This is a genomic window from Halorubrum tebenquichense DSM 14210 (assembly GCF_000337415.1).
In the GTDB taxonomy this organism is placed as follows: Archaea; Halobacteriota; Halobacteria; order Halobacteriales; family Haloferacaceae; genus Halorubrum; species Halorubrum tebenquichense.
Genome location: NZ_AOJD01000023.1, coordinates 1 through 54,336 on the forward strand (window position 1 = coordinate 1; position 54,336 = coordinate 54,336).

General features: G+C 70.1%; 58 protein-coding genes and 2 pseudogenes (1 of these 60 only partly in view). 32 read left to right on the forward strand and 28 right to left on the reverse strand.

Going from position 1 to position 54,336, the window contains the following annotated elements:
• The first annotated feature begins 187 nt into the window (after positions 1 to 187).
• The 4 genes from C472_RS02440 (at position 188) to C472_RS02455 (ending at position 3,403) form a co-directional block, all read left to right on the forward strand.
• Positions 188 to 1,387: a tRNA-intron lyase gene (locus tag C472_RS02440; protein ID WP_006628200.1), complete on the forward strand. Its 1,200-nt coding sequence runs from the start codon at positions 188 to 190 to the stop codon at positions 1,385 to 1,387.
• 54 nt (positions 1,388 to 1,441) lie between these two features.
• On the forward strand, positions 1,442 to 2,044 hold the full coding sequence (locus tag C472_RS02445) for a hypothetical protein (protein ID WP_006628201.1): 603 nt from the start codon (positions 1,442 to 1,444) through the stop codon (positions 2,042 to 2,044).
• Between the two features lie 96 nt (positions 2,045 to 2,140).
• Positions 2,141 to 2,683, forward strand: coding sequence for a putative phosphothreonine lyase domain-containing protein (locus C472_RS02450; protein WP_006628202.1), 543 nt, complete (start codon positions 2,141 to 2,143; stop codon positions 2,681 to 2,683).
• Positions 2,684 to 2,797: 114 nt separating this feature from the next.
• The gene (locus C472_RS02455) at positions 2,798 to 3,403 is read left to right on the forward strand and encodes a GNAT family N-acetyltransferase (protein ID WP_006628203.1); all 606 of its coding nucleotides are present in this window, start codon (positions 2,798 to 2,800) and stop codon (positions 3,401 to 3,403) included.
• A 192-nt stretch (positions 3,404 to 3,595) separates the two neighbouring features.
• Here the strand turns inward: C472_RS02455 and serS are convergent, their stop codons facing one another.
• The 4 genes from serS to C472_RS02475 form a co-directional block, all read right to left on the reverse strand.
• Positions 3,596 to 4,966 carry a serine--tRNA ligase gene (gene serS, locus C472_RS02460; protein WP_006628204.1) on the reverse strand — a complete coding sequence of 457 codons (1,371 nt, stop codon included), beginning with the start codon at positions 4,964 to 4,966 and terminating at the stop codon, positions 3,596 to 3,598.
• Positions 4,967 to 5,208: 242 nt separating this feature from the next.
• The gene (locus C472_RS02465; protein WP_006628205.1) at positions 5,209 to 7,296 is read right to left on the reverse strand and encodes a DUF11 domain-containing protein; all 2,088 of its coding nucleotides are present in this window, start codon (positions 7,294 to 7,296) and stop codon (positions 5,209 to 5,211) included.
• 381 nt (positions 7,297 to 7,677) lie between these two features.
• Positions 7,678 to 7,917 carry a hypothetical protein gene (locus C472_RS02470; RefSeq protein WP_006628206.1) on the reverse strand — a complete coding sequence of 80 codons (240 nt, stop codon included), beginning with the start codon at positions 7,915 to 7,917 and terminating at the stop codon, positions 7,678 to 7,680.
• Between the two features lie 116 nt (positions 7,918 to 8,033).
• Positions 8,034 to 8,558, reverse strand: a complete 525-nt coding sequence (locus tag C472_RS02475) for a hypothetical protein (RefSeq protein ID WP_006628207.1) — start codon at positions 8,556 to 8,558, stop codon at positions 8,034 to 8,036.
• 139 nt (positions 8,559 to 8,697) lie between these two features.
• On the opposite strand from C472_RS02475, the gene C472_RS02480 reads away from it, so the two are divergent.
• From C472_RS02480 to yciH, 5 genes and pseudogenes are all read left to right on the forward strand, one after another.
• Positions 8,698 to 10,053 carry a dihydroorotase gene (locus C472_RS02480; RefSeq protein ID WP_006628208.1) on the forward strand — a complete coding sequence of 452 codons (1,356 nt, stop codon included), beginning with the start codon at positions 8,698 to 8,700 and terminating at the stop codon, positions 10,051 to 10,053.
• Between the two features lie 232 nt (positions 10,054 to 10,285).
• Positions 10,286 to 11,326, forward strand: a complete 1,041-nt coding sequence (locus tag C472_RS02485; protein WP_006628209.1) for an AAA family ATPase — start codon at positions 10,286 to 10,288, stop codon at positions 11,324 to 11,326.
• 7 nt (positions 11,327 to 11,333) lie between these two features.
• A complete protein-coding gene (locus tag C472_RS02490) occupies positions 11,334 to 12,506 on the forward strand; it encodes a DUF58 domain-containing protein (RefSeq protein ID WP_006628210.1) in 1,173 nt (390 codons plus the stop codon).
• Positions 12,503 to 14,801: pseudogene (locus C472_RS02495) on the forward strand (transglutaminase family protein). The gene C472_RS02490 and the pseudogene C472_RS02495 overlap by 4 nt, the downstream one beginning before the upstream one ends.
• Before the next feature lie 54 nt (positions 14,802 to 14,855).
• Complete coding sequence (gene yciH / locus C472_RS02500) at positions 14,856 to 15,149, forward strand: stress response translation initiation inhibitor YciH (RefSeq protein WP_004046732.1); 294 nt, start codon at positions 14,856 to 14,858, stop codon at positions 15,147 to 15,149.
• A gap of 146 nt (positions 15,150 to 15,295) precedes the next feature.
• On the opposite strand, the gene C472_RS02505 is transcribed toward yciH, so the two are convergent.
• A complete protein-coding gene (locus C472_RS02505) occupies positions 15,296 to 16,129 on the reverse strand; it encodes a geranylgeranylglycerol-phosphate geranylgeranyltransferase (protein WP_049906222.1) in 834 nt (277 codons plus the stop codon).
• 252 nt (positions 16,130 to 16,381) lie between these two features.
• Here C472_RS02505 and C472_RS02510 point away from each other — a divergent pair, with 252 nt between their 5' ends.
• The 3 genes from C472_RS02510 (at position 16,382) to C472_RS17240 (ending at position 18,356) form a co-directional block, all read left to right on the forward strand.
• A complete protein-coding gene (locus C472_RS02510; RefSeq protein WP_006628213.1) occupies positions 16,382 to 17,428 on the forward strand; it encodes a cell division FtsA domain-containing protein in 1,047 nt (348 codons plus the stop codon).
• 88 nt (positions 17,429 to 17,516) lie between these two features.
• Entirely contained in the window at positions 17,517 to 18,125 is a 609-nt protein-coding gene (locus C472_RS02515; RefSeq protein ID WP_006628214.1) for a helix-turn-helix domain-containing protein, read from the forward strand.
• A 69-nt stretch (positions 18,126 to 18,194) separates the two neighbouring features.
• Positions 18,195 to 18,356, forward strand: coding sequence for a hypothetical protein (locus tag C472_RS17240; protein WP_161612604.1), 162 nt, complete (start codon positions 18,195 to 18,197; stop codon positions 18,354 to 18,356).
• Between the two features lie 33 nt (positions 18,357 to 18,389).
• On the opposite strand, the gene C472_RS02520 is transcribed toward C472_RS17240, so the two are convergent.
• The 3 genes from C472_RS02520 to fer all read right to left on the reverse strand — a co-directional run bounded on the left by C472_RS02520 (position 18,390) and on the right by fer (position 20,571).
• Complete coding sequence (locus tag C472_RS02520; protein ID WP_006628215.1) at positions 18,390 to 19,625, reverse strand: TIGR04347 family pseudo-SAM/SPASM protein; 1,236 nt, start codon at positions 19,623 to 19,625, stop codon at positions 18,390 to 18,392.
• Positions 19,622 to 19,996 (reverse strand): Htur_1727 family rSAM-partnered candidate RiPP, encoded by a 375-nt coding sequence (locus tag C472_RS02525; RefSeq protein ID WP_006628216.1) that lies wholly within the window; start codon positions 19,994 to 19,996, stop codon positions 19,622 to 19,624. Before C472_RS02525 ends, C472_RS02520 begins: the two co-directional genes overlap by 4 nt.
• 185 nt (positions 19,997 to 20,181) lie before the next feature.
• Positions 20,182 to 20,571, reverse strand: a complete 390-nt coding sequence (gene fer, locus C472_RS02530; protein ID WP_006628217.1) for a ferredoxin Fer — start codon at positions 20,569 to 20,571, stop codon at positions 20,182 to 20,184.
• 268 nt (positions 20,572 to 20,839) lie between these two features.
• On the opposite strand from fer, the gene C472_RS02535 reads away from it, so the two are divergent.
• Together C472_RS02535 and C472_RS02540 are read left to right on the forward strand one after the other, a co-directional pair.
• A complete protein-coding gene (locus C472_RS02535) occupies positions 20,840 to 21,712 on the forward strand; it encodes a CheF family chemotaxis protein (protein ID WP_006628218.1) in 873 nt (290 codons plus the stop codon).
• 131 nt (positions 21,713 to 21,843) lie between these two features.
• Positions 21,844 to 22,749, forward strand: coding sequence for a hypothetical protein (locus tag C472_RS02540; RefSeq protein WP_006628219.1), 906 nt, complete (start codon positions 21,844 to 21,846; stop codon positions 22,747 to 22,749).
• 92 nt (positions 22,750 to 22,841) lie between these two features.
• Here the strand turns inward: C472_RS02540 and C472_RS02545 are convergent, their stop codons facing one another.
• Together C472_RS02545 and C472_RS16140 are read right to left on the reverse strand one after the other, a co-directional pair.
• Positions 22,842 to 23,753: an MOSC domain-containing protein gene (locus tag C472_RS02545; RefSeq protein ID WP_006628220.1), complete on the reverse strand. Its 912-nt coding sequence runs from the start codon at positions 23,751 to 23,753 to the stop codon at positions 22,842 to 22,844.
• Positions 23,754 to 23,808: 55 nt separating this feature from the next.
• A pseudogene (locus C472_RS16140) lies at positions 23,809 to 24,443 on the reverse strand (IS6 family transposase).
• 101 nt (positions 24,444 to 24,544) lie between these two features.
• On the opposite strand from C472_RS16140, the gene C472_RS02550 reads away from it, so the two are divergent.
• Positions 24,545 to 24,736: a hypothetical protein gene (locus C472_RS02550; RefSeq protein WP_006628222.1), complete on the forward strand. Its 192-nt coding sequence runs from the start codon at positions 24,545 to 24,547 to the stop codon at positions 24,734 to 24,736.
• 126 nt (positions 24,737 to 24,862) lie between these two features.
• On the opposite strand, the gene C472_RS02555 is transcribed toward C472_RS02550, so the two are convergent.
• From C472_RS02555 to C472_RS02565, 3 genes are all read right to left on the reverse strand, one after another.
• Positions 24,863 to 26,248, reverse strand: coding sequence for a M28 family peptidase (locus C472_RS02555; protein ID WP_006628223.1), 1,386 nt, complete (start codon positions 26,246 to 26,248; stop codon positions 24,863 to 24,865).
• Positions 26,249 to 26,305: 57 nt separating this feature from the next.
• Complete coding sequence (locus C472_RS02560) at positions 26,306 to 27,013, reverse strand: DUF2270 domain-containing protein (protein ID WP_006628224.1); 708 nt, start codon at positions 27,011 to 27,013, stop codon at positions 26,306 to 26,308.
• Positions 27,014 to 27,095: 82 nt separating this feature from the next.
• On the reverse strand, positions 27,096 to 27,431 hold the full coding sequence (locus C472_RS02565) for a DUF7113 family protein (RefSeq protein ID WP_006628225.1): 336 nt from the start codon (positions 27,429 to 27,431) through the stop codon (positions 27,096 to 27,098).
• A gap of 112 nt (positions 27,432 to 27,543) precedes the next feature.
• Here C472_RS02565 and C472_RS02570 point away from each other — a divergent pair, with 112 nt between their 5' ends.
• On the forward strand, positions 27,544 to 29,499 hold the full coding sequence (locus C472_RS02570; protein WP_006628226.1) for an ATP-binding protein: 1,956 nt from the start codon (positions 27,544 to 27,546) through the stop codon (positions 29,497 to 29,499).
• Between the two features lie 74 nt (positions 29,500 to 29,573).
• On the opposite strand, the gene C472_RS02575 is transcribed toward C472_RS02570, so the two are convergent.
• Positions 29,574 to 29,984: an RDD family protein gene (locus C472_RS02575; RefSeq protein ID WP_006628227.1), complete on the reverse strand. Its 411-nt coding sequence runs from the start codon at positions 29,982 to 29,984 to the stop codon at positions 29,574 to 29,576.
• A 145-nt stretch (positions 29,985 to 30,129) separates the two neighbouring features.
• On the opposite strand from C472_RS02575, the gene C472_RS02580 reads away from it, so the two are divergent.
• Positions 30,130 to 30,582, forward strand: coding sequence for a universal stress protein (locus C472_RS02580; protein ID WP_006628228.1), 453 nt, complete (start codon positions 30,130 to 30,132; stop codon positions 30,580 to 30,582).
• An 81-nt stretch (positions 30,583 to 30,663) separates the two neighbouring features.
• On the opposite strand, the gene C472_RS02585 is transcribed toward C472_RS02580, so the two are convergent.
• The 5 genes from C472_RS02585 to C472_RS02605 all read right to left on the reverse strand — a co-directional run bounded on the left by C472_RS02585 (position 30,664) and on the right by C472_RS02605 (position 34,583).
• Positions 30,664 to 30,951, reverse strand: coding sequence for a hypothetical protein (locus tag C472_RS02585; protein ID WP_006628229.1), 288 nt, complete (start codon positions 30,949 to 30,951; stop codon positions 30,664 to 30,666).
• 148 nt (positions 30,952 to 31,099) lie between these two features.
• A complete protein-coding gene (locus C472_RS02590; protein ID WP_006628230.1) occupies positions 31,100 to 31,576 on the reverse strand; it encodes a 50S ribosomal protein L11 in 477 nt (158 codons plus the stop codon).
• Between the two features lie 532 nt (positions 31,577 to 32,108).
• The gene (locus tag C472_RS02595; RefSeq protein WP_006628231.1) at positions 32,109 to 33,485 is read right to left on the reverse strand and encodes an MFS transporter; all 1,377 of its coding nucleotides are present in this window, start codon (positions 33,483 to 33,485) and stop codon (positions 32,109 to 32,111) included.
• Positions 33,482 to 34,216, reverse strand: a complete 735-nt coding sequence (locus C472_RS02600; RefSeq protein WP_006628232.1) for a TetR/AcrR family transcriptional regulator — start codon at positions 34,214 to 34,216, stop codon at positions 33,482 to 33,484. The genes C472_RS02595 and C472_RS02600 overlap by 4 nt, the downstream gene beginning before the upstream one ends.
• Before the next feature lie 172 nt (positions 34,217 to 34,388).
• Positions 34,389 to 34,583, reverse strand: coding sequence for a cold-shock protein (locus tag C472_RS02605; RefSeq protein ID WP_006628233.1), 195 nt, complete (start codon positions 34,581 to 34,583; stop codon positions 34,389 to 34,391).
• A gap of 175 nt (positions 34,584 to 34,758) precedes the next feature.
• On the opposite strand from C472_RS02605, the gene sdhC reads away from it, so the two are divergent.
• The 6 genes from sdhC to C472_RS02635 all read left to right on the forward strand — a co-directional run bounded on the left by sdhC (position 34,759) and on the right by C472_RS02635 (position 39,580).
• Positions 34,759 to 35,184 (forward strand): succinate dehydrogenase, cytochrome b556 subunit, encoded by a 426-nt coding sequence (sdhC, locus tag C472_RS02610; RefSeq protein WP_006628234.1) that lies wholly within the window; start codon positions 34,759 to 34,761, stop codon positions 35,182 to 35,184.
• 1 nt (position 35,185) lies between these two features.
• Positions 35,186 to 35,557 (forward strand): succinate dehydrogenase hydrophobic membrane anchor subunit, encoded by a 372-nt coding sequence (locus C472_RS02615; RefSeq protein WP_006628235.1) that lies wholly within the window; start codon positions 35,186 to 35,188, stop codon positions 35,555 to 35,557.
• Positions 35,558 to 35,564: 7 nt separating this feature from the next.
• On the forward strand, positions 35,565 to 36,458 hold the full coding sequence (locus tag C472_RS02620) for a succinate dehydrogenase/fumarate reductase iron-sulfur subunit (RefSeq protein ID WP_006628236.1): 894 nt from the start codon (positions 35,565 to 35,567) through the stop codon (positions 36,456 to 36,458).
• A gap of 53 nt (positions 36,459 to 36,511) precedes the next feature.
• Positions 36,512 to 38,341, forward strand: a complete 1,830-nt coding sequence (locus C472_RS02625) for an FAD-binding protein (protein WP_006628237.1) — start codon at positions 36,512 to 36,514, stop codon at positions 38,339 to 38,341.
• Positions 38,342 to 38,598: 257 nt separating this feature from the next.
• Positions 38,599 to 38,826, forward strand: coding sequence for a hypothetical protein (locus C472_RS02630; RefSeq protein ID WP_006628238.1), 228 nt, complete (start codon positions 38,599 to 38,601; stop codon positions 38,824 to 38,826).
• Positions 38,827 to 38,944: 118 nt separating this feature from the next.
• Positions 38,945 to 39,580: a uracil-DNA glycosylase gene (locus tag C472_RS02635; RefSeq protein ID WP_006628239.1), complete on the forward strand. Its 636-nt coding sequence runs from the start codon at positions 38,945 to 38,947 to the stop codon at positions 39,578 to 39,580.
• Positions 39,581 to 39,616: 36 nt separating this feature from the next.
• Here C472_RS02635 and C472_RS02640 read toward each other — a convergent pair whose 3' ends face one another.
• Positions 39,617 to 40,798, reverse strand: a complete 1,182-nt coding sequence (locus C472_RS02640) for an NAD-binding protein (protein WP_006628240.1) — start codon at positions 40,796 to 40,798, stop codon at positions 39,617 to 39,619.
• A gap of 151 nt (positions 40,799 to 40,949) precedes the next feature.
• On the opposite strand from C472_RS02640, the gene C472_RS02645 reads away from it, so the two are divergent.
• Genes C472_RS02645 through C472_RS02660 form a run of 4 tightly spaced genes read left to right on the forward strand, consistent with a single transcriptional unit; the run spans position 40,950 to position 45,017 of the window.
• A complete protein-coding gene (locus C472_RS02645; protein ID WP_006628241.1) occupies positions 40,950 to 42,218 on the forward strand; it encodes a potassium channel family protein in 1,269 nt (422 codons plus the stop codon).
• Positions 42,215 to 43,549, forward strand: a complete 1,335-nt coding sequence (locus C472_RS02650; protein WP_006628242.1) for a hypothetical protein — start codon at positions 42,215 to 42,217, stop codon at positions 43,547 to 43,549. The genes C472_RS02645 and C472_RS02650 overlap by 4 nt, the downstream gene beginning before the upstream one ends.
• Before the next feature lie 22 nt (positions 43,550 to 43,571).
• Entirely contained in the window at positions 43,572 to 43,856 is a 285-nt protein-coding gene (locus C472_RS02655) for a ubiquitin-like small modifier protein 1 (RefSeq protein WP_006628243.1), read from the forward strand.
• A gap of 39 nt (positions 43,857 to 43,895) precedes the next feature.
• Positions 43,896 to 45,017 carry a deoxyhypusine synthase gene (locus C472_RS02660; RefSeq protein ID WP_006628244.1) on the forward strand — a complete coding sequence of 374 codons (1,122 nt, stop codon included), beginning with the start codon at positions 43,896 to 43,898 and terminating at the stop codon, positions 45,015 to 45,017.
• Between the two features lie 49 nt (positions 45,018 to 45,066).
• Here the strand turns inward: C472_RS02660 and C472_RS02665 are convergent, their stop codons facing one another.
• Complete coding sequence (locus C472_RS02665; protein ID WP_006628245.1) at positions 45,067 to 45,348, reverse strand: hypothetical protein; 282 nt, start codon at positions 45,346 to 45,348, stop codon at positions 45,067 to 45,069.
• Between the two features lie 114 nt (positions 45,349 to 45,462).
• Here C472_RS02665 and C472_RS02670 point away from each other — a divergent pair, with 114 nt between their 5' ends.
• Entirely contained in the window at positions 45,463 to 45,663 is a 201-nt protein-coding gene (locus tag C472_RS02670) for a hypothetical protein (protein ID WP_006628246.1), read from the forward strand.
• 4 nt (positions 45,664 to 45,667) lie between these two features.
• Entirely contained in the window at positions 45,668 to 45,874 is a 207-nt protein-coding gene (locus C472_RS02675) for a hypothetical protein (RefSeq protein ID WP_006628247.1), read from the forward strand.
• A 24-nt stretch (positions 45,875 to 45,898) separates the two neighbouring features.
• On the opposite strand, the gene C472_RS02680 is transcribed toward C472_RS02675, so the two are convergent.
• The 6 genes from C472_RS02680 to C472_RS02700 all read right to left on the reverse strand — a co-directional run bounded on the left by C472_RS02680 (position 45,899) and on the right by C472_RS02700 (position 50,347).
• Entirely contained in the window at positions 45,899 to 46,933 is a 1,035-nt protein-coding gene (locus C472_RS02680) for an LLM class flavin-dependent oxidoreductase (RefSeq protein WP_006628248.1), read from the reverse strand.
• 348 nt (positions 46,934 to 47,281) lie between these two features.
• Entirely contained in the window at positions 47,282 to 47,458 is a 177-nt protein-coding gene (locus tag C472_RS16145; RefSeq protein ID WP_006628249.1) for a 50S ribosomal protein L37e, read from the reverse strand.
• Positions 47,455 to 47,697, reverse strand: coding sequence for an LSM domain-containing protein (locus C472_RS02685; protein WP_049906224.1), 243 nt, complete (start codon positions 47,695 to 47,697; stop codon positions 47,455 to 47,457). The genes C472_RS16145 and C472_RS02685 overlap by 4 nt, the downstream gene beginning before the upstream one ends.
• 77 nt (positions 47,698 to 47,774) lie before the next feature.
• A complete protein-coding gene (locus C472_RS02690; RefSeq protein WP_006628251.1) occupies positions 47,775 to 49,067 on the reverse strand; it encodes a hypothetical protein in 1,293 nt (430 codons plus the stop codon).
• Positions 49,064 to 49,720, reverse strand: a complete 657-nt coding sequence (locus C472_RS02695; RefSeq protein WP_006628252.1) for a hypothetical protein — start codon at positions 49,718 to 49,720, stop codon at positions 49,064 to 49,066. The genes C472_RS02690 and C472_RS02695 overlap by 4 nt, the downstream gene beginning before the upstream one ends.
• Before the next feature lie 51 nt (positions 49,721 to 49,771).
• Complete coding sequence (locus C472_RS02700; protein WP_006628253.1) at positions 49,772 to 50,347, reverse strand: small multi-drug export protein; 576 nt, start codon at positions 50,345 to 50,347, stop codon at positions 49,772 to 49,774.
• Positions 50,348 to 50,682: 335 nt separating this feature from the next.
• On the opposite strand from C472_RS02700, the gene C472_RS02705 reads away from it, so the two are divergent.
• The 3 genes from C472_RS02705 to C472_RS02715 all read left to right on the forward strand — a co-directional run bounded on the left by C472_RS02705 (position 50,683) and on the right by C472_RS02715 (position 54,072).
• Positions 50,683 to 52,035, forward strand: a complete 1,353-nt coding sequence (locus C472_RS02705) for a ribonuclease J (protein WP_006628254.1) — start codon at positions 50,683 to 50,685, stop codon at positions 52,033 to 52,035.
• Positions 52,032 to 53,078: a geranylfarnesyl diphosphate synthase gene (gene idsA3, locus C472_RS02710; protein WP_006628255.1), complete on the forward strand. Its 1,047-nt coding sequence runs from the start codon at positions 52,032 to 52,034 to the stop codon at positions 53,076 to 53,078. Before C472_RS02705 ends, idsA3 begins: the two co-directional genes overlap by 4 nt.
• Before the next feature lie 79 nt (positions 53,079 to 53,157).
• Entirely contained in the window at positions 53,158 to 54,072 is a 915-nt protein-coding gene (locus C472_RS02715) for a DMT family transporter (RefSeq protein WP_006628256.1), read from the forward strand.
• Between the two features lie 48 nt (positions 54,073 to 54,120).
• Here the strand turns inward: C472_RS02715 and C472_RS02720 are convergent, their stop codons facing one another.
• On the reverse strand, positions 54,121 to 54,336 hold the 3' end of the coding sequence (locus tag C472_RS02720; RefSeq protein ID WP_006628257.1) for a hypothetical protein. It continues 843 nt past the right edge of the window; only the last 216 of its 1,059 coding nucleotides appear in the window; its start codon lies off the right edge, out of view; its stop codon occupies positions 54,121 to 54,123.

Here is a 54,336-nt window from a genome sequence, read left to right on the forward strand (position 1 = left end):
CGGCGGTCGTGTCGATCGGCGATTTATAAGCGAGAACAACCCCGCACGGCCGAGCGGCTGGGGCTTCGGCGGCGGTCGTCGTGGACTCGTACGAAACTGTTTATAAACCGACTGCTCGACCCGCTCCGTCGCAGTCCCACGAGTACCGACCGCAACCCCCTTCCCTCGGCCGGCCGCGGTGACGGACATGCACCCGACGGGACACCTGCGCGACGATACGGTCCGCGTCGGCGGGGACGCCCGCCAGCGCTTCTACGACGGCCGGGGATACGGGCGACCGCTCGACGGCGACGAGATCGCGCTCTCGCGCGTCGAGGCCGCGCACCTCCTGTTCCGGGGCGATCTCTCCGGGATCGCACTCTCCGAGAACGCCGACCCCGTCGGCTTCGAGCGCTTCTTCGTCGCGAGCGCGGCCGCGGCCGACCGCTTCGCGGTGCGGTTCCTCGTCTACTCGGACCTGCGCGACCGCGGCTTCTACCTCTCGCCCGCCCGCGAGCCGTGGCCCGGCGGCCGGGACGCCCCGGGCGACGCGGTCGACTTCGTCGCCTACGAGCGCGGCGAGACGCCCGACACGGGCAACGTGAAGTACCCGATCCAGGTCGTCGGCGAGCGCGAGTCGATCGCGGCGAGCGGACTCGCCGGCCGGACCCTCGCCGTCGTCGACGAGGAGTCGGACATCACCTACTTCGCGGCCGAGTCCGCCCCGATCGAGGGGTCGACCGACTACGAGCCGCCGAGCGACCTGACCGGCGTCCTCCTCGCGGACCGGGTCGTCGTCTGGGACGCCCCGGTGGACCTCCACGAACACGGCTTCTACGGCCAGCCGCTCACGGGCCGGGCCGCCGACGTGGAGGGCGCGCTCCAGCTCTCGCTCGTCGAGGCCGCGTCGCTGGCGGCAGAGGGCCGGCTCTCGGTGTCAGAGACGAACGAGGTCACGGGCGCGAAGGACGTGGACGCCGACGGCGGCTCCCCCGACGACGCCGCCGCCCGGGTGGTCGCCCGCGGCCGCGACGTGGAGGGCGAGCGGTTCGACCGCCGGCTCGCCGCGTACGAGCGGCTCCGCGCGGCCGACGCGGTCCCGAAGACCGGATTCAAGTTCGGCGCGGACTTCCGCACGTACCTCGACGTGGAGACGGTCGAGGACCTGCCACACTCGGAACACCTCGTGCGCGTCGTCGAGCCCGACCACCGCTTCTCGCCGCGAGAACTCTCCCTCGACGTGCGGCTCGCCGGCGGCGTCCGCAAGGAGATGGTCTTCGCGCTGACGGCGGTCGGCGACGACCACCCCGCCGACGGCGGGAGTGAGGCGGGCGGCGCGGCCGGCAGCGCCGACGCGGTCCTCGACGCCGACGTGGAGTGGCTCTCGATCGACCGCCTGACGCCCTGACGCCCGCCCGAAGCGAACAGAAGGCTTTTTTGACGGCTCGCCGTGCCCGCACTCATGCCGCTGCCCTCCGCCACAGAGTCCGAATCGAGCGCGTACGACATCTCGACCGTCGACCTCAGCGACGACCGCTACGAGGTGAAACAGTCGATGGTGCGCAACAAGTACGCCGTCCGCGACAGCGCGGGCGACGTCGTCCTCCGCGGGAAACAGAAGCTGTTCAAGCTGAAAGAGGAGTTCCCGTTCGTCACCGGCGACGGCGAGGACGCGTTCTCCGTGAAGGCCGGCGGCATCATGGACGTCGCGGGCAACTACGCGATCATCGACGCGGGCACCGGCGAGGAGGTCGTCGTCTTGGACGAGGACTACTCCATCTTCGTCGAGAACTGGACGGTCCGAGACCCCGAGACCGGCGAGGCGCTGGCGACGATCAAATCGAAGAACAAGCTGCTGTCGGCGCTCCGCCACCTCGTCGGCGCGGCGAACCTCATCCCGAACAAGTACGAGATATTCGACGCCGACGGCGGTCACGTCGGCGACATCGAGGGGAAGTTCTCGATGCGCGACGAGTACACCGTCACCGTCGACGACGCGAGCGACGTGCCGAAGGAGGCGGTGATCGCCGCCGCGTGCGTCCTCGACGCCTTGGAGAACCAGTAGCGACGGGCCCAGCACTCCGGTGGAATCGGTTTCACTTCCGCGCCGCATGGCGAGCGGTTTTGTTCACTCCCGTCCGACGTTGAGACGGTATTACGCATGCAGTCCCCGCTCGATATCACCGAGAGAGAACAGCACTGGCTCCGTAGTCGAGACGTGAGTGACGCACCGAAGATCGGGGGTGACGACTACTTTTCCGATCACGATGTGACTCGACCCGAAAACGTCGAATCCGACGATCTGCCGGCAGCGGACAGCGAGGCCGTTCGCGAGATCGACCGCGAAGCCCTGAGAAAAGAGAAAACGATCTGGAAGTGGCAAGTGACAGGGTCGGCGGACCGCATCGAACGGCTGTGGCCCGAGCTCCTCGCTGACGCGGAGGAGGGCATCATTTGGGCGGTAAAGGCGATGACCGCGTTCGGATACGAGGAACTGCCGATGTACGACGAGTATCTCCTCACGGTCTACACGCCCAACTACTTCGAGCGTCACGACGTCGCCCGGGTCAGGGAACGCCTCCGAGACGAACACGGCGTCGCTCACGATCTGTACTACAAACCGGACATCTACACCGCGAAGGGGATCACGGCGGAAACGGCCGAGGAGTTTGGTCTGTCCGTCCCCGCTAGATACGTCGAGTAGCATTTGTTGGAGCGCTGTGCTTCAGACGAATTGTCGACTAAACATTCGATTGATGAGAGGATGCGTACTGTCTCTCTGGTCGAATTTTTAAACTCCTCTTGGTTATTATCTGATATGCTGTTTCCGAGACAGATTGAGACGGAGAACCTCCGTCTACAGCAACTCTCTCATGAGAACGTCGATGTCTTCGACTACTACGAAGTGTGTTCTCACCAGGAGCCGTCCATTGAAGAGATCACCGAGTACCTTCCGTGGGACCCACACAAAACAGTGAAGCAGACGGCCGATTACATCGATGAACTCGAAGCCAAATGGGATGACGGAGCGCGAGCGGAGTATATCATTCGCTCTAAGGAGGGCGAACCAGGGGCGGGGAAGATCGTGGGGGCGGGTGGTCTGATTGTCGACTGGGAGACGCAGACGGGTAAGCCTGCGATCTGGCTTCGCAAACAGTTCTGGGGCAATGGTTACTCCGGCGAACGGGCGGATGCGATGTTTGAATTGGCTTTCGAGGACTTAGATCTCGACCTCATCGCCGTGCCCGTACAGGACGGAAACGACAGGTCTCGGAGGGCCGTTGAAAAGTACGTCTCTTCACACGGCGGTCAGTACGACGGGATCGTTCGTAACTCGACGGCTCGACCCGACGGGACGATAATCGACCACCACCGTTACACGGTTACTCAAAAGCAGTATCGAGAATCGATGCGTGAGACATAGCCACCCCGCACTGAGCGATCGAGGGTGTGAGATCATCGACTCCTGACGGTTTCAACGAAGCAACGAAGCGATACGGGCGAGCCTCCGATCGAGAGTGGGATTGTGTCGATCTATCACCGATAGGTTCCTGATCTGTTCGGTCTCGAAACGAGATCCCCGTTCCGATCTATCTGGAGGCGACCCGGGCGCGGCCTACTCTCCGCCCAGTTTCGACTCGCCGACCGGGTCGTGGCCTTCGATGACCTCGGTGCCGCCCATGTACGGGCGCAGCGCCTCGGGGACGGTGACGGTGCCGTCGTCGTTCTGGTAGTACTCCAGAACCGCGACGACGATCCGCGGGACCGCCAGCCCGGAGCCGTTCAGGGTGTGGAGGTACTCCGCGGACTCGTGGTGCTCCTCGCGGTACTGAATGCCCGCGCGGCGCGCCTGGAAGTCCTCGAAGTTCGAGACCGAGGAGACCTCAAGCCAGCGGCCGCCCTGCTCGGGCCCCTCGTCCATGTCGTCGCCGGGGGCCCACACCTCCACGTCGTACTTCTTCGCCTGCGTGAACCCGAGGTCGCCGGTACACATCTCCAGGATGCGGTACGGGAGTTCGAGGCGACGCAGCACCTCCTCGGCCTCGTCGACGAGTCCCTCGAAGCGCTCGTCGCTCTCCTCGGGCCGCACGAAGTTCACCATCTCCACCTTGTTGAACTGGTGGACGCGGACGATGCCGCGCGTCTCGGTGCCGTGTTCGCCCGCCTCCTGCCGGAAGTTCGGCGTGTACGCCTGGTACTTCAGCGGGAGGTCCTCGCCCAGCAGGATCTCGTCGCGATGGAGGTTCGTGACGGGCACCTCGGCGGTCGGGAGCAGCCAGAGGTCGTCGTCGTCGTACGCCTCCTCGTTCGACCCCTCGACGCGGTAGGCGTCCTCGGTGAACTTCGGGAGCTGCCCCGTGCCGCGCATCGACGCGGAGTTGACCGGGATCGGCGGGAACACGTCCTCGTACCCCTGCTCGCGGTGCACGTCGAGCATGAACTGGATCAGCGCGTGTTCGAGGCGCGCGCCGTCGCCCTTCGCGACGTAGAAGCCGCCGCCGGCGACCTTCGCGCCGCGCTCGAAGTCGAGGATCTCCAGTTCCTCGCCGAGGTCGTAGTGCGGCGTCACGTCGTCGGGGAGGTCGCGGAGGTCGTCGAACCCCTCGCGGCGGCGCTCGACGTTCTCGGACTCGTCTTCGCCGACCGGCACCGACTCCTGCGGGACCTGCGGGAGTTCGAGCAGCGACTCCTCCAGTTCGGTCTCCAACGTCTCGGCGCGCTCCTCGATCTCCTGAAGCTCCGACTTGAGCTCCTGTGAGCGCTCGATCGCCTCCTGAGCGGCCTCCTCCTCGCCGGATTGTTTCAGCTCGCCGATCTTCGAGGAGACCTCGTTGCGCTCGTGGCGCAGGTCGTCGCCGCGCTGTTTCAGCTCCCGCCACTCCTCGTCGACGTCGAGTATCCGGTCGAGGTCGACGTCGACGCCCTTGTTGTCGAGCGCCTCGCGGACGACCTCGGGGTTCTCCCGGACGAACTGTCGAGACAGCATTTAACGAGAGTTCCGCGGGACGACCCAAAACCGTATCGGAGCGTCGGCACCGATTGGCACGGGGCGTGGCGGTGCTCGGAGTGTGACGGTGGTCGGAACGTGACGGTGGTCGGAGCGTGTCGGTAGTCGGAGCGTCAGTGCGATCGGGTGAGACGCGCGTAAAAAACGGACGCCGAGCCGCGACGGCGGATTTAACTCGATATAACCGCCCTGCGGCGGTTTCCGGCCGAGCCGATGTCCGCCTAGTTGGTGATCACGTGAGCGACGCAGTCCTCGTCCACGAAGGTCCCGTCGGCGGACAGCCGGGCGCAGTTCTGGACGCCGTCGGAGCCGCCGGGGAACTGGCTGACGGGCGCGACCGCGACGGTCAACACGAGCGTCGGGAGACACTGGCCCGCGCTGAGTCCGCCGCTGTTCGGGTGCGTGGCGGTGACCGTTCCGCCGCTCGCCGACGCACTCCAGCCGCTTCCGGACGCGGAAACGAACGAGATCCCGCCCGGCAGCGTGTCCGTGACGGTTATCTGGCCGTCACAGGTCTGCTCTTGGAGCATACACACGTCGATCTCGTAAGTCGACTGCTGGCCGTATTTGAACTGGCCGCCGGTCGTCTTCTCGACGTTGAGCCCGTCACAGGAGGCCTGCGGGGGCTGGACCGGAACGCTGACGCAGCTCCGGTTGTTCCTGGCGTTGCCGTCGTCGCTCTCGATGCTCGCGCAGTTGCGGATCGCGTCGCCGGTCTCGTCGATCGAGCCGATCTCGACCTCGAGCGTGAGCGTCGGGAGGCAGTCGCCCGAGGCCAAGCCGCCGCTGTTCGGGTGTTCCGCGCTGACGACGCCGCCCGACTCGCTGACCGACCAGCCGCTCCCGCTCCCGCCGAGGAACGTCACGCCGCTCGGTAGCGCGTCGACGACCGGGACCGGTCCACGGCAGCGCCCGTCTCCCTCGTTACAGACGGTGATCTGGAACTCGGTCGTGTCGCCGGGCGCGACGCTGTCCGCCTCGTGGGTCTTCTCAATGGACAGGTCGCAGTCGCCCCCGGTGCCGGTGGTGTCGATCGGGACGGTGACGCAGCTCTGGTTGTTGTCCGAGTCCGCGTCGTCGAACTTGATGCTCGCGCAGTTGCGGACCGCGTCGCCGACCTCGTCTATCGAGCCGATCTCGACTTCGAGCGTGAGCGTCGGGAGGCAGTCGCCGGGGGCTAACCCATTGCTGTTCGGGTGTTCTGCGGTGACGACACCGCCGGTCTCGCTGACCGACCAGCCGCTCCCGCTCCCGCCGAGGAACGTCACGCCGCTCGGCAGCGTGTCGACGACCGGGACCGAACCGCGGCAGTCCTCTCCGCCGACGTTACAGACGGTGATCGCGAACTCGGTCGTGTCGCCGGGCGCGACGCTGTCCGCCTCGCCGTCGTGTTCCTTCCGTATCGAGAGGTCACAGGCGCCGCCGACGGTATCCGTGTCGACGGGGACGCTGATGCAGTCGCGGTTGTTGGTCGAGTCCGCGTCGTCGCTCTCGATGCTCGCGCAGTTGCGGATCGCGTCGCCGGTCTCGTCTATCGAGCCGACCTCGACTTCGAGCGTGAGCGTCGGGAGGCAGTCGCCCGGAGCTAAGCCGCCGCTGTTCGGGTGCTCCGCGCTGACGACGCCGCCCGACTCGCTGACCGACCAGCCGCTCCCGCTCCCGCCGAGGAACGTCACGCTGCTCGGCAGCGAGTCGACGACCGGGACCGGCCCTCGGCAGCGCCCGTCTCCCTCGTTACAGACGGTGATCTCGAACTCGCTCGTGCTGCCGGGCACGGCGAGGTCACCGCGGTGCTCCTTCGATATCGACAGGTCGCACTCGCCGGTCCTCGTGACCGAGACGGTGACGCAGTCGGTCTTGTAGCTCAGGTCCGCGTCGCCCTGTTCGACCGTGACGCAGTTGCGGACCGCGTCGCCGACCTCGTCGGGGGATCCCACGTCGACCGCGAGGGTCAGCGTCGGCAGACAGTCCCCGGGGCTCAGACCGTTCGCGTTGGGGTGCTCGCAGGTCACGACCCCGCCGCTCTCGGTACAGCTCCAGTCGGTTCCGGTGTCACCGGCGTACGTCACGCCGCTCGGGAGGTCGTCCGTGACGGTCACGGCGTCCTCGCAGGTGCCGTCGCCGTCGTTACAGACGGTGATCTCGAACTCGGTGGCGGTCCCGTACGAGACGGTGTCGCCGACGTGTTCCTTGGTGACGGAGAGATCGCACTGACGAGGCGGCCACGTACAGCCGGCCAACGATATCGCACCGCCCACGCCGACCGTCTGAAGGACACGACGCCGGTTGATCGACGGCTCGTCCGTCATCGGAGGCACCGCCTTTCGGAGGGGATTCGGGCGGCGTCGAGAGATCGGTCCGTCTCAGGGCCGCGGCTCCGTGGGGTCGATCGGGTCCGAGTTCGAGGCGACCGACTCCGCGGAGATCGAGTCCGAGGAGAGCCGCATTGACCGCGGCGGTTGCGAGTGGCGACACCGGTTCCGTTGGGCGGGCGTATGATAGTCATTGTTAGGCATGAAATTACGCCCTACCGAACGGTAAGTGTAGGATGTAATTTATGATTATTCTTATAAATAGATGGCTACGGGATATATACTTGTCGTAGAGACAGGTACAGAGCGTCTATGTCTCGTCCTACTGAGCGGACGGATTCAGAAGGATAGCCGTTCACGAGCGCCGCCGCTTCCCCGTCAGGGGAATATCGTGAAGCTCGCGTACAGCATGAACAGCGCGAGACCGGCGACGACCACGCCCATCACGCGCATCAGGATGATCCGCGTGTCGCTCGGTTCGAGCGTCTGTGTCGAACCGTCCGCTGAGCGCAGGTTCCACCGAGCCATTCGTCTCGGGAACGCGGCCATCGCCAGCGCGCCCGCGGCAACGAGGAGGGGGACGGCGGCGAAGAACAGTCGGAAGGGAGCGGGGAACATACCCGAGCCTACGACGCGACCGCCACGAAAATCTTCCGCCCGCTGAGCGTTCCCGCGGCGCCCTCGACTTCTCCGAGCGATGTCGTCAGTGGCCGGTCGGGCCCGGAACGCCGCCCTCAATACCCGCCCGGTAGCGCCATGCCGACGGCGAGCGCGACGAGCGGCACCGCGGCGACGAGCGCGTACCACAGCCCGGCCGCGACGAGGAGGAGCCACGTCGAGGGGCCGTATCCGGTCGGGTCCCAGTCGACGCCGATCCGCGGGAGGCCGAGCACGGCGACGGCGGGCGCGACGAGAGCGACGAGGACCGCGCCGAACAGCGCGGTGTCGAGGAACCCTTCGCTCCAGCCGGGGCCCGCGGAGTCGACGAGCCAGACGGTCAGGAGGACGCCGACGGCGTAGGGGACGGAGAGCCCGACCGAGACGGCGACGTAGGAGGGCACGACGCGTCCCTCCGGGGGGAGCGCGCGGAACAGCGCCCGGAGGCGCGCCGCCGCGAGCAGCGGCGCGCACAGTCCCGCGGCGACGAGGCCGGGGAAGAGCAACAGCGCGGCCGTCCACAGCCAGCCGAGGATCGAATCCGCGATGGCGGGGACCGCGAGGGGGGAGAGCGACGGGAGGGCGGCGAGGGCCGGAACCATGCGCGAGGGAGTCGCCGCGGGCGACAAACGTCTTGTGGTGGCTCGCGGCGGTCCCTCGCCGGACGCGGTCGCCGCCTCCCCGCCGACGCCCGACTGGAACCACCAGCGTTTATCCCGCTCGCCGCGACCGGGGGACAAGATGCTCATCACGGGCGCGACGCTGGCCGACGGCCGGGGACGGGACGTGCGGATCGGCGACGACGGACGGATCGACGCGGTCGCCGAGGGGCTGGACGCCGACGCCGGCGAGCAGGTCATCGAGGCGCGGGGCCGACACCTCCTCCCGGGCGCGGTCGACGTCCACGTCCACTTCCGCGAACCGGGCGGGAGCCACAAGGAGACGTGGGCCTCGGGCTCGCGCAGCGCGGCCGCCGGCGGCGTCACCACCGTCGTCGACCAGCCGAACACCTCGCCGCCGACCGTCGACGGCGACGCGTTCGACGAGAAGGCCGCGCTCGCCGCCGAGTCGCTCGTCGACTACGGGATCAACGGCGGCGTGACCGCCGACTGGGACCCCGAGAGCCTGTTCGACCGGCCCCTGTTCGCGCTCGGCGAGGTGTTCCTCGCGGACTCGACGGGCGACATGGGGATCGACGCCGACCTGTTCGCGGACGCGCTCGACGAGGCGACCGCCCGCGGCGTCCCGGTCACCGTCCACGCCGAGGACGCGACGCTGTTCGACGAGCGCGCCCTCGACGGCGACCTCGGCGGGATCGGGACGGCCGCGACCGCGGACGCGTGGTCGGCCTACCGGACCGCCGACGCGGAGGTCGCGGCCGTCGAGCGCGCCCTCGCGGCGGCCGCCGAGCGCGACGCGCGGGTACACATCACGCACACCTCGACGCCGGAGGCGGTCGACGCCGTCGTCGAGGCCCGCGAGGAGGGTGCCGACGGCGAGGGGACCGACGACCCGCGAGTCACCTGCGAGGTGACGCCGCATCACCTGTACCTCTCCCGCGAGCGGGCGCGGTCGCTCGGGACGTTCGGTCGGATGAACCCGCCGCTCCGGTCCGAGGAGCGCCGCGAGGCGCTGTTCGCGCGGCTCGCCGCGGGCGACGTCGACGTGGTCGCGACCGACCACGCGCCCCACGCCGTCGACGAGAAGCGGCGCGGGCTCGTCGACGCCCCGAGCGGCGTCCCCGGCGTCGAGACGCTGTACCCCCTCCTCCTCGAATCGGTCCGGACGGGAGAGCTGTCGCTCGAACGCGTCCGCGACGTGGTCGCCGCGAACCCGGCCGCGGCGTTCGGACTCGACCGGAAGGGGCGGGTCGCCGAGGGGTACGACGCCGACCTCGTCTTGGTCGACACGACCGACCCCCGAGAGATCGAGGCCGCCGCGCTCCACAGCGCCTGCGCGTGGACCCCGTTCGAAGGGCTCCGCGGCGTCTTCCCCGAACTCACGCTCGTCCGCGGCGAAGTCGTCTACGAGCGCGACCCCGCGACCGGGGCGGCGTCGTTCGGCGAGCCGGTCGGGCGGAACGTCCGGGACGCCTGACGGCGGGGACTCGGGGCGACCGCGACTCCCGACGACAGCGACTCCGGAGCCGTCGGGTCGGGCGCGATCCGACCCCGCGGTACCGCACCCCGATCCTCCGTATCGCTCGGGAGTTCGCCCGGCGGAACGCATATCCCGTTGCTCTCCTTAGCCGAGTCATATCGATGATCACGGGGAGCATTCGCACGGTCGCACCCGAGCGGGCAACCGACCCGGGCGAGACCGGCCGTCCATGACGGACCCCGGAGAGTCCGGACCGATCGGAACCGGTCCGGTGGAGCCGGCCGACGGCGAGGGGGAGTCGGCGGGGGCGGCCTCCGGTTCCGGGAGCGCGGCCGCGGCGGGCGACCCCGAGACGCCGGCGGACGTCGCCGCGCTCGCGGACCGGATCGCAGGCGAGGTCGAGGAGGTGATCGTCGGCAAGCGCGACGCGGTCGAACACGTCCTCGTCACGGTGTTGGCGCGCGGCCACCTCCTCGTCGAGGACGTCCCCGGCGTCGGGAAGACGACGCTCGCGAAGTCGGTCGCGCGCTCGATCGACGGCTCGTTCAAGCGCGTCCAGTTCACGCCGGACCTCCTCCCGTCCGACGTCACCGGCGTCAACGTGTTCAACCGGCGAACGGACGAGTTCGACTTCCAGCCCGGCCCGGTGTTCGCGAACGTCGTCCTCGGCGACGAGATCAACCGCGCCCCGCCGAAGACGCAGTCGGCGCTCTTGGAGGCGATGGAGGAGAACCAGGTGACCACCGACGGGACCACCCGCGACCTGCCGGACCCGTTCTGCGTGATCGCGACCCAGAACGACGTCGAGCCGGGACAGACGTACGAACTGCCCGTCGCGGAGGTGGACCGCTTCACGAAGAAGATCCGGCTCGGCTACCCGGACACCGACGAGGAGACCGCAATCCTCGGACGGCTCGCCGGCGACCACCCGATCGACTCGGTGGAGCCGGTCGCGACGGTCGCCGACGTGCGCCGCGCCCGAGCGATCGTCGGCGAGATCGAGGCCTCGGAGGCGGTCAGGGAGTACGTCGCCCGCCTCGCGGTGTTCACCCGCCGGAACGCGGAACTCGGGGCGAGCCCCCGTGGGAGCCTCGCGCTGATCCGGGCGTCGCAGGCCCGCGCCGCGCTCGACGGCCGGGGGTACGTGATCCCCGACGACGTACAGGCCGAGGCACCGACCGTCCTCTCGCACCGCGTCCGGACCGCGTCGGGCGGGACGGACGGCGCGGCGGTCGTCGACGACGCGCTCGACCGGGTCCGGGTGGAGTGATCGGACGGTGACGCCGACGCTCACGCGCCGGGGACGGATCGCCGGCGTCGCGGGACTCGTCGCGGTCCTCAGTGCGATTCTCGCCGGCGGCCGCGCGCTCGACGCGGTCGTGCTCCCGGTCGCCGTCGCGCTCGCCGCCGGCTACGTCCAGGTGTCGCGCGTCGACGTGCCCCCCGTGCGACACGTCGCGCCGCCGAACGGGTTCGTCGGCGAGACGCGGGACGTGCGGCTGGAGTTCGGCTCCGGGGCGGCCGGGGGCGGCGGCTCCTCGATCCCCGGAACCGGCCCGTCCTCGTTCCTCGCCGACGTCCGCGTGCGCGTCGGCGAGGGACTGGACGGGCCGGCGACGCCGATCCGGGCGTCAGTCGGCACGGAGCCGGTCTCGTACCGCGTGACGTACCGCCGGCGCGGCGAGCGGACCCTCGGCCCGGTCGACCTCACCGTCACCGACGTGTTCGGGCTGTTCGAGCGCGACCTCGTCGTCGACGAGACCGCCGCGGTGACCGTCTACCCGCCGCGCGACGCGATCCCGACCGGGTTCCGGCGGGCGCTACACGCGGCCGACGCGGTCGACGTGAGCCGGGAGCGCGAGGAGTTCGACCGGCTCCGGGAGTACGCCCGCGGCGACGCGGTCCGCGACGTCCACTGGGCGACGACGGCCAAGCGCGACGAGATCGTCGTCAAGGAGTTCGCGGCCGAGACCGCCCGGAATCGCGTGACGATCGCGGGCGGGACGACCGTCAGCGGCGGCGACGAACTCGCCGGGTTCGGGGCCGCCGACCGCGGCGACGGCGCGGGCGACGACCGCTCTCCGGGCGCGGCGGCGGCCGACGAGCTCGCGCGGGCGACCGTCAGCCTCGCGCTGGCGCTGCTCGACGACGGCGTCCCGGTCGAGGTGGCGCTGCCGGCCGGACGGGTGTCGGCGTCGCCGGGCGGCCGCGGGCGGCGCGAGGTGCTCGACCTCGCCGCGCGGACCGGCCCGGGACCGGTGCCCGAGGCGGACGCCGACGTGACGATCCTCGCCGACACCAACGGGGCCCGGTTCCGGACCGGCGACCGGTCCGTCTCCCTCGCCGACCTGCGGCGCGAGGCGGACGAGGGGCGCGCCGCGACCGACGCCACCGGGCGGACCCGAACGGGGGCGACGGCGGCGGAGCGACGGGAGGTGACGCCGCCGTGAGCCGCGAGTCGTCGAGCGGGACGACCCGCCTCGCGGCCGCAGCGGACGCCGGAGACCGGCGGTTCGCCGACCCGGCGGTCGTCGGGGTGGTCGTCGTCGCCGCGGCGTACCTCGCCGTGTTCTTCCGGGTGACGAACGTCGTCGGCGGGACGGCGCGGGTCGCCGCCNGTCGGGGTCGCCGGCGTCGGGGGGGTCGCGCTGGCGCGGGCGGTCCGCGAGCGGACCGCGCTGGGGCTCGCCCTCGCGGTCCTCGTGGTCGGGCTGTCGGGGTACCTCTTCGCGATCCCCGAGAGCCAGCGCGCGCTGTTCACCGTCCGGAGCGTCGCCCTGGACGTCCTCGCGCTGTCGACCGGCCTCTCCGTGCTGCGGCTGGCGCTCGCGGACGTCTGGGTGCTCGCCGTGGCACCGGTGCCGACGTTCCTCGTCGGCTACTTCGCCGGACGGGGCCGCCACGTCGCGGCGGCGACCGCCGCCGGCGGGACCCTCGGGTTCCTCGTGCTCACCGGCGACGCCGGCACGTGGGCGGCGGTCGCCGGCGTCGTCGGACTGGCGCTCGCCGTCGGCCTCTCGACGCTCTCGACGCCGAGCCGCCGCCGCGGCCACGCCGGCACGTTCGCGGTGGTGGTCGCGGCGATGGTCGTCGCGAGCGCGACGGTCACCGTGGTCCCGGCGGGCGGGGCGACGCCGCTCGGGATCGACCGCGGCACGGCGACGCTGGAGTCGAGCCTGAGCGGCGACGACGAGCTCGAAGTCGTCGGGACGACGCGGCTCTCCCCGGAGGTGCGGTACACGATCGAGAGCCCGGTGGAGCGGAACTGGCACACGGGCGCGTACGACACCTACACCGGCGACGGCTGGGTCAGGACCGGCGAGCGGTCCACCCTCGGCGGGTCGCTCCCCGGGCCGCCCGGCTCGACGGAGGCCGCGTCCGTGTCGATCAGCGCGGAGACCGAGTCGACCGCGCTGCCGGCACCGTGGAAGCCGGTGTCCGCGTCCGCGCCGGACGACAGGGAAGTCAGGATCGACGAGCGCGGCAGCCTCCGGCTCGCGGAGCCGCTCGAGCCGGGTGAGCGGGCGACCGTGGAGAGCCGCGTGCTCGACGCCGACCCCGCCGCCCTCCGGAACGCGAGCGACGACTACCCGGCGGCGATCGAGGAGCGCTACACGCAGCTGCCGGAGAGCACCCCCGACCGCGTCGCCGAGCGGACCGCGGAGATCACGGCTGCGGCGGACGCGGACTCGCCGTACGAGCGGGCGGCGGCGGTCGAGGCGTACCTGCGCTCGGAGTACGACTACTCGCTCACCGTCGAGCGGCCCGACGGCGACGTCGCCGACGCGTTCCTCTTCGAGATGGACGCCGGCTACTGCGTCTACTTCGCGACCACGATGGCGGCGATGCTCCGGTCGCAGGGGATCCCGACCCGGTTCGAGAGCGGCTACACCTCGGGCCAGCGGGTCGGCGAGGACGAGTACGTCGTCCGCGGGCAGAACGCCCACGCGTGGGTGTCGATCTACGTACCGGACCACGGCTGGGTGGCGTTCGACCCCACTCCGTCCGACCCCCGCGACGAGGCCCGGAACGCCCGGCTCGCGGAGGCGCGCGCCGACGGCGCGGCTGACGTCGACACCGAGGCGTCCACGCCGAACCAGACGCTGGAGGCGGACACCGGGACGGTCCGCCCGGACTCGCTCGGCGGCGACGGCGGCGACGATTCGACGTCCGACGCGGACGCGAACGGCTCGACCGACCCCGCGACGGGCGACGCGAACGGGACGAACGGCTCGGGGAACGCCTCGTCGGTCGACGTGTCGCGGCTCGAAGGCGCGGAGGCCGAGGGCATCCAACAGACCGGCGGGGGCGGCGGCTCCGAGGGCGGCGGCGGACTCCTGCCGACGCCGAGCGCGGAGACCGCGATGTACTGGCTGCTCGTCGCCGCGCTCGCGGTCGCGGGCGCTCGGCGGACGGGCGTGACGGAGCGCGCGAGCCGCCGACTCGGGCCGGTCCTCCCGCGGTGGCGGCGCGACCCGGCCGCGGACGCCGAGCGCGCGTTCGCGGACCTCGAACGGCTGCTCGCCGGGCGGTACCGCGAGCGGCGGCCGGGCGAGACGCCGCGGAGCTACGTCGACGCGGTCCGCGCGCTCGGCGCGGACGAACGCGTCGAGACCGTCGCGGCCGCCTACGAGCGCGCCGCGTACGCCGGGTCGGTGACCCGCGCCGAGGCCGACGAAGCGCGGCGGACGGTCCGGCGGCTGGCGCTCGAACGCGCCCCGCTCATCGGGCGGTTCGTCCGCTGATCGGGGGGCTTCCCGACACTATTTAATACGGGCGTCCTGTAGATTCGGGCTGTAATGTCGGAAGTCTGCTCGACGTGCGGACTGCCCCAGGAACTCTGCGTCTGCGAGGACGTCGCGAAGGAGTCCCAGCAGATCAGCATCCGCATCGACGAGCGCAGGTACGGTAAGGAGGTAACGGTCATCGAAGGCTTCGACCCGAAGGATGTGGACATGAGCTCCCTCTCGTCGGATCTCAAGTCGAAGTTCGCCTGCGGCGGCACCGTCGAGGACGGGGCCATCGAGCTTCAGGGGAACCACTCGGGTCGCGTGGAGGACTTCCTCCGCGACAAGGGTTTCAACGTCGCGTGACCGTCACCTGAGCGTTCGCCGTCGAGCGCCGTTTCCCGATCCCGAACCGCGATCACCGTCGATTTTTCGTTGATCACGTCGGACAGCGACTGCTCCGTCGATCCCGTGTCGAACTTGTCGGTCTCGCGGCGGCGTCGCCGGTCGGATCAGAGGACCACCGCGGCCCGGCCGACGACGAACGCCGCCGCCGCGAGGAACGTGCCGTACTTGAAGCGGCGCTGCGCGGCGGCGGGGTCGGCGAAGCCCTCGTAGGCCGCGTACAGCATCACCGCGTCGGCGACGGCGACGACCGCGAGGTACGCCGCACCGAGCGTCCCGGAGAGGTACGGCAAGGGGCTGACGGCGACGGCGGCGACGAGGGCGGCCGCGCCGATCCACAGCGCGCGGCGCTCGCCGACCGCGATGGGGAGCGTGGTGAGCCCCTCCTCGCGGTCGCCGGCCACGTCCTCGACGTCTTTGATCACCTCGCGAGTGAACGTCGACAGGCCGGCGAGGGCGGCGAGGACGAGGACCGCTCGGGGACTCCCGACCGCGGCCCCGCCGAAGAGGAACGTCGAGCCGACGAGGTAGGCGACTAAGGCGTTACCGAGCCCGGGCGTCCCCTTGAACAGGCTCGTGTAGGTGACGAGGGCGACGAGGTTCACCGCGGCGATGCCGATCGAGAGCGGCGGGAGGGGGAGCGCGGCCGCGACCGCGACAGCGAACCAGACGACGGCGGTCGCGAGCGCGCCCCGCGGCGAGACCGCTCCCCGTGGTATCGGACGGTCCGGTCGGTTGACGGCGTCGATCTCGCGGTCGAAGTAGTCGTTGATCGCGTTGCCCGCCGCGACCGCGAAGACAGTCGTCACGGCCGCGAGCGCCGTCGGGACGGCAGCACCGCTCGCGCCCGCGACGAACGCGCCGGTGGCCGTGAGCACCCCGGCGGCGACGCAGTTGCCGGGGCGCGCGAGTTCGACGACACCGCGGAACGTGTCTCGCACGTCGTCCGCGTACTCCCGCCCGCGAGGAATAAACGGTGCGGGATCGGTCGGACGCGGCCGGCGGTTCGGCATCGGTCGGACGCGGCCGGCGGTTCGGCATCGGTCGGACGCGGCCGGCGGTTCGGCATCGGTCGGACGCGGCCGGCGGAACTGCGCCGCTCCCTCGGGTCCCGAACGTGTTCCGACCGCCGTCGGGATCGCTCGCCCGGACTGCCACGAACGTTTATGCCGTCCGAAATGAAATGAGCGCGTATGGCCAAAGGCCTAGACGTCGGAACGATGAACATCCTCTCCGGACGACAGGAAGGCGCGGAGACGGTGTTCGTACAGCAGCGCAACTCGTTCGTCGAGATCGAGTACAGCGACATGGCCGAGCAGATGCTCTCCCGCAGCGAGGTCCTCCACATCCGGAAGGACGACAAGGTGTACGTCGTCGGCGACGACGCCCTCAACTTCGCGAACATCTTCAACAAGGAGACCCGCCGCCCGATGCAACACGGCATCCTCTCCAGCGAGGAGGCGTCGGCCATCCCGATGATCAAACTCATCACCGAGCAGGTGGTCGGCGAGCCGTCGAAGCCGAACGAGCGGCTGTTCTACTCCAGCCCCGCGGACCCGATCGACTCCGGGCTGACGACGCTGTACCACGAGAAGACGCTCGAATCGATGCTCGGCGACATGGGGTACGACCCCGAGCCGATCAACGAGGGGATGGCGGTCATCTACTCCGAACTGGCCGACAACAACTTCACGGGGCTCGGAATCTCCTTCGGCGCGGGGATGACGAACGTCTGTCTCGCCTACTACGCGGTCCCCGTGATGAAGTTCTCCATCGCCCGCGGGGGCGACTGGATCGACGAGCAGACCTCGCAGGCGACCGGGACCCCGGTCGACAAGGTGACGAGCATCAAGGAGGACGACTTCGAGCTCGACTTCCGCACCGACGTGGGCGGCGTCGAGGGCGCGCTCGCCATCTACTACGAGAACCTGCTCGACTACGTCATCGAGAACATCACCCGCGAGGTCGACGAGGAGGACGTCGAGGAGGGGCTCGACGTGCCCGTCGTCGTCACCGGCGGCACCTCCAGCCCGAACGGGTTCGAGGATCTGTTCGCCGACCACCTCGCGGACGCGAACATCCCGTTCTCGATCAGCGGCGTGCGCTCGGCCGACGAGCCGATGTACAGCGTCGCCAGCGGTGCCCTCGTCGCCGCGCGCTCCGAGGAGGGCGACACCGGCGGCGACGCCGGCGGGAGCGAGGAGCCGGCCGAGGAGGCCGCGCCCGAGTCCGAGGACTGAGGCGTCGGTACGGACCCGAGGCGGACCGCCGCGCCGGATCGCGGGAATCCGCCGAAGGATAAAACCGACTCCGTCCGTACCGACTGACATGTCCGACGCCGCCGGGGCCGACGGTGACCGTCGTCTGCGGGTCGACCTCGACGTCGACCCCGCCGCCGAGGGCGGCTGTCCGATCGTCGCCGAGAGCGACGACGCCGCGTCGGTGGCGGTCAACGCGGTCGGCGACGACTGCGTCGTCGACGTGACGACGCCGGACGGCGAGGTGCGCCGCGGGACCGGCGCGGTCGACGAGGACTGCCTCTGTCACGCGTTCGGGCGGGTCGGCTGCGCGCCGCACTTCCGGCGCGTCGAGGACGGGACGATTCTCGTGACCGCGTACGTCGACGACCGGGACGCGGTCCGCGGGCTGGTCGAGGAGCTCCGCGGCGTCGTCGACCGCGTTCGGCTCGTTCGGCTCGCGGTCGTCGAGGGGCCGGACGCGACCGAGCAGGTCACCTTCGACCTCTCCTCGCTGACGCCGAAACAGCGCCGCGGCCTCGAACTCGCGGTCGTCCGCGGCTACTTCGACGACGACCGCGACGTGCGCCTGCGCGAGCTGGCCGACGAACTGGGGATCAGCAAGTCCGCGCTCTCACAGCGGCTCCGCACCGCGCAGGCGAAGCTGGTGACGGACGTCTTCGACGGCGGCGAGCGCTGAGCGGACCCTCTTGAAACGGTACACAGGTGAAGCGAGAGGCCGAGGGGCCGGCGAGCCGTCCGTCCGGGCATGAGCGACGACGACCCGCCGGTCCCGGAGCCGGTCCGAGACGCGGCCACCGTCGAGCTCGTCCGCGACGCCATCGGCGTCGCCCGGGGCGAGGTGCCCGCCGAGCGGTTCTCGGCGAAGTACGGCACGGGTCGGGAATCGGACGGCGACGGCGGGGAGTGAGTCGAGGGGGAAAACGGTCGGCTCGCGGGCGACTCAGTCGTCGGCGGGCGCGGACCGGTCCGCGGCATCGAGCCGTGCGAGCGCCTCCTCGCCGCCGCGCTCCGCCTCCGTGAGGTAGCACTTCGGGTCGGGCGCGAACGGGTCGCCGTGCGCCGAGAGCGCGCGGAGCCGCGAGCCGCCGCGGCAGATCGACCGGTACGCGCAGTCGGCACAGCGCCCGGAGAGGCGTTCCTCGCGCTCGCGGAGCCCGGAGAGGAGCGGGTTCGACTCGTCGGACCAGATCGCGCCGAACGAGCGGTCGCGGACGTTGCCGGGCGAGTACCCCTGCCAGAACTGCGTGAGGTGGACGTTGCCGACGGGGTCGACGTCGGCGACGCGCTCGCCGGTCGGGTCGCCGCCGTTGCGTTCGAGGTAGCGGTAGATCAGCTCCGCGCGGTCGCTCCCCATCTCGCGGTCGGCGTACTCGACGAGGTGACCGGCGTCGGCGTAGTTGCCGACGAGCAGCGTCTCTATCTCCTCGCCCGCCTCGTGGTACTCGCGCGTGAGGTCACAGAGGTCCCTGACCGCCTGCCGGGTGGCTTCCGGCGAGAGGTCCACGTCGGAGATGTCGGCCCCGCGCCCGCCGTAATCGAGGTGGTAGAAGCAGAACCGGTCGACGCCGACGTCGGTGAGCAGGTCGACGACGCCCGCGAGGTCGTCGACGTTGTGTTCGGTGATCGTGTACCGCAGCCCCGTTTTCAGCCCGACGTCGAGACAGGCCTCGATCCCGCGGACCGCCGCGTCGAACGCCCCCTCCTCGCCGCGGATCCGGTCGTTGCGCTCGGGGAGCCCGTCGACGGAGACGCCGGCGTACTTGAGTCCGGCCTCCTTCAGTTCTCGGGCGCGCTCGCGGGTGAGGAGCGTCCCGTTCGTCGAGAGCACCGGGCGGACCCCGCTGTCGGCGGCGTACGCGACGAGTTCGGGGAGGTCCTCGCGGACGAGTGGTTCGCCGCCGGAGAACAGCAGGACGGGGACGCCGAACTCGGCGAGGTCGTCGATGAGCGCCTTCCCCTCCGCGGTCGACAGCTCGTTCGGCGCGCCCTCGGCGTCGGCACCGGCGTAGCAGTGCTCGCAGTAGAGGTTACACCGCTTCGTCGTGTTCCAGACGACGACCGGGCGCTGCTGTTTGTCCTCCGTGATCTGCGGCTTCTTCGAGCCGTCGGCCGCGTCGTAGCGGAGCCCGTCGCTCTCGGCGTCGAGCCCGCACAGCAGCTTGCTGACGGAGATCATCGCGACCCCCCCGCGTCGTCGGCGTCGGCCGCGGGCGCGCCGCCGCAGGAGGCGGTCGGCGTCCCCTCCGTCTCCTCGTAGACGCGCGGCTCGTCCGCGTCGTCGGACGGTTCGGTCGCCGATTCCTCCCCCGCGAGCGAATCGGCGGAGTACCGGGACACCTCCGCGGCCGGACACACCCACACGTCGCGGGCGTACCACGCGAAGAGTTTGCTCGCCTCCTCGTGGGCGACGTCGGAGGTCGGCGCGGCGACCGTGCCGACGTGGCGGAGGGGGTCCGACTCCTCCTCGCGGACGAACACCTCGAACCGGCGACCGTCGGCCGACCGCGGCCCGTTCGCGCCCTCGCTTCGGCTCGTCTTTTCGACCATACCCCCCGTACGGACGGTTCCCCGAACGGGGTTTCGCGCGTTCTCACGGCCGCGAAATTCGCCCGAACAGGTTCGGGCAGACGCGAGCGGCGGCTGCTCGGTGGCGTGATCGGAAGGAATTCGGGGACCGCGGCGGCGGCGGTCCCGCGTGAGAACGGTCCGCTACCGGAGTGATAGAGAGCCGATCAGATGACGCGGTTCTGCAGGTAGTCGAGGTGTTTCGCGTTGTAAACGATCTTGACCTCGTCGGTGGCCGGGCTCCCGATACAGGTGAGCCGGACGTTCTTCTCCTCGACCTCCTCGTCGGAGAGGATCTGCTGCATGTCCATGTCGATGTCGCCCTGCTTGACGATGGACGCGCAGTTCGCACACGCACCGGCGCGGCACGAGAAGGGCCAGTCGTAGCCCTGCGCCTCGGCGGATTCCAGGATGTACTCGCCCTGGTTGATTTCGAGGGTACCGTAATCCTCCTCGTCGAGGCCGGCGTCGGCGGCCGCCTCGAAGAGGTCGTCGTCGTCCATCGACCAGCCGTGGTCGTCGAGCACTTCGTAGTTGAGGTATTCTACTGTGGGCATCATCTGCCGGTTTGGTGCCCACGTCATTAGGCTTTGCTGTTCCCCGTCCGTCGCCCCCCGCAAGAGGCCCCGCGTGACCGAACACGTTCGACCGTTCTCGGGGGTTCGGCGGCCGTCGAGGCGGATCGCGGCGGGTCGAGACAGGTCGAGGCGGGCCGAGGCCGCACGACGGCTCGCGTCGGGCCGCGGGCGGACGAGTGACACCTCGTTATCACTACTGATACGGCGTGAGTAACAATAAATAGCGTACGGCGCTCACGTGGTACCGATGGAGGAGTCCGTCGTCGCCGACTTCGTCGGCCGCGTCCACGCGGCGAGCCTACAGACCGACGAGCCGGCGACCGGTCGCGTGCTCCTGAGCCAGCGTCGGCTGGTCCTCGCGACGGACGACGGCAAGGAGACGATCCCGCTCTCGAAGGTGTTCGACGTCGTCGTCGGCAGCGTCCCCGGCGACCTGCGCTCCTTTTTCAACGACAGCGTCACCGTCGCGTACGAGCGCGACGGGACACGGCGGTCGGCGCTCGTGGAGGGCGAGCCGGACGACATGGACCGGTTCGTCAGGCTGCTGTTCAAGCTGCTGTTGCGGAACGTCGCCGTCACGGTGCGACACCCGGCGAAGGTCGGCGGCCGCGTCACGGACGCGAGCGACCACCGCGCCTCGGTCTCGGTGTCGCCGGGAGAGATACGGTTCGCCGACTGCCCCGAGCCGTTCACCGTCGACCTCTCGGCGGTGATCGACTACGAGCGCACGGACCGCACCCTCGGCGGGAAGAAGCGCCCCGCGCTGGTCTTCCGCCACGTCGACGGCGACGACCGCACGGTCACGTCGATCACGACCGTGCCGAACAAACGGGTGCTCAACATCCTCGGTCGATACATCAAGATCGAGTACGACGAGGCGATGGAGGACCTCGACTCGTTCGACCCGACCGAGGAACAGATGGAGATCCTCGTCTCCATCTACTCCGCCGGCGGCGAGGCGAACATCGCCGACGTGGTCACCGGCGACGTCACCCAGACGTCGATGATCCTCGACACGCTGCGGGAGGCCGGCCTCGTCGCCGACGGCGAGAGCGGCGCGGCGCTCACCCGGAAGGGCCAGATGGTCGTGAGCTCCTACCTCGAATCGGTCAACGCGTAGGTCGAGAGATCGACGCGTGATGGCCGGGGATCGGCCCGCGTCACGAGCGACCGGCTCCGCGCCTTCGGGAGCCCGTCCGGGTCGGCCCGCGCGGGGGAAGCTTCATGCCTGTGTAACCGTAGGTATCTCTCATGTCAAACGGTGACCACCGCGGCGGCGAGACGCCGCTCGACGCCGTGGTCCGCGAACGAGGAATCGGCTCGCCCGCGGGGGCGGGGGACTCCGGGGGTGAGACGGCGAGCGACGTCGCCAAGTCGGGGCCGCGGACGGCGCGCGTCCCGGAGGCTCACGACCACGACACGTTCTCCGTCGACGGGATCGACACCGACCGCCGGGAGGGGCTGTTAGAGGCGGTCCTCCGCGACGTCGACGGCGTCAGCGACGCGTCGGCGACGCGGCGCAACGGGACGGTGGGGGTCCACCACGACCCGTCGCTGTCCCGCGGCGCGCTCCGCGACCTGCTGGAGGAGTGCGGACTGGTCGTCGCGTCCGGCGACGACGCCTTCGAGGCGCGGCGCGCCTCGCAGTTCGCGTCGGCCCGCGTCGCGGTCGCGGTCCTGTTCGGCCTGATGGTCGCGACGCCGTACATCGCGGTGCTGTACCCGACGCGCGTCGAGTGGCTGTTCTACGACCCCGTGACGGTCCAGTACCTCCAGTCGATCCTCGACTCGCGGATGGCGACGCACTTCTTCGTGAACCTCGGCGCGCTCTCCGGGATCGCGTTCCTCGTCGCCTGCGGGCCGATCATCCGCCGCGCGGCCGCGGCGACGCGCGACGGTCGGTTCGCCAACGAGACCGCGTTCGTCGGCGGCGTCGTCGCCCTGTACGGCTACAGCACGCTGTCCGCGTTCACCGGCCTCGGCGGCGCGGTCCACTACGACCTGGTCGCGTACGCGGTCGTCGTCGCGACCCTGTGGACGCAGTTCGGCGTCACGGACACCGCGGTCGACCCCGCGACGAGCGACGAGACCCCGGCGGAGGAGGCTCCGAGCGGCGAGACCGACGAGCCGGTCGCGATGACCGACGGCGGCCGCTGACGCGGTCGCAACCCCGCGCCGAGCGCGGCGCGGGACTGCCGGTTCTCGCTGTCTGTCCGTTCTGTCCGACCGAGCCGAGCGGCTACGGGTGACTACTCGGCGGTCGGTTCGTTCTCGCTGCCCGCGACCGGCGTCCCGTCCTCGTCGACCGCGACGACGCCCTCGACGGTCACCTCGTCGCCGACGCCGAGGGCGTCACCCCACGAGCGCTCCTCAACGACGGTGTTGACCATCAGCCGGAAGTCGTGGTCGAAGCGGTCGCTCTCGGTCCACTCCGGGAGCGTCTCCCGGCGGCGGCGGAGGAACGTCTCGCGGAACCCCTCGATCTCGACGCCCGAATCCGGGTCACGGGAGGGGACGGCGCAGCGCTGACACGGGTTGACGCCGACCAGTTCCGTGTCGCCGACCGCGACGCGGACCCCCTCGCCGTGGTCGGCGAACAGCCGGTCCTCGAAGAATGCCGGGCAGTCGTCCAACACGACGTTCGGTCGGAGCCGCCGCCGCATCTCCGTCGCGTCCGCGACGCCGTCGAACCACGACGCGACGGTCTCCAGCGTCGCCCGCGAGACGACCGTCGGGCCGTGTGCGGCGCGGTCGTCCGGGAAGCCGCCCGCCGGGTCGCGAACGAGGTCGACCGCGTAGCCGAGGTACTCGCTCACCCAGTCGGCCAGCGCGTCGCCGTCGTCGGGGAGCGCGAAGGTCCGTTCGTCCGCGGGGGCACGGTCCGTCTCCGGCCGCGAGAGCGTCACCGCCGTCGGCGTGGCGTCCGTCGGCCCCGCCAGCTCGTACTCGGCGCGGAGCGCGTGGACCGCCGGCTCGCTCTTCCCGTTCACGTAGCCGCCGCCACCGCCCACCGAGGCCGTCTCGGGGTCGACGCCGGCCTCGACGAGGGCGTACGAGCGGTCGCCGCGGAGCGCGCCCTCGGGACCGATCGCGGCGCGGTCGACGGCGACGCCGTCACAGGACTTCAGCGGGTAGGCGACGAGTTCGGCGACGCGTGTCATGGCGGTCGTTCGTCGGGGCGGACAAAAAGCGATCGGCCGTCTCAGAGGGTAGTGTTCAGATACGCTGATTCCATGCGAAGGCAAAGGATCTGAGCCACTCGTCTGCCGTTTCTGCTTCGGCGTTGCTGAAACAGTTTGAGAAACTGGCAGTTCTGCGTTTTACCTCACGGAAGACACGTTCGACGCTGTTCCGATTTCCATGTCGTTCGTATCTGAAACCGAGGCCGTGTTTACGACAGGCTCGCTGAAGTGGAGCCGCGCCATCAACGAGAAAGATCGCGTCATCCACGTCGTGTTTGTCGCGGAGTTCCGCGAAAAACCGATCTGCGATCACATTCGTTTTTATCGGTTCAAGCCGTGTGTGTAGCAGATCATTTGGTTCGGGATCGACAGCAGCGTACAGCCAATATTGCTCAGTATCGAGTTGAATCACGGTCTCATCAACCGCGACGTGATTCGGGCTCCGATCCGATTCCGGCTGTAGGTCGGCTTTGTGAACCCAGTTATGAACGGTCGATCGAGCCGATCAACACCGAATGCCTCAAGAAACAAGATAATATTCGAAATCGATAATCTAGCCAAATAGGGCTGAATACTGAGCTTCATCAACAGCGTCGGAGTTGTCTCTCGCACCACACGGCCTACGATCATCTCGTCTAGACAGCCGCTGAGGCGGTCGTTTTCGGGCATAGATCACTTTGGAAGCGCACCGCCTCATTTTCAAACCGTATCTGAACACCGTCGTCCGGTCCCGAACAACGCTTTTGTACCTCCGGCACGCAGCGCCGCGTATGAGCGACGGAACCGTGTCCGTGCCCGACGAGCAGTACGAGCGGCTCGCGGCCCTCGCCGCCGCCCGCGGCGTGAGCCCCGAGACGCAGTTGGCCCGACTCATCGACGACGCGTACGCCGGCCTCGACGGGGAGTCGGACTCCCCCGAGGCCCTCCCGCTCGGCGTCTCCGACTGCTCCGACGGGGAGTGAGTCGGCCGCCGGACGGGGGAGCCACCCCGGAGCCGCCGCGCCCGCCGACCCTCCTTTCGCACCCCGATTCGCTCCGTCGTATCCCCGATTCCACCCCGTCTCCGATTCGCTCCGTCGCCCCTCCGCTCACTCCTCGTAGGGCCACCGTCCGCCGGTCTTGAGCTCCTCGACGTACCCCTCGTCGATGGCGTCGCGGATCGACTCTCGCGACCGGTGGGTCGCCTCGATGTCACCGGTCGCGAACCGGTAGACGGACGCGGCGACGAGCGTCGCCACCTCGCCGAGGTCCCGCGAGTCGAGCTTGTCGAGCGTGTCCGCGTGGGTGTGGCCCCAGCCGCGACCGGACTGGTCGCTCGTCGTCGACACCATCACGGCCGGGATCCCCTCCTGAACGAACGCCCACTGGTCGCCGTGCGGCGAGATCGTCTCGCCGGTCGCGAGCGGGGCGTCGAACGCGTCCGTGACCGACTCGAACACCGAGCGCATCCCGTCGAAGCCGTTCGTCCCCACGCGGAGGTTCCGGGAGCTACAGGCCCCGTCGAGGTTGACGACGCAGGCGATCTCCTCGCGCGGCGTGGTCTCGGCGGCGTGGTACGCGCCCCACAGCCCGATCTCCTCCGAGCCGAACGTGACGAGGCGGACCCGCGTGTCGAGGTCGTCCTCGACCGTCGCGAGCAGCCGGCCGACCTCCGCGACGAGCGCCGACCCCGCGCCGTTGTCGTTGGCCCCGTCGCTCACGTCGTGGGCGTCGACGTGCGCGGTGAGGTACACCGCCTCGTCGGTGTCGGGGCCGACCTCCGCGACCGCGTTCACCGAGGTCGTCGGCTCGTTCCGGCAGTCGACGTCGAGCGAGACCGTCGGTCGCTCGTCGTCCGCCGAATCCCCGTCGCCCTCCGTCCCCGCTCCCTTCGCGAGCCGCGAGAGCCGGTCGCCGACCTCCTTCGAGACGCCCACCGCGGGGATCGGGCCGGGACGGTTGTGGTAGCCGATCTCGCCGGTCGGCGGGAGCGCCCCCTCGATGTGGTTCCGGAAGACGAACCCGACCGCGCCGCGCTCGGCCGCCGCGACGTACTTCTCCATCCGGTGGATCCAGCGGTCGTGACTGTCGGGGGTCCGCGAGGAGGCCATCGCGACCGCGCCCTCCAGCGCGTCGCCCGCGGCCGCGAACTCCTCGTCCGTGCCGTCGCCGACGTCGACCAGCGGGGCCGTCGCCTCCCCGCTCGGCGTACCCGGAAGGGCGATCACCTCGTGGGAGTGCTCGTGATGACGCTCGACCGGTCCCGACACCGACAGCGACGACTCGCCGCGCCACCAGCCGGGGATCTCGAACTCGTCGAGGCCGGCGTTCCGCAGGCCGGCCGCCTCGAACGCCTCGACGACGCGCTCAGCGCCGCGGCGCTCGCCGGCCGACCCGGCCATGCGGTTCCCGATGTCGGTCAGGTCGGTGAGGAGGTTCCACCCGAAGTCGCTCGTCCGCGCGTCGCCCGCGACGCGGTCCGGTAGCTCGGTCATACGGCGTGGTTGGACCGGGACCGAAAAGGGGTTGCGGGTACCGGCGGTGCGGCCGGCTCACTTCCACTCGTCGGCGTCCTCGGCGGTCCCCATCTCGCCTTTGGCCTGCCGCGGGGCGCGGCGCACCGTCAGCGCCAGCACGCCGAGGTAGAAGCAGACGACGAGCCCCAAGACGAGCGCCCCGGGGATCGCCCCCACCGCGGCGGTCCCGACGACCCCGCTCTCCGGCGAGGTGAACACGGTGAGCCTGACGACCCACGCGGCGATGAGCACGGAGAACAGCGGGGCGTACACCCGTCTGAGCCGCCGGGACACCGCCTCGACGGTGGGCATCTTGATCGTCGGCTCGCGGAGGTCCTCGCTCAACAGCTCCCGCCAGTTCGACTGTTCGACGCCCTCCGGGTCGAGCGCGTTCGCGAACACGTTCTCCTCTAAGAGCCGCACGCGGGACCGCCAGACGTCGAAGGTGCGGTACCGGCGCGTCTCGATCCCGAGGAAGACGCTCAGCATGACGAGTCCGATGAGCAGCACGTAGTGCGGCCGCGACTCGTTCGAGAAGGTCCACGTCAGCAGCGACGCCGTCACCACCACCGCCCAGTTGGTCGTCCGGTCGATGCGGGTCCGCCACGAGCTCGTCCGCCCGAGCTCGCCGCGGTACGTGTGGCCCATCAGCGAGAGGAAGTCGGACCGGTCGCCCGCGGCCTCGGCCGCGACCTCGCGCTCCTCCCGCGACTCGGGATCGAAGTCCTCCGGTGGGTCGGCCATACCTCCCGTACCGAGTCGGGACGGGTAAAACCACGAGGCGCGGTCGCTCCCGAAGTGGGTCGGATCGCTACCGAAACGCTCCTCAGGCCGGGTCCGCCGCGCTCACTTCGACCTCCACGTCGGCGGGGTCGACGCCGATCCGAGCGAACTGCGTGCGCACGTGGTCGCGGGCCGCCTCGACCGCCTGATCGCGGGTGTCGAACCCGCGGGGCATCGGCTCCTCGAAGGCGACGCGGATCTCCTCGCCGTCGACGACGAGCGGGGAGCCGCCGCTCTCGACCTCGTAGAAGGAGTCGCACACCCACACGTACGGCGCGTCCTCGTTCGGCGCGCCCTTGTACGCCGGCGGCTCCTCGCCGCGCTCGAACACCGTGCCGGTGAGGTCCGTCCCGCCGCCGCTGCCGCGAACGAGTATCATGCCACGAGTAGGGAGTCGAGCGGCATAAGGGCCCCGCGACGGCCCGTCGCTCCGCGAACCGACCGCGCGACCGAGCGGAAACGCTTTCGGCCCGGCGGCCGGTGGATACGCCATGACGCTGGAGGACTTCACCGAGTACACCGGGGGCGGTGACGGCGAGGGCGACGCCGCGGGCGAGGGCGACGACGCGCCCGCCGACGGCGGCGAGGGCGGTGACGGCCCGGACGGCGTCGACTCCGCCGAGACGGGGGGCGAGTCCGCGGCCGGTTCCGAGTCCGCGGTCGACGGCGGGAGTGCGGTCGACTTCGACAGCGCGGTCGACGCCGGGACGGGTGGCGGCGGCCCGTCCGGCGACGGCCGAGACGACGAGTTCGCCGCCTACGACGCGACGCCCGCGGGCAGCGACGCGGGCCTCGGCGTCGTGTCGGTGTCGCAGGGGCTCCGCGTGGCCGAGGACGAGGAGGAGACGTCGCTGAAGGCGTTCGTCACGACGGACAACCGCGAGGCGGTGCGGCTCGGGAAGTACCTCCTGATCCCGTACCCGGACGGCGAGCGGCTGTTCTGCCGGATCACGGGGCTGGAGTACGCACAGGAGTTCCAGTCGGACGACGCGACCGAGATCCACGCCCGCCGGCAGATGCGCCGCGACGAGTTCGCCGAGCGCGACTACAAGTTCGTCGCCGACCTGGAGCCGATGTCGGTCGTGTACGGCGAGGGCGACGACATGAAACGCCGGATGACCGACCGGGTCCCCAAGCCGGGCGCGGTCGCCGAGGAGGCGGCCGACGACGCCGAGATCAAGACCGGGCTGAAGATCCCCGACGACGGCGTCTTCCTCGGCCACCTCTCGGTCGGCGGCGAGAAGGTGCGGACCGCGGCGGAGCCGCCCACCGTCGACTACCGCGTGAAGGACGACTACGCCGACGGCGACCCGCTCGCCTTCCGCCACACGCTCGTCGCCGGCGGGACGGGGTCGGGGAAGACCCACGCCTCGAAGAACGTCCTCCGGCAGTACCTCGACGCGGACCGCACGTACCCCATGGGCGACGGCCGAGAGTCGCGCATGGCGGTGGTCCAGTTCGACCCGCAGGACGAGTACGCGCAGATGCACGACGACAACCCCGACCTCGACGACGCGTTCGCGCGCCGGCTGGAGCGCGAGGGAATCGCCCACGGCGGCCACGACGACACCGTCGCCCTCGTGCCGCGGGTCGCCAACGCGACGTACCCCGGCGAGGGCCACCGCGCCGAGCGCGTCGAGTTCACCATCCCCTTCTCGCTGGCGCGGGACATGCCGTGGCTCGTCGCCGGGTCGGGACTCAACGACAACCAGTACCCGGCGCTGTTGACGCTTCTCAACCGCTTCTTCGACGACTACGGCGACTCGGGCACCTACAGCCAGTTCCTCTCGTACCTCGACGACCCGGCGCTCAAAGAGGAACTCCACGAGAGCGGTCGGGTCCACGAGGCGACGTTCGACGCCGTCAAGCGCCGGGTCCGCGGGGTCCCGGGCGGCGTCTTCGACCAAGACGCGAAGCCGATCACGGAGCTGGACCACACCCTCGTGCGTCCCGGCGGGCTCTCGGTCGTCCCCACCTACCACCTGCCGACCTCCCGGCAGAAGGAGATCGTCGTCCTCGCGGTCGCGGGGCTGCTCATCGACGACAAGCTCTCGAACGACCCGGACAGCGACCGGATCAAGGAGACGCCGCTCTTAGTCGGGATGGACGAGGCGCACAACTTCCTCGCCGACGCCGACAACGTCCAGGCACAGAAGGTCGTCCAGAAGTTCACGGAGGCGGCGAAGCAGGGCCGCAAGGAGCGGCTCGGACTGTTCCTCATCACGCAGGACCCGCAGGACGTGGCCGAGTCGGTGTTCAAGCAGGTGAACACGAAGATCGTGTTGAACCTCGGCGACGAGGACGCGATATCGAGCGTCAACATCCCCTCGAACCTCGCCGGGAAGGTCCCGTACATGGAGAAGGGACAGATGGTCGTCTACTCGCCGGACAACTCCGAGCCGGTGGAGCTGATCGGCCTCTCGGAGTGCGTGACGCGACACGACTGACGCCCTGTCCGGCGCGTCGGGCTCGCGTCACGAACCTGTGACCCGAGCGAGCGACCCGGACGCGGGCGGCCGACTCAGACCCGGACGACCAGCGTGTCCGCCCACCGGTCGCCGAGCCGCTGGTTGTCGCGCGAGTCGGCGATGAACACGACGCCCGCGAGGATCAGGAGGAGCGAGGCCCCGCCGACGAGCTTGGTGACGTTCCGCACGACGGCGGCGAGCGCACCGATGTCGTCTCCGTTCTCGTCGACGACCCTGATACCGGCGACCCGCTTGCCCGGCGTCCGGCCCCAGACGGCCTCCGAGACGACGTACCATCCCGGGACGATAAGGAGGACCGCGAGGTCGGCGAGCGTTGCGGAGACGACGGTGACGGCCGCCGAAATGACGGCGGCGACGGCGAGACTCGCCACGCTGTCGACGAGCCACGCGCCCCCGCGGGCGGTGACCGACGCCAGCTGTGACTGCGCGTACGGCGTACTCATACGAAGTTCACGCTGACTGACCGGTAAGTGTCTTCTGAACGGTTCTCGTCGCTGATCGTGTCCGCGTCACGACTCGCTGTGGTGAATTGTCGCGGCCTCGGAGCCGGCGCGGCCATTTTTACCCCGGGCGGGCGAACCGCCGCGTATGTCCAAACGCATCCTCGTTGCGGTCGACGGCTCGACGGAGGCGACCGAGGCGCTACAGTTCGCCGCCGAGGAGTGGCCCGACGCCGACCTCACGGCCCTCCACGTGATCAACCCCGCGGACTCGGCGACGGGGGCCGACGGCGGCTTCCCGGGGGCCTCCGACCAGTGGTACGAGAGCGCCAAGGGGCGCGGCGAGCGGGTCCTCGCGGAGGCGAGGGAGGCGGTCGACCGCCCGGTCGCGACGAGGCTGGAGGTCGGCCGGCCGACGAAGACCATCCTCGACGTCGCGGGCGGCGAGGCGGCGGTCGGCGACGAGGAGGGCTCTGGCGAGCCGTTCGACCACGTCGTGCTGGCGAGTCGCGGCCGGACCGGGCTCTCCAGGGTCCTCCTCGGCAGCGTCGCCGAGGGCGTGGTCCGCCGCGCCGAGGTCCCCGTCACCGTTGTCCGGTGAGCGGCGGGGCCGCCCTCGGTGTAAGGCGGAACTATTTCCAGACGAGAGAGCGTCGGATACCCTTCGGTCAGAGGGCGGCAGTCACTCCTCGGCGCGCTCGGCCGCCACTACCTCGCCCACCATCGACCAGCCCTCCTCGTCGGGGCCCGACCGACCCAGCAGGATCCGCTCGTAGTCCTCGGAGCTGATCAGCCGGAAGTCGGCCTCGCGGTCCGCGTCGACCCGGACGCCCTCGCCGCGGAACTCCCGCTGGAAGAACTCGGTCGACGAGAACTCGTACACGCCGGTCTCGCCGGAGTCGAGTTCGAGCCGCACCGCTCGGGGCTGGACGTTGTGGATCCGCTTCGCGACGGGATTGAGATCGGGCATACCGGCGTGTCGCCGCGGTTCGGGGATAAAACCGCCGGAGCGGCGGCGATCGGAGTCGCCGGTGCGGCCGCTCGGCGTGCGTCAAGCCGTTCGGTCTGGGCGCGTCGGAAAGCGACCGCCCGAAAAGAACTTCGTCGGGGTCGCGGGGTTACTCGTCGAGGACGTCGTCGTACTCGCCGGCGTCGACGCGGTCGTCGAACGTCCGGGCGTCCTCGCCCTCGATGGTGACGCCGAGGGAGGCGCAGGTGCCGCCGACCTCCTTGGCGGCGGCCTTCGTGTCGTACGCGAGCAGGTCGCTCGACTTCTGCTCGGCGACCGTCTTCACCTGTTCGATGGACATGTCGGCGACGAAATCCTCCTGCGGTTCGCCGGAGCCGGTCTCGAAGCCGGCTTCGTCCTTGATGAGCTCCGCCGTGGGCGGCACGCCGACCTCGATGGTGAAGGAGCCGTCGTCGTCGTACTCGACGGTGACGGGCACTTCCATGCCGTCGAACGCGGCGGTCTCGTCGTTGATCTGCGCGACGACGTCCTGAACGTCCACCGGCGTCGGTCCGAGCTCGGGACCGAGCGGCGGGCCGGGGGTGGCCTGCCCGCCGGGGACGAGCGCTTCGATAGTTCCAGCCATGTCCGTACGAACCCGTCGGCGACTTTTAACGGTTGTTCTTTCGGGTAGGGGGAGTCAGCGGTTCGCACACCGTACGTTTCGATTCCCCGGCAGCGAATCACTCGTTCGACGAGTTGCGCTGCTTCCGTTCGTATTCAGTAACTCTCGCGTGATTCCGAGTGAAACCCTGCCAACCTTCCTATCGCTTCTCTATGAGTAATCGACCATGGATCGGCGACGAACGCCTCCAAAGCCCCAGTCGCGCGGCGACCGTACGCTCGCTGTGCTCCTCGCTCAGTCACTCCGTTCCTTCGCTGCGGTGCTTGGCTTCGCCTACGGTCGCCGCGCGACTGCCCCTTTGAGTCCCGCCCCGCACAGCACCTCATGCCTCCCCAGCCTCGTCGGCCGCGTCCGTCGGGCTCTCTTCGGTCGCCCTCGTCGCGGCCGACTCCCTCGCGCGTGCTGTCTCGCGGTCGCCGGGGGCGACCGCTCGCAGGCACGCGCCACCGTTCTAGCTCGGGAGAGAATCACCCGTGTCCGAAAGAACTCTCAGTCAGGAGTCAGCGGCGTTCGACACCTCGCTCCGGTCCGTTTCGGCGGTCGCGTGTCCGGGCAGGAATGTCCCGGTCTCCCGGCGAACCCCGACGAGGAGGACGGCCCCCGCGGCGAGCGGGAGTATCGCGCAGGCGGCATAGATCGGAGCGAAGCCCACCGCCTCGATCAGCGGGAGCGACACCATCGGGCCGAGCCCCCCGCCCACGTCGCCGAGGACGTTGTTCGTGCCGGAGGCGCGGCCCATGCGCTCGTCCGGCGTCAGGTCCGCGAGCAGGGCCATCATCGGGCCGCTCGTCCCGCCCTGCCCGGCACCGATGAAGACGCAGGCGAGGCCCAGAGAGAGGACCGACCCCGCCCGGGCGAGCAGCAGGAACCCGACGAACGAGACCGCGAGGAACGTCAGCAGGATCGGCGTCCGGGAGTTCCGGGTGTCCGAGACGCGCCCTCCAACGAGCATGAAGACGGCCGCCGAGAGGACCGTGCCGGCCATGAACAGCCCGGAGGTCCCCTGCGGCGCGAGCCCGAACAGCGAGATGTCGTTCTCGCCGAGGAACAAGACGAGCGTGGAGAACAGCGCACCGATGTATGCGAACATCAGCCCGAAGTTGACCAGGCCGACCGTCACCGCGGGGACCGCGGTGTCGACCTCCCACGGCTTGATCGAGTCCCCGGAACGGTCGCCCGTGACGTGGGTCTCGGGGACGTAGCGGTAGGCGACGACGCTCGCGGTGAGCGCGAACGCGGCGGCGACGACGAACGCCGCGACGTTGCCCGCGACCGCGGAGACGACCCCGCCGAGCACGAGGCCGGCTGGGAACCCCATCGTGATCCCGCCCCTGACGATCCCCATGTTCGTCCCGCGCGACCCGCCGTCCGAGAGGTCGGCCGCGATGGTGTACGCGGTCGCGAACACCGCGGCGGAGCCGACCCCCCAGAGGACGCGCGCGAGCAGGAACCACGTCTCGGGGGCGACGACGAGCGCGATCGCGCCGAACCACCCATCCGGACCGACGACGAGCGGGCCGGCCGCGAGCGCCGGCAGCGAGGCCGCGAGCGGGCGGAGCGACTCGGCGGGCGGCATCGCGAGCGCGACGACGTAGCCGAGCGTGGCGACGCCCTCAACGAACAGCCCGACCACGAACGGCGTCCGCGTCCCGTACCGGTCGACCAAGGCCCCTGCGGGCGCGTTCGCGACGAGCCGCACCCAGCGGTTCGCGGAGAGGATCACGCCGACGGTGAACGCGGAGATCCCGAGCACCGCGCCGAGGTTCGGCAGGATCGGGAAGACGACGCCGCCGCCGAAGCCGACGAAGAACGTGCTCGCGATCACCGCGAGCAGCACCGGCGGCGGCCGCTCGAACCCGAGCCGGGTCATTCGGCGTCGTCCGCGCCCCCGTCCGGGTCTGCGTCCGCGCCCCGGTCCGCGTCTGCGTCTGCGCCCCCGTCCGGGTCCCGCCGAAGCGCCTCGATCGCCGTGTCGAGCGCCGGTAGCTCCGCCCCCTCGGTGAGCAGTGGCTCGACGATCCGCCGGAGCGTCGCCTCCGCGACGGTGCGGGTGTAGCCGTCGTCCTCCTCCTCGCGCACGGAGTCGGCGAGGGTTATCTGCCGAGTTCGCGCGCCGTCGAGGGTCGCCACGATCATCGCCGCCGTCTCCTCGATGTCGACCTCGCGGAAGACGCCCGCCTCGATGCCGTCAGCGAGGATGTCGGCGACGGTCCCCCGGAGCAGCCGGTCGCTGCGCGCCAGCTCCTCGCGGATCCGCTCGTTGAACGGTCCCTGCGTCCGCAGTTCGAGCAGCGCGATGTGGAACGCCTCGCGGTCCGTCTCGTCCGGCGCGAAGACGAACCACCCGATGAACTGGACCAGCCGCTCGACGGGCGGGTCGTCGGCGCGGGCCGCGATCCGCTTCTCGGAGTCGGAGACGATGTACTCGAGGAAGGCGACGAGCAGGTCCTCCTTCGTGTCGTAGTGATAGTGGAGCAGCGACTTGCTCTTCGAGCACTCGTCGGCGATGTCCCGCATCGTCAGGTCCGCGTAGCCGTGAGCGCGGAGGGCGCTGTACACCCCGTCCATGATCTCCTCCGCCGCGCTCGGCGCGTCGCTCATTGACTGACCGGTCAGTCAACGAGCGGTAAATCCCTATCGGTCGGGACCGCTCCCGCCGAAACCGACTCGGGCGGGGCAGTCCCCACATACCGACCGCGACGCGCGCCGCGGAGCCGTCGCTCGCGGGTCGAAAACGGTCGAAAAGCCGATTCGCCTCGGTGTCGTCGCCGACTTACAGACGGGTGAGGTTGGTCGCGCGCGGACCCTTGTCCGCCTCCTCGATGTCGAACTCGACTTCCTGACCCTCTTCGAGGTCCGGGCCGCCGACGTCCTCCATGTGGAAGAACACGTCCTCGTCCGCGTCGTCAGTCGAAATGAAACCGTAGCCGCCAGTGTCGTTGAAGAAATCGACTTCGCCTTTCGCCATTGCGACCGTAGAACCGGCACCGGCACATAAAAGCTTTCCGCGACTCGCCGGCCGTGGAACGCCGTGTCACGGCGGGGGTGACGGACCGGAAGGGAGGCCGGCGACTACCGGGGCGTTGGGGAGACCGACTCCGTGTTAGTAACTACTATACGACACCGGTTCAGAACCGTTAGGTATGAGTCAGTCGTACAATCGAGGCCTCATCGAGGACTTCGGCCGCTGGCGGGAGTTCGAGGCGGGGATGTGGGCGTGGATCTTCCACAAGTTCACGGGATGGGTGCTCATCGGGTACCTGTTCACGCACATCGCCGTGCTGAGTACGGGAATCCCGGCCGCCGGCGCGAGCGAAGCGGCGATCATGGCGGGCGAGGACGTGTACACGCAGACCATCGTCTCGCTGGAGGGGCTGCTGCTCGTGCGCATCCTCGAAGTCGGCCTGCTGGCCGTCGCCGTCTTCCACATGCTCAACGGGACCCGACTCCTGCTCACCGACCTCGGGATCGGGCTGGGCGCACAGGACAAGAGCTTCTACGCGTCGCTAATCTTGACCGGCGCGATCACCGTCGCGTCCGTGCCGACGTTCATCGCGGGGGCGTTCTGAGATGGCCGAACGCTACTCCTCCTTCCAGAAGGGCGGCCGGATGTGGTTCCTCCAGCGGGTTACGGCGGTGTTCCTGCTGGTCGTGTTGGCGTTCCACTTCTTCCTGCTCCACTTCGTCCACCACGCCGACGAGGTGTCGTTCCTCGCGAGCCAGGGCCGGATGGAGAGCCTGAGCTACTACTCGCTGATGGTCACGTTCCTCGTGACCGCGACGTTCCACGGGGTCAACGGCGTCTACAACGCCCTGGTCAATCAGGGCCTCACCGGCACGAAACGCACCGTGATCAAGTGGACGCTCGTCGCCGCGAGCGTCGTGTTGATCGCGCAGGGAATCCGCACCGCGAACGCGTGGGCGGGCATCGGACTCTACTGAACCGACAATGAGCACGCAAATTCCGAAGCAGACCGAAGAATCGACCGAGACCGAGAGCGAGGCGGCCGAGCCTGCCTCCAAGGGCGAGGAGCGCCGCGCCGAGAAGCGCCGCCGCGCGGCCGAGCGCCGCGAGCAGCGACAGGAGGAGGAGGCCGAGAAGGCGGCCGCCGACGAGAGCACGGTGGAGCTGAAGGTGTTCCGCTACGACCCGCAGGTCGAGGGGAAACAGGAGCCGCGGTTCGACACCTTCCACGTCCCGTTCACGAAGGGGATGACCGTCCTCGACGCGCTGATGTACGCGCGCGACACGTACGACTCCTCGCTCACGTTCCGCCACTCCTGCCGGCAGGCGGTGTGCGGCTCCGACGCGATGTTCGTCAACGGCGGGCAGAAGCTGGCGTGTAAGACCCAAATCTCGGAGATGGAAGAGCCGGTCCGCGTCGAGCCGCTCCCGCACGCCGAGGTGACGAAGGACCTCGTCGTCGACATGGAGCACTTCTACGACCAGATGGAGGCCGTCGAGCCGTACTTCCAGACCAACGAGTTCCCGGACGGGGAGCTCGAAGAGCAGCGACAGGACCGCGAGAACCGCGAGAAGATCAAGATGTCCACGCGCTGTATCTGGTGTGGCGCGTGCATGTCCTCGTGTAACATCGCCGCGGGCGACAACGAGTACCTCGGGCCGGCCGCGATCAACAAGGCGTACCGGTTCGCCATGGACGAGCGCGAGGGCGAGGAGATCAAACAGAAGCGGCTGGAGATAATCGAGCAGGAACACGGCGTCTGGCGGTGTCAGACCCAGTTCTCCTGTACCGAGGTGTGCCCGAAGGACATCCCCCTCACCGAGCACATCCAGGAGCTGAAGCGCGAGGCGGTCAAGAACAACCTGAAGTTCTGGTAATCCCGACAGACAGTATCAAGGGACTCCAGACCCTACGAAATTACATACCAACAATGCACGAACACGACGTCGTCGTCGTCGGGGCCGGCGGGGCGGGACTCCGGGCGGCGATCGCGGCACAGGAAGCGGGCGCGGACGTGGCGATGGTGTCGAAGCTCCATCCCGTCCGGTCGCACACGGGTGCGGCGGAGGGCGGAATCAACGCGGCGTTACGCGACGCCGACTCCTGGCAGGACCACGCGTACGATACGATGAAGGGGTCCGACTACCTCGGGGACGCCCCGGCGGTCGAGGCCCTCTGTCAGGAGAGCCCCGAGGAGGTCATCCGGCTCGAACACTGGGGGATGCCGTTCTCCCGCGAGGACGACGGCCGCGTCTCGCAGCGCCCGTTCGGCGGGCTCTCGTTCCCGCGGACGACGTACGCCGGCGCGGAGACGGGCCACCAGATGCTCCACACGATGTACGAGCAGGTGGTCAAACGCGGGATCACGGTGTACGACGAGTGGCACGTGATGGATCTGGCCGTCACCGACGAGGACGACCCCGCCGAGCGGACCTGTCACGGCGTCGTCGCCTACGACATCCAGAGCGGTGAGGTTAGCGGCTTCCGCGCCGAGAACGGCGTCATCCTCGCGACGGGCGGGATGGGGCAGGTGTTCGACCACACCACGAACGCGGTGGCGAACACCGGCGACGGCGTCGCGATGGCGTACCGCGCCGGCGTCCCGATGGAGGACATGGAGTTCATCCAGTTCCACCCGACGACGCTGCCGTCGACCGGCGTCCTCATCTCCGAGGGCGTCCGCGGCGAGGGAGGTATCCTCTACAACGAGGACGGCGAGCGGTTCATGTTCGAGCACGGCTACGCGAACAACGACGGCGAGCTCGCCTCCCGCGACGTCGTCTCCCGCGCCGAGCTGACCGAGGTCAACGAGGGCCGCGGCATCGAGGACGAGTACGTCCACCTCGACATGCGCCACCTCGGCGAGGAGCGCATCCTCGACCGGCTTGAGAACATCCTCCACCTCGCGGAGGACTTCGAGGGTGCCGACGGGCTCACGGAGCCGATGCCGGTCAAGCCCGGCCAGCACTACGCGATGGGCGGCATCGAGACGAACGAGCACGGCGAGACCGCCATCGACGGGCTGTACGCGGCCGGCGAGTGCGCCTGCGCGTCGGTCCACGGCGCGAACCGCCTCGGCGGCAACGCGCTGCCGGAGCTCATCGTCTTCGGGAAGCGCGCCGGCCGCCACGCGGCGGGCGAGGAGATGGGCGAGGCCGAGATCGAGACCGGTCGGTCCGGCGACTGGCAGCCCGCCGACTACGAGTTCGGCGTCGAGGTCGGCGAGGCGGGCGGGTCGGGTCCCGCCGCGGCGGACGGCGGCGCGGTGGCGACCGACGCCGAGAGCGTCGTCGGCGCGGCGGTCGACCGCGCGCAGGAGCGCGTCGAGGAACTGCTCTCCCGCGACGGGCGCAACCACGCCGAGATCCGCTCGAAGGTCCAGGAGACGATGACGGCCAACGTCAACGTGTTCCGCGAGGAGGGCCGGCTGGAGGAGACGCTGGCCGACCTCCGCGAGGCGCGCGAGGCGTACAAGGACGTCGCGGTGTCGGACCCGTCGCGGACGTTCAACACCGACCTCATCCACACCATCGAGACGCGGAACATCCTCGACATCGCGGAGGCGCTGACGATGGGCGCGCTCGCCCGGGAGGAGTTCCGGGGCGCGCACTGGCGCAAGGAGCACCAGGAGCGGAAGGACGAGGACTGGCTGAAACACACGCTCATCTCGTGGAACGACGGCGAGCCGGAGCTGTGGTACAAACCGGTCGTCCTCGAAGGCGAGAACAAGACGTACGAGCCGAAGAGCCGCTCGTACTGACCGCGGAAGAACCGGTCCGCGACGAGACGCCTCGGACCCCACCGCCCTTCCGGATCGATCCGGATCGTTCACGGTTTTGTATCCGTCGACGGTCGAAACTCCCCGACGATACGCGTCGAATCTCCGTTCGTCGGCCGACGAACGCCTGGCGGGTACGGCGAAAACGTCTTCCTCAGACGCTCACGAACCGCTCCCGACGATTTCGACGAACGTTGAATAGGGGGTTTATTATCGTCGAACCCAATCGATCGGACAAGATGATCGAGACGGAAACCGCGTCCGCGGCGGCCCCCGCGCTGCCCCCGGAGCTTCAGTCCCCGCGCGCCAAACTCGTGTACCTCTACCTGACCACGAACGGCGACGCAACGGTCTCGGAGATGGGCGAATCGCTCGAGATGAAGAAGCTCTCCCTGTACAGCATCCTGAAGACCCTCCGCAACGAGGGGCTCGTCGACTGCGACGGCGATTGCTACGTACCGAACTGACGCGGTCGCGTCCCCGCTCCCGGGCACGTCCCTTTTGACCGGTCTCCGCCGTCCTCGCCGAGCGACTCGTGAGCGCTTCGGTCGGAGCGTTTAGGAACGCGGAGCGCCCACGTCGACCGTGGACGCGAACCAGACGGAGTTCGAGAACCCGTTCGGAATGGACGCCGACTGCGAGAACTGCGACGAGCTGTGCGGCGTCCGCGACCGCGTCGTTCACGGCTACGGCGACGTGGGAGCCGAGTTCCTCGTCGTCGGGACCGGTCCGACCGCGGCCGCCGAGCGCAACGGCGTCCCCTTCACCGGCGACGGCGGCGGCGAGCGGGTCCAGTCGATATTCGGCGACCTCGGCTTCGTCCGCTCGGAGCCGGACGCCGCGGAGCCGGACGTGCAGAACGTCTTCTTCACGAACCTGACGCGGTGTCGACACCCCGACCGCGACCCGACGGACCGCGAGGTCGACACCTGTGAACCGTTCCTCAACGCGGAGGTCAGGATGATAAACCCGCAGATCATCGTGCCGGTCGGGGAGCGGCCGCTCCGCGAACTGGCCGTCGAGTACACGACGCGGCGGCCGGACTCCTTCGACGTCGACGCCGAACACGCGACGACGATCCGCGGCCGCGGCTTTGAGCTGGTGCCGATGAGGGAGCCGGCGGAAATGAGCGACGGCGAGGCCGACGCGTTCCGCGAGCACATGCGCGAGAACGTGTTGAGCCGGGACTACCGACAGACGAAGGGACGCCGGAGCCGCTGAAGTCGGCCCAGCGGCTGCGACCCACTCCGCCTCGACTCAGTCGTCGAGGTCGAGGTCGACGTCGTCTATGATTCCCTCCGTCGCCTCCCGGCTGTCCGCGCCGAAGGCGCAGTCGACGAGGATGTGTCCGCCGAGCGTCGACGGGGAGATGACCTGGTCTGCGCCCGCGCGGCGGAGCTTGTCGACGTTCTCCCGCTGTGTCACCGCCGCGACGATCCGCACGTCCGGGTTGAGCTGCCGGGCGGTGAGGATGGAGAGCGCGTCGCGCGCGTCGTCCTCGGTGGCGGCGACGACGGCGCGCGCGCCGTCGAGGTTGACCCGTTCGAGCGGCTCCACGTCGCTGGGGTCCGCGGTGTACACCGGAACGTCGCGGTCCGCGAGCCGTCTGGCGACGGTCTCGTCGGGCGTCACGACGGCGTAGTCGACGCCCTCGCGGGCGGCGAGTTCTTCGAGTATCGGTTCCGTCAGGTCCCCGTAGCCGAGCACGAGGACGTGGTCGTCGAGGAGGTCGATCTGTCTGTCAGTCATTTTTCCGAGCGCCTTGGAGAGCTGCGCCTCGATGGCGGGCGTGAGCAGGACCCCGAGCGCCACCGCGAACGCGGCGACGTTCATCACGAGCGAGGAGAGCACGAACAACTGGGCGATGTCGGCGGACGCACCGGTCTGGGGCGTCACGTCGCCGTAGCCGACCGTGGAGGCGGTGACGACGGTGAAGTAGAACGCGTCGACGATTGTCTCAACGCCGTTGAACTGGTCGCGGAGCGCGTACGTGCCGACCGTCCCGTAGGAGACCGCCGTCACGAGCGCCGCACCCGCGGCGAGCTGCGTCGGCGACGGGGAGAAGTTCCTGTCGAACCGCCGCCGGTTGTAGAAGAGCGCGGGCACCGACACGACGGACAGCGCCACGAGCGGGAACGACAGCACCGACGCCTGCATCAGCCCTTGGATCGCGGTGAGCGGGAGCAGCACGGCGGTCAAGTACCAGCCGACGCGGTACCCGTTTTTCAGCGCGAAGCCGCTGCCGAGCATCGAGAAACCGGTTATCGTCCCCGTGAACCCGACGGTCTGGCGGATGACCGCGGGCACGTACGGGCCGAGCGGGCCGTCGACGCCCAGTCCGCCGATCTGCGCGAGCCCGGCGAGGATCGACAGTATCGCGACCGCGAACGTCAGGGCGATCGACGCCCGCACGGTCACCCAGTCGCGGGTCAGCTCCATACCTGCGCGTCGCCGAGACCGTACTTAAACCCCGCGAGGCCGAGCGCGTGACGGCGGTCTCGACGCCGACCGCGGGGCCTGAGGTCTCGACCACCCGGATTCCGCCCGCCGCGCCGACACACGTTTAACCGCCCCGTCGGTTGAACCGCGTATGTCGCTGCCCGTCGAGATCGTCTTCGGAATCTACCTCGGTGTCATCACCGGGATCGTCCCCGCGCTGGTGGCCGGGACCCTCGGATTCGTGTTCAAGTACGTGACCGACGTGACCATCCCCGGGCTCGGGGTGGTCGTGTTGTCGCTCGCGATCGCCGGGGTCAACGGGGGGCTGCTCGCGCTCAACGACGAGACGATCCGTTCCTCGGAGCGCGCGCCGGCGATCCTCACGGCGATCGTCGTCGTGTTGATGATCTCGCTGTACGCCCACGCGCAGGGCGACCGGCTCGGGGCCAGCGTCCCCAAGCGGATCTCGCTCAAACAGCTCCGCGACCGGACGCTCTCGACCGACGTGATCGAGCTCGTCGGCGGCCGCGGGCGGGTCTCCGTCGAGGTGACCGGCGAGGTGAACGACATGGAGGGGTACCCGCCGCTGCCGGCCGAGACCCGGCGGGCGATCCTCGACGGCGACTGGACGTTCCCGGCGGACCTCCCGCTCGCGGAGCTGGAAGACCGGTTCACCGAACGGCTCCGGACGGAGTTCGACCTCGCCGACGTGGCGGTCCGGATCGACGAGCGGGCGCGGGCGACGGTCTCCGCCGCGCCCCCGACCGGAGCGCTCTCGAAGCGCGTGCCGGCCGGGAAGCGCGCGGTGTCGGTGTCGGCGCTCGTTCCGACGGGGATCGCCCGCGGAGACGTCGTTCGGGTGATCACTCCGGACCTCGACGCGGAGGGGGCCGTCATCGCCGCCCGGTCCAGCGGGAAGCCGGAGCCGGGGGCCGGCGCGGCACCGAAGCCAGCACCCGGCGGGGGCGACGATCCGGACGCGGACGGGGACCTCGTGACCGACGGCGGCGACGACGAGGCCGTCGCTCCGCCGGCGGCGACCGCGCCGACGACGACCGGCGGGGAAGGGCGGGTGACGGTCGCGCTCGACCGCTCGGAGGCGGCGGCGCTGCTCCGGGCGGACCGAGGGCGCGTGCTGGTGCTGTCGCGCGGCACCCGGCGCGAGTACGAACTGACGGCCCTGCTGCGACGGACCGGGAAGCGGTTCCGCAAGGTGTCCGTCGCCGCCGGCGGGCCGCTCGACGGACACACCATCGGCGAGGCGGAGGTCCGCGAGGCGTACGACGTGGCGGTCCTCGCGGCCCGCCACGAGTCGTGGACGATCGCGCCGAGCGGGTCGCAGACACTGTCGGCGGGCGACGACCTGTTCGTCGTCGGGAGCCGCGACGCGCTCGACCGGTTCGCGGAGGTGGCCGCGTGACGCCCCCGCTCGTCTCCCTCGCGGTCGCCGACCTCTGGATCGCGGCCGCCGTCGACGTGGGGTTCGCCCGCCCGCGGCAGGCCGCGGTCACGCTCGTCACGTTCGCGGTCGTCTCCGCCGCCGTCGCGGGGAGCGCGGCGCTGGCCTATCGCTGGTACTTCCGCACGGAGATCCCCGAGGGAGTCACCGGGCTGATCGGCGTCTCGGTCGTCGCCTTATACCTCAACACGACCTCGCTCGGATCGGTCGCGATCGGCGACAACCCGGCGCTGTTGGCCCCCGAGAGCGTGTTCTTCAACCTCGTCTCGCTCGGCGTCGCGGGGGTGATGGCACCCGTCGGCCGGTACGCGGGCGACCGGGTCGCGGTCGACGTGTTCGCGCTCTCCGGGGCCAAGCAGCTGGAGGGCGAACTGAGCGGGATCGTGCGCGCCGTCGGCCGGTTCACGGCGGTGACGCTCCCGCCGGTCGACGAGATCGGGGACATGGACACGTACGACCCGGTCTCCCCGGAGAAGAAGGCCGAACTCGCGGAGACGACCCTCCTGTTCCCGCGGAAGCTCTCGGAGGCGGACCTCCGCGAGCGGCTCGTCTCGCGGCTCAAAGAGGAGTACGGCGTCGGCTACGTCGACGTCGACCTCGGCGCGGACGGGGAGATCGAGTACTTCGCGGTCGGCTCCCGCGCCGCCGGGCTGGGGCCGACGCTCGCGCCGGGGTCGGCGGCGGTCGCGCTCGTGGCGGACCCGCCGAACAACGCGACCGTCGGCGACACGGTCCAGGTGTGGCGCGACGACCCGGAGCCGGAGCGCGTCGCCGCCGGGGAGCTGCGCGGCGTCGCGGCCGACGCCGTCACCGTCGCGCTCGACGAGTCAGACGCCGAGCGCCTGACCGACGAGACCGGCTACCGGCTCGTGACGCTCCCCGCCGAGCCGCAGGCGGACCGCGAGTTCGCCTCGCTGCTGCGCAACGCCGACGAGACGATGGCCACCGTCACCGTCGGGGCCGGGAGCGACCTCGACGGGAGCACCGTCGGCGGCGTCGGGGCCGTCGTCGCCGCGGTCCGGCCCGAAGCGGGCTCGGTCCGGCCGATCCCGCCGCGGTCGTACGCCTTCGCTGCCGGGGATCTGGTGTACCTCGTCGGCCGCCCGGACGCGATCCGCCGGTTCGAGACGGCGGCGTCGCCCGGTGACGGACTGCGCGGCGGCGACGGGCCGGAGGCGGTCGGCGACGGTTCGGAAGCAGGCGACGGCTCCGCCCCGACCGACGTCGGCTCCGACGGCGTCGACGGTCACGGCGCGGGCGGTCGCCCCTCCGACGGGACGCAACGCTCTTGAGTCGCCCCCTCGGGGATCCGCTATGGAGTGGAAGCTGTTCGCCGACCTCGCGGAGATCGCGGGCGGCCGCGCCGTGACCGTCGACGCGGAGCCGGGCGACACGGTCGGCGACGCCCTCGACGCGCTGTTGGACGCACACCCCGACCTCCGGGACCGCGTCATCGAGGACGGGACCGTCGCGGACCACATCAACGTCCTCCGAAACGGGCGGAGCGTCCGTCACGACGACGGTCTCGACGCGGTCTTGGAGAGCGGCGACGAACTGGCGCTTTTCCCCCCGGTGAGCGGCGGCTCGGTCGGCCGATAGATCGGTCGTTTCAAACGCGCGCCAGCCCCATCCGAAGCCATGACCGACAGCGACGAGGGCGCGCGAGACGACCGCGACGCCGAGGACAAACACGGAGACGATCACGACCACGAGGACGGTGGCCACGCCGACGACGACCACGGTCACGAGCCGCACCGCGAGGAGTTCCACGCGGACCCGGTGGGTCACACCCGCGCGACCGCCGGGATGACCGTGAGCGAACTCGTCGACGGCTACGGCGACGCGGGCATCGGAGCCGCCGCGGTCAACGAGGCGGGCGACGTGCTCGCGGAGATGTTCGCGAACGAGGACTGTACCGTGTTCCTCTCGCTGGCGGGCGCGATGGTGCCCGCCGGGATGCGCCGGATCGTCGCCGACCTGATCCGCGACGGCTACGTCGACGCCCTCGTGACCACCGGGGCGAACCTCACCCACGACGCCATCGAGGCCATCGGCGGGAAACACCACCACGGGCGCACTCACGACCCCGAGAAGAGCCTCCGCGAACACGACGAGGGGCTGCGCGACGAGGGCGTCGACCGCATCTACAACGTCTACCTCCCGCAGGAACACTTCGCCGAGTTCGAGGGCCACCTCCGCGAGGAGGTGTTCCCGGCGCTGGAGGCAGACCCGGACGCGGACGGAACCGACGCCGTCTCCATCGCCGACCTGACGCGCGAACTCGGCCGCGCGAACGCCGAAGTCAACGAGCGCGAGGACGTCCCCGAGGGGCCGGGCGTCGCGGCCGCCGCCTACGAGTCCGACGTGCCGGTCTACTGCCCGGCGGTCCAAGACTCCGTCCTCGGGCTGCAGGCGTGGATGTACGCCCAGACCGCCGACTTCACGCTCGACGCCCTCGCGGACATGACCGAGCTGACCGACCTCGCGTTCGACGCCGACGACGCCGGCTGCCTGCTCGTCGGCGGCGGCGTCCCGAAGAACTTCACGCTCCAGACGATGCTCGTCACGCCCCGGGCGTACGACTACGCCGTCCAGATCACGATGGACCCGGAGGCGACCGGCGGGCTCTCCGGGGCGACCCTCGAAGAGGCGCGCTCGTGGGGGAAGTTGGAGAAGGACGCGCGCAACGCCTCCGTCTACGGCGACGCGACCGTGATGCTCCCGATGCTGGTCGCCGCCGCCCGCGACCGCGTGGAATAGGGTTGGCGGCGACGGGTATCTGACCGGCCGTGGACACCTCCAACCGCGCTCATCGCGTGTCGTCCGACTCGTTCTGACCGCTCGGCTCCCGGACGAACGCGACGTATATCGCGCCGACCATCACCGCGGCGGCGACCGGTTCGATCCACGGGAGGAGCGGCGACCCGGGCGCGAGGAACTCGTCGAGGTACGTCCCGGCGGTCGCCGCCGCGAGGAAGACGGCCATCCCCGCCGTCCGGACCGCGCTCCAGTCCTCTCGCAGCGCGTAGTAGGGAACCGAGAGCCACGCGAGCGCGAACAGCGCGGCGGGGAGCGCCGTCACCCAGTCCATGCTCACCGACGTTCGGCGAGACACAAAAAACGTCTCTGCGATCGGCACCGTCGGGTGACGCCCTCTAATTACATGTAATTAGACTTTTGAGGGCGGAGCGCGTGGCCGACGGTAATGAGCGACTACACGACTATCTCGCTGCGCAAGGAGTTCGTCGCGGACATCGAGGAGTACATCGAGGAGGAGCCGTTCGGCTCGGTCAAGGAGTTCGTGAAACACGTCGTCGTCCAGGAGATGGAGTCGGACGACGAGATCAGCGAGGCCGAGGCCCGTCGGATCGGCCAGCGGCTCCGGGATCTGGGGTACGTGGAGTGACTCCATGTCGGTCGAATCCCGCGCCGCGGTCCCCGACGCCGTAGACCGCGCCGACCTCCTGCTGCTCGCGTTCCCCCTTCTCTTCGCCGGCGTCTACGCCGCGTTGGCGGTGAACACCGGCGACGGGATCCCGCCGCTCGCGGGAGCTTCGGCGGTGTGCTGTCTGTTGCTCGTCGACGGCGTCTTCCTCAATCCGCCCGTCGACGACTGACCGGGGGCCGCAGTTTCGTCTCGGTTACGCCCGCGGCTCCACGTCCATCGCCGCCGCGAGCAGCGCGTGCGAGTCGAGCGCGGCCTCGTGGTCCGGCACCGTGTGCTGGATCATCACCTCGTCGACGCCGACGCGGTCCGCGAGCTGTTCGAGCAGCCCCGATATCGTCTCCGGACTCCCGGAGATCGACCGCGGCCACTCGTCGGGGTCGAGCGTCGCCGGCGTCGGGTCGGGCGCGCCGCCGAGCTCGTCGACCGCCTCCTCGACGGTCGGGGTGTCGTCACCGAGTTCGCCGCGCCGCATCCGGCGGAACGTCGCCTCTGCGGGCGCGCGCCGCCGGGCCGCCGCCGCGTCCGTCTCGGCGGCCACGGCGTTGACCGCGACCATCCCCCGCGGCTCGTCGAGCGTCCCGGGGCCGGCCTCCGGGTCGAACGCCTCGCGGTAGGCCGCGAACGCGCGCTCCGCGAAGCCGGGTCGGATGAAGCCCGCGAAGCAGTAGCGCAGCCCGAGTTCGCCGGCGAGTTCCCCGCTCGACGGGCTGGAGCCAAGGACCCACGGGACGGCCGGCCCGGCGTCCGATCCCGGCACGGAGAGGTCGCCGTACGGGTGGTCGGCCGGGAACGCCTCGTTGAGGTGGTTCACCACGGCCGTGATCCGCTCGCGGTGGTCCTCGTTCGGATTCTCGACGCGCCGGTCGGTGCCGAGCGCGCGGTCGGAGGCCGGCGAGCCGTTCGCGCGCCCCATGCCGAGGTCGACGCGGCCGGGGGCGAGCCCGTCGAGGACGCCGAACGACTCGGCCACCTTGAACGGGCTGTAGTGGTTGAGCAGCACGGCCCCGCTCCCGATCCGGATCGAGTCGGTCGCGCCCGCGATCCGGCCGAGCAGCACCTCGGGAGTGGTGCCCGCGAGCCGGTCGCCCATCCCGTGGTGTTCGGCCACCCAGAACCGCTCGTAGCCCAGCCGCTCGGCGTGGCGCGCGGCGTCGACGGTGTTCGCGAACGCGTCGGCCGCGGTGCCGCCGCGCGGCACCGGCGAGAGGTCGACGACTGAGAGGTCCATACCCCCGGTCGGCGACCGCTCCGGGAAACGGTTTGGGTCCCGGTGGGACCGTGGCCGAACGGAACCCACCGCGCCGTGCGGTGGCGCGTGCCTGCGAGCGCGCCGCCGAAGGCGGCCGCGANGACGAGGCTGGGGAGGCGTGCGGTGCTGTGCGGAGCGGTGCGGGGCGAGACTCGAAGGGGCAGTCGCCGGCGCTACGCGCCGGCGGCCAGAGAGTCTTCGATTCTCGCGGCTGGGGCTTCGGCGGTCTCGGTAGTGAAGTCGTTTCCGACGAGGGGTGCCACCTTCACCCTCACGTATTGCCGTCGCTCACCGGGAAAAGCGAGAAGAAAGCCGAGAGAGCGCCGGTCAGTTGTCGCCGGTCTTCGACTGCCAGGCGTAGTGGCGACGCGAGGCGGACTCCCCGAACCCGCAGGAGGAGCAGCGCTCCTTCTTGACGTGGTAGGACTTCTCGCCGCAGCGTCGACACTTCACGTGGACCGTCTTGTTCTTCTTTCCCTGAGAGGGCGTACCTGCTCCGGTCATGCTTTGATGGTGACGACGTTATCGCCGCGTATAATCGTTGTGTCTTCGATCGCGACGGCGAACTCGCCGTCCAGGTCGCCGTCGACGCGGTCGTCCACGTCGGTTTCCGGCTCGATGACGACGTTCATGTGCTGGTCGTAGCCGCCCAGAATTCCGTAGTACGTCGTGCCGTCCTTCAGGTGAACCGTCACCGGCTCCTCCAGCGACGCTTCGAGCACGTCGAGGGGTCGTCCACTCATTGTCCGTACCGCCGCCCGTCGCGGTAATAAAAATACCGGGACGCCGGTCGCGACGGGGGCGTTTGACAGGGCTCCGGTCACGTCAGTCGCTCGCGGACGAACTCGGCCGCCGGCGGGACCGCGTCCGCGTACAGGTCGACGAACGCCAGTTCCGCCTGCGTCGCCCGCGGCGCGGCGTACCCCCGTTCGATCCGATCGCCGAGCAGTCCGATCGTCTCCAGCCCGGGACGGACGAGTCGCGCCGCCAGCGGACCACCGTCGTCCGCCGCCTCGCGGACCGCCGCTTGCGCCCGTTCCGCCGCCGACCGGATCGACGCTTCCGAGGGGTCCTCCCGGTGCCCGCCGTCGCGGATCTCGTCGACGGCCGTGCGAAACGCCTCGACCTCGGCCAGCGCGACGCCGGCCTCGGCCACGGCGGTGGCGTAGTCGCCGGCGTCGACCGCCCGCTCGACATCGTCTGTCGCCGACTCGATCCGCCGCTCGCCGGTGGCGAACAGCTCCTGTGCGACCGTCCCGCTCAGGTCCTCGTCCCCGGGCGGCGTCTCTCCCCCCTCGCGCTCGCGGACGTTCGCGCGCGTGGCTCTCACCGACCGCCGTAGCTCTTCGGCGACCGCGAACAGGGACGCCCGCCGCGGGACCGCCTCGTCGCGTTGGGCGAGGTACGCGGCGCGGATCCCCTCGGCGTCGGTCACGGCCGCTCGCGCGCGCTCGACGCGAGCGAGGGCCTCTCCCGCTCGGAACGGCTCGGCGATCGGATCGGCGGGATACGTCGTGCGAGGCCGGAGGTGTCTCTCACACTCCGCGAGCAGCGATTCGACCGTCTCGTACGCTAACACGGCCTCGATCGGCGACTCGGCTCGGAACTCCAAGTCGGCGGCGAGCGCTCCCCTGTCGTCGCGCACGGCGCGGCGTCGAGCGACGACGTCCGAGCCGTCGTCGGTCCCTGTGGCCGCTCGGTACGCGCCCCGCACCTCCGCGGCGTCCGCTCGCCGCCGCCGCCACGCGGAGAGCGCGTCGACGCGCCAGCCGTCGGGCGAGTCGCCGTCCGCGTTCCGGAGCGCGCGCTCGCGGTCGTCCGCGATCGACGCGGCGACCGCGTCGTTAGGGATGTCGGGGTCAGCCGGAACGTCATCGAGCAGGCGACGGATTCTCGTCTCGTGGGCGTCGGTCATCGACGCGGGAACGGCCACGGGGAACGGCGATCCCGGCCAGTCGACCGGTCCGATGGCGTCCGACGAGATCGACGCGCGAGCGCCGCCACGCTTCTCCTCGCCGGTGAACGGGAGCCCCGAACAGCCCGCGATGGCCGCCGCGCCGGCCGCTCCGAGTCCCGCGAGGAACCGGCGGCGCGACCCCGAACGACGCGTCACGCGTCTTCACCCCCACTCGGGTCCGTCGCGGAGGCGTTGAACACCCTCGGCCGTCTGGGTCTCGACTGACAGGAGTTGGACATCCCGCGCCCGGCCCCGGTCGACCGGTCGGCCGCGACCGGGATCCGGATCGCGAACCCGATGGTGTGGATCGCGTCGGCGGCGCAGTCGACGTCCGCCGAACGATACGCCTCACAGAAGTAGGCGTGAGGGTGGAGATCGCCGTCCGCGAGCTCGTCGCGGTCGACGCGGACCGACCGCAGCCGGATCTCGCGGCACGCCTCGACGGGCATCGCGAGCAGGTACACGGACGCCGACCCGAAGTCCGTCTCTTCGCAGAACGACCGGAGCGACTCTCCCGCCGCCGTCTCCGCGAAGGTGAGTTCCGTGAGATCGTCGTCCGCGACCAACACGCGCCGCGCCCCGCGCCGCTGTCGCGCCCGCTCGTCGACCGACAGCGACGGGAGTTCGTCGGTCGCGGTGACCAACGCGCCCCCGGTCTCGTCGCGGGCCGTCTCCAGTTCGTAGTCGTCGATCGGCCGGTCTCTGGTCGGGTAGCTGTTCGACGCCGTCTCGCCGCCGGAACAGCCGGCCAGGGCGGCGATCCCTGACGCGGCCGCGAGGAGGGCTCGGCGGCGGGGTATCTCTGCCATCGTCGGCGGTTCAATCGAGAGCGTGAAACGCTTTGTGGGGCGGTCCCGCGATCAGCCGCCGAGCGCCGACACCCCGAGCGCCGACCCCGCGACGAGCGCGACCGTCCACGCGGCGATGCCGACGCCCATCCAGGCGGCCACGTCGCGCGACCGGCTCCCGGCGGCTAACGCGATCAGGGCGGCGAGGTGGACCCCGGTGAGGACCGGTGCGGCCAACGCCAGCCCGGGGAGTCCGTATCGGTCCCACACGCGGCGAGCCCACTCTCGTCGGCGGCTCGGTTCCGACTCCTCCTCCTCCGCGTCGTCCCCGCGCCGCCGTGCCCGCCACCGCGCCGCGCGTCGGTGGAACGCGAGCAGCAGCCAGACGGAGCCGGCGTTGCCGACGAACGCGGTCACGCCGACGGCGACCGGGTCGAGACCGAGACCGACGGCGACCGGGATCACGACGAGGATCTCGATCCACGGAAACGCCGCGAACAGCGCGACGAGGCCGTACTGGACGGGCCCGCCGGCGGCCGCGAGCGCGCCGCCGACGTCGCCGAAGACGGCCGAAATCGCGGCGTCGGGAATCCGGGCTGGTGCGGGGAGGGAACGCGCCGCGAGCGCGAACGCGGAGAGCGGGTCCATTGCCGGGACCGTTTCGCGGAGTGGCCCAAGTGCGTTGCGGGTTCGGCGCGGACGATCCGACCGAGACGAGCGCGGTGAGAGCCGGAATCACGGTCCGGAAACACAGCGAGGGCTCTCTCCGAGGCGGGAGCGCCGAGACCGGCGACAGCGCGACCGAACCCCGGTGTTTTTAAACTGGGCGAGAGTACGCCGATGTACCACACTCCCGCGGGACACGGTGAGCCGACGTCGGCTCGGCCGTAGCGGGGCCTCAACGACGCAGTCGGACGCAGCGCTGACGGCTCCTTGCGGGGTTTCAGTGATGGACGCCACACGGCGTTCGACACGACAACACCATGGAAATCGAAATTGCGACACTCGGCGGTTACGAAGAGGTCGGTCGACAGATGACGGCGGTTCGCGCGGGCGACGACATCGTCATCTTCGACATGGGCCTGAACCTCAGTAAGGTCCTCATCCACGACAACGTGGAGACCGAGAGCATGCACAGCCTCGACCTGATCGACATGGGAGCGATCCCGGACGACCGGGTCATGAGCGAACTCGAGGGCGACGTGAAAGCGATCGTCCCCACCCACGGCCACCTCGACCACATCGCGGGGATCCCGAAGCTCGCCCACCGGTACGACGCGCCGATCGTCTCCGCGCCGTACACGATCGAGCTGGTGCGCCAGCAGATCGAAGACGAGGGCAAGTTCCAGGTAGACAACGACCTCGTGAAGATGAAGCCGGGGGCCACGATGGCGATCGGCGACTCCGAGCAGGTCGAGATGGAGTTCGTCAACGTGACCCACTCGATCATCGACGCGATCAACCCGGTCCTCCACACGCCCGAGGGCGCGATCGTCTACGGACTGGACAAGCGACTGGACCACGACCCCGTCATCGGCGACCCGATCGACATGGAGCGGTTCCGCGAGATCGGCCGCCAGGACGAGGGCGTCCTCGCGTACATCGAGGACTGTACGAACGCCGGCCAGAAGGGCCGGACTCCCTCGGAGTCGTACGCGAAGAAACACGTCGAGGACACGCTGAAGTCGATGGAGGACTACACCGGCGGGATCATCGCCACCACGTTCTCCTCGCACATCGCCCGCGTGAAGACGCTCGTCGAGTACGCCCGCGAGATCGGCCGCCAGCCGGTCCTCCTCGGCCGCTCGATGGAGAAGTACTCGGGCACCGCCGAGCGGCTCGACTTCGTCGACTTCCAGGGCGACGTCGGCATGTACGGCCACCGGAAGTCCGTCGACCGCGCGTTCAAGCGGATCATGAAGGAGGGGAAGGGCAACTTCCTCCCCATCGTGACGGGTCATCAGGGCGAGCCGCGCGCAATGTTAACCCGCATGGGTCGCGGCGAGACTCCCTATGAAATCGACGACGGCGACAAGGTCGTCTTCAGCGCGAGCGTCATCCCGGAGCCGACCAACGAGGGCCAGCGCTACCAGTCCGAACAGCTGCTCCGGATGCAGGGCGCGCGCCTCTACGACGACATCCACGTCTCCGGGCACCTCCGCGAGGAGGGCCACTACGAGATGCTACAGGCGCTCCAGCCCCAGCACCTCATTCCCGGCCACCAGACGCTCAAGGGCCGGTCGCCGTACGTCGACCTCGCGAAGTCGCAGGGGTACAAGCTCGGACGTGACGTCCACGTCACGCAGAACGGGTCCACCATCCAGCTCGTCGAATGACGAGCGAGACGAAGGAGGCGCGGGTGCTCGACGCCATCCGCGAGCGGCGTGACCTCGTCAACGCCGCTATCGACGAGGAGCTGCCGGTTCAGGAGCCGGAGCGCCTGTACGAGGCCACCCGGTACATCCTCGAAGCCGGCGGGAAGCGGCTCCGCCCGACGGTGACGACGCTGGCCGCGGAGGCGGTCACCGGCACCGACCCGATGGGGGCCGACTTCCGCGCGTTCCCGTCGCTGTCCGGCGAGGACGTCGACGTGATGCGCGCCGCGGTCGCCATCGAGGTGATCCAGTCGTTCACGCTGATCCACGACGACATCATGGACGAGGACGACCTCCGGCGGGGCGTCCCCGCCGTCCACGAGGCGTACGACGTCTCGACGGCCATCCTCGCGGGCGACACCCTCTACTCGAAGGCGTTCGAGTTCATGACCGAGACCGGCGCGGACCCGCAGAACGGCCTCGAAGCCATGCGGATGCTCGCGTCGACCTGCACTGAGATCTGCGAGGGGCAGGCGCTCGACGTCGCCTTCGAGAACCGCGACGACATCCTCCCCGAGGAGTACCTGGAGATGGTCGAGCTGAAGACCGCGGTGCTGTACGGCGCGTCGGCCGCGACGCCCGCGCTCCTGCTCGGTGCCGACGAGGAGGTCGTCGACGCCCTCTACCAGTACGGCATCGACTCGGGGCGCGCGTTCCAGATCCAAGACGACGTGCTCGACCTGACGGTCCCCTCCGAGGAGCTGGGCAAGCAGCGCGGCTCCGACCTCGTCGAGGGGAAGGAGACGCTGATCACCCTCCACGCGCGCCAGCAGGGGGTCGACGTCGACGACCTCGTCGACGCCGACACGCCCGCCGAGGCGACCGAGGACGCCATCGACGAGGCGGTGGCGGCCTTAGAGGAGGTCGGATCCATCGAGTACGCCCGCGAGACCGCCGAGGACCTCACCGCGCGCTCGAAGGAGCACCTCGAACTGCTCCCGGAGAGCGGCTCCCGGAGCCTGCTCGAAGACCTGGCGGACTACCTCATCGTCCGCGGCTACTGAGCGGACCCTCCGCGCTCCGGAGCCGGCCTCCACCACCGCAACGGACACCGCTTTACCCCCGGCCCGCGTTCGGTCGACCGTGTCACGGTACCGAGACGTCGCGCTGTTCTGCCTGCTCGCGTTGTTCTGGGGCGGATCGTTCGTCGCCATCGAGGTCGGCCTCGACTTCTATCCCCCGGTGTTGTACGCCGCGTACCGGTTCGACGTGGCCGCGCTGGCGCTGATCTCGTACGTGCTGCTCACCGAGAGCGACCCGTTCCCGCGGAGCCGCGGCGATCTGGCCGCCATCGGCTTCAGCGGCGGGCTCTCGGTGGCAGCAAACAACAGCCTGCTGTTCGTCGGCCAGCAGTACACGACGAGCGGCATCGCCTCGATCACCTACAGCCTCGTCCCCATCGCGACCGTGGCGGTCGCGGCCGCGTGGATCGGCGGGGCGGACCTCGACGCCCGCGGCGCGGTCGGGGTCGTCTTGGCCTTCCTCGGCGTGGGACTGGTCGCACAGCCGGACCCGGCGAACCTCGGCGGGGGGGTCGCGGTCGGCGTCGGGCTGATCGGGATCGGCGTGATCGCCGTCGCCGTCGGGAGCGTCGGCCTCCGGACCGTGGAGACGACGTTCTCCAGCGTCGCGCTCACGGGCTGGGCGATGGGGTTCGGCGCGCTCGCCATCCACACGCTGAGCCTCGGCCTCGGCGAGGGGCAGCGGCTCCCGGCCGCGGAACCGCGCGCGCTCGCCGCGCTGGCGTTCCTCGGGCTGCTCTCTTCCGCGGTGGCGTACACCATCTACTTCACGCTGCTCGACCGGCTCGGCCCCTTCGAGATCAACCTCGTCTCCTACGTCGTCCCGATCGTCGCGACCGTCGCGGGCGTCCTGCTGCTCGGCGAGCCGGTGACGGCGTTCACCCTCGCGGGCTTTAGCGTCATCGTCCTCGGCTTCGCCCTCCTGAAGCGCCGTGAGATCGCCGACGTGGCCGCAGGAATCCGGTTCCGGGCGTAAAAAGTGAAAGCGGCGCGGCCGCCCCGCGCCGTCGTCGACCGGCGTTCGCTACGCGGCCGCGTCCCCGGAGGAATCGGTCTCGTTGCCCGACGGCTCCGGCGGTTCGGGCGTCGTCGTCCCGCCCGGCGGGACCGCGCCGCCCGGACCGGCCGCCGGTCCGAACGACACGTCGGGGTTCGATCCCGTCACGAGGAAGTCCGCGACGTTACCGATCAGGACGGCGTTGTCGGCGCGGCCGGCGTTCTCCGGTTCGAGGAAGCTCGA

Bases quoted from the DNA above. Each gene is read 5' to 3' on its own strand.
- C472_RS02700 (WP_006628253.1), bottom strand. From the start codon at position 50,347: ATGGACCCGCTCTCCGCGTTCGCGCTCGCGGCGCGTTCCCTCCCCGCA.
- C472_RS02545 (WP_006628220.1), bottom strand. From the start codon at position 23,753: ATGACACGCGTCGCCGAACTCGTCGCCTACCCGCTGAAGTCCTGTGAC.
- C472_RS02485 (WP_006628209.1), top strand. From the start codon at position 10,286: ATGACGGACCCCGGAGAGTCCGGACCGATCGGAACCGGTCCGGTGGAG.
- serS (WP_006628204.1), bottom strand. From the start codon at position 4,966: ATGCTGTCTCGACAGTTCGTCCGGGAGAACCCCGAGGTCGTCCGCGAG.
- C472_RS02590 (WP_006628230.1), bottom strand. From the start codon at position 31,576: ATGGCTGGAACTATCGAAGCGCTCGTCCCCGGCGGGCAGGCCACCCCC.
- C472_RS02625 (WP_006628237.1), top strand. From the start codon at position 36,512: ATGCACGAACACGACGTCGTCGTCGTCGGGGCCGGCGGGGCGGGACTC.
- C472_RS02475 (WP_006628207.1), bottom strand. From the start codon at position 8,558: ATGGTTCCGGCCCTCGCCGCCCTCCCGTCGCTCTCCCCCCTCGCGGTC.
- C472_RS02550 (WP_006628222.1), top strand. From the start codon at position 24,545: ATGAGCGACGGAACCGTGTCCGTGCCCGACGAGCAGTACGAGCGGCTC.
- C472_RS02600 (WP_006628232.1), bottom strand. From the start codon at position 34,216: ATGAGCGACGCGCCGAGCGCGGCGGAGGAGATCATGGACGGGGTGTAC.
- C472_RS02575 (WP_006628227.1), bottom strand. From the start codon at position 29,984: ATGAGTACGCCGTACGCGCAGTCACAGCTGGCGTCGGTCACCGCCCGC.
- C472_RS02630 (WP_006628238.1), top strand. From the start codon at position 38,599: ATGATCGAGACGGAAACCGCGTCCGCGGCGGCCCCCGCGCTGCCCCCG.
- C472_RS02510 (WP_006628213.1), top strand. From the start codon at position 16,382: ATGGCCAAAGGCCTAGACGTCGGAACGATGAACATCCTCTCCGGACGA.
- C472_RS02520 (WP_006628215.1), bottom strand. From the start codon at position 19,625: ATGATCTCCGTCAGCAAGCTGCTGTGCGGGCTCGACGCCGAGAGCGAC.
- C472_RS02480 (WP_006628208.1), top strand. From the start codon at position 8,698: ATGCTCATCACGGGCGCGACGCTGGCCGACGGCCGGGGACGGGACGTG.
- C472_RS02515 (WP_006628214.1), top strand. From the start codon at position 17,517: ATGTCCGACGCCGCCGGGGCCGACGGTGACCGTCGTCTGCGGGTCGAC.
- C472_RS17240 (WP_161612604.1), top strand. From the start codon at position 18,195: ATGAGCGACGACGACCCGCCGGTCCCGGAGCCGGTCCGAGACGCGGCC.
- C472_RS02685 (WP_049906224.1), bottom strand. From the start codon at position 47,697: ATGAGTGGACGACCCCTCGACGTGCTCGAAGCGTCGCTGGAGGAGCCG.
- C472_RS02640 (WP_006628240.1), bottom strand. From the start codon at position 40,798: ATGGAGCTGACCCGCGACTGGGTGACCGTGCGGGCGTCGATCGCCCTG.
- fer (WP_006628217.1), bottom strand. From the start codon at position 20,571: ATGCCCACAGTAGAATACCTCAACTACGAAGTGCTCGACGACCACGGC.
- C472_RS02525 (WP_006628216.1), bottom strand. From the start codon at position 19,996: ATGGTCGAAAAGACGAGCCGAAGCGAGGGCGCGAACGGGCCGCGGTCG.
- sdhC (WP_006628234.1), top strand. From the start codon at position 34,759: ATGAGTCAGTCGTACAATCGAGGCCTCATCGAGGACTTCGGCCGCTGG.
- C472_RS02620 (WP_006628236.1), top strand. From the start codon at position 35,565: ATGAGCACGCAAATTCCGAAGCAGACCGAAGAATCGACCGAGACCGAG.
- C472_RS02615 (WP_006628235.1), top strand. From the start codon at position 35,186: ATGGCCGAACGCTACTCCTCCTTCCAGAAGGGCGGCCGGATGTGGTTC.
- C472_RS02570 (WP_006628226.1), top strand. From the start codon at position 27,544: ATGACGCTGGAGGACTTCACCGAGTACACCGGGGGCGGTGACGGCGAG.
- idsA3 (WP_006628255.1), top strand. From the start codon at position 52,032: ATGACGAGCGAGACGAAGGAGGCGCGGGTGCTCGACGCCATCCGCGAG.
- yciH (WP_004046732.1), top strand. From the start codon at position 14,856: ATGTCGGAAGTCTGCTCGACGTGCGGACTGCCCCAGGAACTCTGCGTC.
- C472_RS02535 (WP_006628218.1), top strand. From the start codon at position 20,840: ATGGAGGAGTCCGTCGTCGCCGACTTCGTCGGCCGCGTCCACGCGGCG.
- C472_RS02440 (WP_006628200.1), top strand. From the start codon at position 188: ATGCACCCGACGGGACACCTGCGCGACGATACGGTCCGCGTCGGCGGG.
- C472_RS02705 (WP_006628254.1), top strand. From the start codon at position 50,683: ATGGAAATCGAAATTGCGACACTCGGCGGTTACGAAGAGGTCGGTCGA.
- C472_RS02645 (WP_006628241.1), top strand. From the start codon at position 40,950: ATGTCGCTGCCCGTCGAGATCGTCTTCGGAATCTACCTCGGTGTCATC.
- C472_RS02675 (WP_006628247.1), top strand. From the start codon at position 45,668: ATGTCGGTCGAATCCCGCGCCGCGGTCCCCGACGCCGTAGACCGCGCC.
- C472_RS02585 (WP_006628229.1), bottom strand. From the start codon at position 30,951: ATGCCCGATCTCAATCCCGTCGCGAAGCGGATCCACAACGTCCAGCCC.
- C472_RS02695 (WP_006628252.1), bottom strand. From the start codon at position 49,720: ATGGCAGAGATACCCCGCCGCCGAGCCCTCCTCGCGGCCGCGTCAGGG.
- C472_RS02565 (WP_006628225.1), bottom strand. From the start codon at position 27,431: ATGATACTCGTTCGCGGCAGCGGCGGCGGGACGGACCTCACCGGCACG.
- C472_RS02470 (WP_006628206.1), bottom strand. From the start codon at position 7,917: ATGTTCCCCGCTCCCTTCCGACTGTTCTTCGCCGCCGTCCCCCTCCTC.
- C472_RS02450 (WP_006628202.1), top strand. From the start codon at position 2,141: ATGCAGTCCCCGCTCGATATCACCGAGAGAGAACAGCACTGGCTCCGT.
- C472_RS02580 (WP_006628228.1), top strand. From the start codon at position 30,130: ATGTCCAAACGCATCCTCGTTGCGGTCGACGGCTCGACGGAGGCGACC.
- C472_RS02540 (WP_006628219.1), top strand. From the start codon at position 21,844: ATGTCAAACGGTGACCACCGCGGCGGCGAGACGCCGCTCGACGCCGTG.
- C472_RS02455 (WP_006628203.1), top strand. From the start codon at position 2,798: ATGCTGTTTCCGAGACAGATTGAGACGGAGAACCTCCGTCTACAGCAA.
- C472_RS02665 (WP_006628245.1), bottom strand. From the start codon at position 45,348: ATGGACTGGGTGACGGCGCTCCCCGCCGCGCTGTTCGCGCTCGCGTGG.
- C472_RS02595 (WP_006628231.1), bottom strand. From the start codon at position 33,485: ATGACCCGGCTCGGGTTCGAGCGGCCGCCGCCGGTGCTGCTCGCGGTG.
- C472_RS02555 (WP_006628223.1), bottom strand. From the start codon at position 26,248: ATGACCGAGCTACCGGACCGCGTCGCGGGCGACGCGCGGACGAGCGAC.
- C472_RS02680 (WP_006628248.1), bottom strand. From the start codon at position 46,933: ATGGACCTCTCAGTCGTCGACCTCTCGCCGGTGCCGCGCGGCGGCACC.
- C472_RS02660 (WP_006628244.1), top strand. From the start codon at position 43,896: ATGACCGACAGCGACGAGGGCGCGCGAGACGACCGCGACGCCGAGGAC.
- C472_RS02670 (WP_006628246.1), top strand. From the start codon at position 45,463: ATGAGCGACTACACGACTATCTCGCTGCGCAAGGAGTTCGTCGCGGAC.
- C472_RS16145 (WP_006628249.1), bottom strand. From the start codon at position 47,458: ATGACCGGAGCAGGTACGCCCTCTCAGGGAAAGAAGAACAAGACGGTC.
- C472_RS02655 (WP_006628243.1), top strand. From the start codon at position 43,572: ATGGAGTGGAAGCTGTTCGCCGACCTCGCGGAGATCGCGGGCGGCCGC.
- C472_RS02605 (WP_006628233.1), bottom strand. From the start codon at position 34,583: ATGGCGAAAGGCGAAGTCGATTTCTTCAACGACACTGGCGGCTACGGT.
- C472_RS02560 (WP_006628224.1), bottom strand. From the start codon at position 27,013: ATGGCCGACCCACCGGAGGACTTCGATCCCGAGTCGCGGGAGGAGCGC.
- C472_RS02445 (WP_006628201.1), top strand. From the start codon at position 1,442: ATGCCGCTGCCCTCCGCCACAGAGTCCGAATCGAGCGCGTACGACATC.
- C472_RS02465 (WP_006628205.1), bottom strand. From the start codon at position 7,296: ATGACGGACGAGCCGTCGATCAACCGGCGTCGTGTCCTTCAGACGGTC.